The 55549-nt window shown below is 71.7% G+C and carries 56 protein-coding genes, 1 pseudogene and 1 riboswitch (2 of these 58 running past the window's edge); of the genes and pseudogenes, 31 read left to right on the top strand and 26 right to left on the bottom strand.

Annotated features, from left to right (window positions below):
- Positions 1 to 1344 carry the 5' portion of an Rv2231c family pyridoxal phosphate-dependent protein CobC gene (gene cobC / locus OG524_RS08345; protein ID WP_405391584.1) on the bottom strand. It extends 195 nt beyond the left edge of the window, so 1344 of the gene's 1539 nt are visible here — the first part of the coding sequence; it begins with the start codon at positions 1342 to 1344; its stop codon lies off the left edge, out of view.
- Positions 1345 to 1422: 78 nt separating this feature from the next.
- Here cobC and OG524_RS08340 point away from each other — a divergent pair, with 78 nt between their 5' ends.
- Positions 1423 to 2145, top strand: a complete 723-nt coding sequence (locus OG524_RS08340) for a ZIP family metal transporter (protein ID WP_405391585.1) — start codon at positions 1423 to 1425, stop codon at positions 2143 to 2145.
- A 14-nt stretch (positions 2146 to 2159) separates the two neighbouring features.
- On the opposite strand, the gene OG524_RS08335 is transcribed toward OG524_RS08340, so the two are convergent.
- The 7 genes from OG524_RS08335 to OG524_RS08305 form a co-directional block, all read right to left on the bottom strand.
- Positions 2160 to 3506, bottom strand: a complete 1347-nt coding sequence (locus OG524_RS08335; protein ID WP_405391586.1) for a cobyrinate a,c-diamide synthase — start codon at positions 3504 to 3506, stop codon at positions 2160 to 2162.
- Positions 3500 to 4108: a cob(I)yrinic acid a,c-diamide adenosyltransferase gene (cobO, locus tag OG524_RS08330; RefSeq protein WP_405391587.1), complete on the bottom strand. Its 609-nt coding sequence runs from the start codon at positions 4106 to 4108 to the stop codon at positions 3500 to 3502. Before cobO ends, OG524_RS08335 begins: the two co-directional genes overlap by 7 nt.
- On the bottom strand, positions 4108 to 6129 hold the full coding sequence (locus OG524_RS08325) for a putative cobaltochelatase (RefSeq protein WP_405809652.1): 2022 nt from the start codon (positions 6127 to 6129) through the stop codon (positions 4108 to 4110). The genes cobO and OG524_RS08325 overlap by 1 nt, the downstream gene beginning before the upstream one ends.
- Complete coding sequence (locus OG524_RS08320; RefSeq protein WP_405391589.1) at positions 6126 to 7796, bottom strand: cobyric acid synthase; 1671 nt, start codon at positions 7794 to 7796, stop codon at positions 6126 to 6128. Before OG524_RS08320 ends, OG524_RS08325 begins: the two co-directional genes overlap by 4 nt.
- On the bottom strand, positions 7793 to 8740 hold the full coding sequence (locus tag OG524_RS08315; protein ID WP_405391590.1) for a cobalamin biosynthesis protein: 948 nt from the start codon (positions 8738 to 8740) through the stop codon (positions 7793 to 7795). The genes OG524_RS08320 and OG524_RS08315 overlap by 4 nt, the downstream gene beginning before the upstream one ends.
- A 128-nt stretch (positions 8741 to 8868) precedes the next feature.
- Positions 8869 to 8998, bottom strand: a riboswitch (cobalamin riboswitch).
- Positions 8999 to 9146: 148 nt separating this feature from the next.
- Complete coding sequence (locus OG524_RS08310; RefSeq protein WP_405391591.1) at positions 9147 to 9362, bottom strand: hypothetical protein; 216 nt, start codon at positions 9360 to 9362, stop codon at positions 9147 to 9149.
- Positions 9363 to 9374: 12 nt separating this feature from the next.
- Entirely contained in the window at positions 9375 to 10637 is a 1263-nt protein-coding gene (locus OG524_RS08305) for an anion permease (protein ID WP_405391592.1), read from the bottom strand.
- 279 nt (positions 10638 to 10916) lie between these two features.
- Here OG524_RS08305 and OG524_RS08300 point away from each other — a divergent pair, with 279 nt between their 5' ends.
- The 3 genes from OG524_RS08300 (at position 10917) to OG524_RS08290 (ending at position 14271) form a co-directional block, all read left to right on the top strand.
- Positions 10917 to 11576, top strand: a complete 660-nt coding sequence (locus OG524_RS08300) for a class II aldolase/adducin family protein (protein WP_405391593.1) — start codon at positions 10917 to 10919, stop codon at positions 11574 to 11576.
- Between the two features lie 68 nt (positions 11577 to 11644).
- Positions 11645 to 12775 carry an alpha/beta hydrolase gene (locus OG524_RS08295; RefSeq protein WP_405391594.1) on the top strand — a complete coding sequence of 377 codons (1131 nt, stop codon included), beginning with the start codon at positions 11645 to 11647 and terminating at the stop codon, positions 12773 to 12775.
- 185 nt (positions 12776 to 12960) lie between these two features.
- Positions 12961 to 14271 (top strand): hypothetical protein, encoded by a 1311-nt coding sequence (locus OG524_RS08290; RefSeq protein ID WP_405393269.1) that lies wholly within the window; start codon positions 12961 to 12963, stop codon positions 14269 to 14271.
- A gap of 30 nt (positions 14272 to 14301) precedes the next feature.
- On the opposite strand, the gene OG524_RS08285 is transcribed toward OG524_RS08290, so the two are convergent.
- Together OG524_RS08285 and OG524_RS08280 are read right to left on the bottom strand one after the other, a co-directional pair.
- Positions 14302 to 14712, bottom strand: a complete 411-nt coding sequence (locus OG524_RS08285) for a VOC family protein (RefSeq protein ID WP_405391595.1) — start codon at positions 14710 to 14712, stop codon at positions 14302 to 14304.
- Positions 14713 to 14810: 98 nt separating this feature from the next.
- A pseudogene (locus tag OG524_RS08280) lies at positions 14811 to 15599 on the bottom strand (neutral zinc metallopeptidase).
- Positions 15600 to 15846: 247 nt separating this feature from the next.
- On the opposite strand from OG524_RS08280, the gene OG524_RS08275 reads away from it, so the two are divergent.
- From OG524_RS08275 to OG524_RS08265, 3 genes are all read left to right on the top strand, one after another.
- The gene (locus tag OG524_RS08275; RefSeq protein ID WP_405809649.1) at positions 15847 to 17445 is read left to right on the top strand and encodes an ABC-F family ATP-binding cassette domain-containing protein; all 1599 of its coding nucleotides are present in this window, start codon (positions 15847 to 15849) and stop codon (positions 17443 to 17445) included.
- Positions 17446 to 17803: 358 nt separating this feature from the next.
- On the top strand, positions 17804 to 18025 hold the full coding sequence (locus tag OG524_RS08270; RefSeq protein WP_007263382.1) for a helix-turn-helix domain-containing protein: 222 nt from the start codon (positions 17804 to 17806) through the stop codon (positions 18023 to 18025).
- A gap of 156 nt (positions 18026 to 18181) precedes the next feature.
- On the top strand, positions 18182 to 18973 hold the full coding sequence (locus OG524_RS08265; protein WP_405391598.1) for an enoyl-CoA hydratase/isomerase family protein: 792 nt from the start codon (positions 18182 to 18184) through the stop codon (positions 18971 to 18973).
- Positions 18974 to 19009: 36 nt separating this feature from the next.
- On the opposite strand, the gene OG524_RS08260 is transcribed toward OG524_RS08265, so the two are convergent.
- On the bottom strand, positions 19010 to 19705 hold the full coding sequence (locus OG524_RS08260) for a hypothetical protein (RefSeq protein WP_405391599.1): 696 nt from the start codon (positions 19703 to 19705) through the stop codon (positions 19010 to 19012).
- Between the two features lie 115 nt (positions 19706 to 19820).
- Here OG524_RS08260 and OG524_RS08255 point away from each other — a divergent pair, with 115 nt between their 5' ends.
- The 5 genes from OG524_RS08255 to amaP are packed head-to-tail and all read left to right on the top strand — an operon-like array spanning position 19821 to position 22156.
- Positions 19821 to 20315, top strand: a complete 495-nt coding sequence (locus tag OG524_RS08255; RefSeq protein ID WP_405391600.1) for an Asp23/Gls24 family envelope stress response protein — start codon at positions 19821 to 19823, stop codon at positions 20313 to 20315.
- Positions 20316 to 20347: 32 nt separating this feature from the next.
- Positions 20348 to 20539 (top strand): hypothetical protein, encoded by a 192-nt coding sequence (locus tag OG524_RS08250; RefSeq protein WP_351278943.1) that lies wholly within the window; start codon positions 20348 to 20350, stop codon positions 20537 to 20539.
- Positions 20536 to 20889, top strand: a complete 354-nt coding sequence (locus OG524_RS08245; protein WP_405391601.1) for a hypothetical protein — start codon at positions 20536 to 20538, stop codon at positions 20887 to 20889. The genes OG524_RS08250 and OG524_RS08245 overlap by 4 nt, the downstream gene beginning before the upstream one ends.
- Positions 20886 to 21572 (top strand): DUF6286 domain-containing protein, encoded by a 687-nt coding sequence (locus tag OG524_RS08240; protein ID WP_405809646.1) that lies wholly within the window; start codon positions 20886 to 20888, stop codon positions 21570 to 21572. Before OG524_RS08245 ends, OG524_RS08240 begins: the two co-directional genes overlap by 4 nt.
- A gap of 5 nt (positions 21573 to 21577) precedes the next feature.
- Positions 21578 to 22156 (top strand): alkaline shock response membrane anchor protein AmaP, encoded by a 579-nt coding sequence (amaP, locus tag OG524_RS08235; protein WP_405391603.1) that lies wholly within the window; start codon positions 21578 to 21580, stop codon positions 22154 to 22156.
- Positions 22157 to 22180: 24 nt separating this feature from the next.
- On the opposite strand, the gene OG524_RS08230 is transcribed toward amaP, so the two are convergent.
- The 5 genes from OG524_RS08230 to OG524_RS08210 all read right to left on the bottom strand — a co-directional run bounded on the left by OG524_RS08230 (position 22181) and on the right by OG524_RS08210 (position 26973).
- The gene (locus OG524_RS08230; RefSeq protein ID WP_405391604.1) at positions 22181 to 22936 is read right to left on the bottom strand and encodes an SDR family oxidoreductase; all 756 of its coding nucleotides are present in this window, start codon (positions 22934 to 22936) and stop codon (positions 22181 to 22183) included.
- 4 nt (positions 22937 to 22940) lie between these two features.
- Complete coding sequence (locus OG524_RS08225) at positions 22941 to 24734, bottom strand: glycoside hydrolase family 15 protein (RefSeq protein WP_405809644.1); 1794 nt, start codon at positions 24732 to 24734, stop codon at positions 22941 to 22943.
- Positions 24735 to 24804: 70 nt separating this feature from the next.
- A complete protein-coding gene (locus tag OG524_RS08220; protein WP_405391606.1) occupies positions 24805 to 25599 on the bottom strand; it encodes an SURF1 family protein in 795 nt (264 codons plus the stop codon).
- 69 nt (positions 25600 to 25668) lie between these two features.
- The gene (locus tag OG524_RS08215; RefSeq protein ID WP_073747930.1) at positions 25669 to 25902 is read right to left on the bottom strand and encodes a hypothetical protein; all 234 of its coding nucleotides are present in this window, start codon (positions 25900 to 25902) and stop codon (positions 25669 to 25671) included.
- Between the two features lie 63 nt (positions 25903 to 25965).
- Positions 25966 to 26973 (bottom strand): DEDDh family exonuclease, encoded by a 1008-nt coding sequence (locus OG524_RS08210; RefSeq protein WP_405391607.1) that lies wholly within the window; start codon positions 26971 to 26973, stop codon positions 25966 to 25968.
- A 143-nt stretch (positions 26974 to 27116) separates the two neighbouring features.
- Between OG524_RS08210 and OG524_RS08205 the strand changes: the two genes are divergently transcribed.
- From OG524_RS08205 to OG524_RS08190, 4 genes are all read left to right on the top strand, one after another.
- Positions 27117 to 27836: a VIT family protein gene (locus OG524_RS08205; RefSeq protein WP_405391608.1), complete on the top strand. Its 720-nt coding sequence runs from the start codon at positions 27117 to 27119 to the stop codon at positions 27834 to 27836.
- Between the two features lie 270 nt (positions 27837 to 28106).
- On the top strand, positions 28107 to 28997 hold the full coding sequence (locus OG524_RS08200) for a sterol desaturase family protein (RefSeq protein ID WP_405809641.1): 891 nt from the start codon (positions 28107 to 28109) through the stop codon (positions 28995 to 28997).
- Positions 28994 to 29665: a lysoplasmalogenase gene (locus tag OG524_RS08195; protein WP_405809640.1), complete on the top strand. Its 672-nt coding sequence runs from the start codon at positions 28994 to 28996 to the stop codon at positions 29663 to 29665. The genes OG524_RS08200 and OG524_RS08195 overlap by 4 nt, the downstream gene beginning before the upstream one ends.
- A gap of 21 nt (positions 29666 to 29686) precedes the next feature.
- On the top strand, positions 29687 to 30730 hold the full coding sequence (locus tag OG524_RS08190) for a zinc-dependent alcohol dehydrogenase family protein (protein WP_405391611.1): 1044 nt from the start codon (positions 29687 to 29689) through the stop codon (positions 30728 to 30730).
- A gap of 83 nt (positions 30731 to 30813) precedes the next feature.
- Here OG524_RS08190 and OG524_RS08185 read toward each other — a convergent pair whose 3' ends face one another.
- Positions 30814 to 32343: a S8 family peptidase gene (locus OG524_RS08185; RefSeq protein WP_405391612.1), complete on the bottom strand. Its 1530-nt coding sequence runs from the start codon at positions 32341 to 32343 to the stop codon at positions 30814 to 30816.
- 301 nt (positions 32344 to 32644) lie between these two features.
- Between OG524_RS08185 and OG524_RS08180 the strand changes: the two genes are divergently transcribed.
- From OG524_RS08180 to moaA, 3 genes are all read left to right on the top strand, one after another.
- Entirely contained in the window at positions 32645 to 33010 is a 366-nt protein-coding gene (locus OG524_RS08180; protein WP_405391613.1) for a DUF485 domain-containing protein, read from the top strand.
- On the top strand, positions 33007 to 34644 hold the full coding sequence (locus tag OG524_RS08175; RefSeq protein WP_405391614.1) for a cation acetate symporter: 1638 nt from the start codon (positions 33007 to 33009) through the stop codon (positions 34642 to 34644). The genes OG524_RS08180 and OG524_RS08175 overlap by 4 nt, the downstream gene beginning before the upstream one ends.
- A gap of 174 nt (positions 34645 to 34818) precedes the next feature.
- Positions 34819 to 35808, top strand: coding sequence for a GTP 3',8-cyclase MoaA (moaA, locus tag OG524_RS08170; RefSeq protein WP_405809637.1), 990 nt, complete (start codon positions 34819 to 34821; stop codon positions 35806 to 35808).
- On the opposite strand, the gene OG524_RS08165 is transcribed toward moaA, so the two are convergent.
- Both OG524_RS08165 and OG524_RS08160 read right to left on the bottom strand, forming a co-directional pair.
- Positions 35791 to 36039, bottom strand: a complete 249-nt coding sequence (locus OG524_RS08165) for a hypothetical protein (protein WP_405391616.1) — start codon at positions 36037 to 36039, stop codon at positions 35791 to 35793. The two genes, moaA and OG524_RS08165, sit on opposite strands and share 18 nt — an antisense overlap.
- A 220-nt stretch (positions 36040 to 36259) precedes the next feature.
- Positions 36260 to 36664, bottom strand: coding sequence for a DUF3099 domain-containing protein (locus OG524_RS08160; RefSeq protein WP_405391617.1), 405 nt, complete (start codon positions 36662 to 36664; stop codon positions 36260 to 36262).
- Positions 36665 to 36873: 209 nt separating this feature from the next.
- On the opposite strand from OG524_RS08160, the gene OG524_RS08155 reads away from it, so the two are divergent.
- Entirely contained in the window at positions 36874 to 37158 is a 285-nt protein-coding gene (locus tag OG524_RS08155; protein WP_405391618.1) for a GlsB/YeaQ/YmgE family stress response membrane protein, read from the top strand.
- A gap of 80 nt (positions 37159 to 37238) precedes the next feature.
- Here the strand turns inward: OG524_RS08155 and tyrS are convergent, their stop codons facing one another.
- From tyrS to OG524_RS08140, 3 genes are all read right to left on the bottom strand, one after another.
- The gene (gene tyrS / locus OG524_RS08150) at positions 37239 to 38507 is read right to left on the bottom strand and encodes a tyrosine--tRNA ligase (RefSeq protein ID WP_405391619.1); all 1269 of its coding nucleotides are present in this window, start codon (positions 38505 to 38507) and stop codon (positions 37239 to 37241) included.
- A 54-nt stretch (positions 38508 to 38561) separates the two neighbouring features.
- Positions 38562 to 39956: a metallopeptidase TldD-related protein gene (locus OG524_RS08145; RefSeq protein ID WP_405391621.1), complete on the bottom strand. Its 1395-nt coding sequence runs from the start codon at positions 39954 to 39956 to the stop codon at positions 38562 to 38564.
- Positions 39957 to 40038: 82 nt separating this feature from the next.
- Complete coding sequence (locus tag OG524_RS08140; protein WP_405809634.1) at positions 40039 to 41562, bottom strand: TldD/PmbA family protein; 1524 nt, start codon at positions 41560 to 41562, stop codon at positions 40039 to 40041.
- 222 nt (positions 41563 to 41784) lie between these two features.
- Here OG524_RS08140 and fabG point away from each other — a divergent pair, with 222 nt between their 5' ends.
- The 3 genes from fabG to OG524_RS08125 all read left to right on the top strand — a co-directional run bounded on the left by fabG (position 41785) and on the right by OG524_RS08125 (position 43797).
- Positions 41785 to 42504 carry a 3-oxoacyl-[acyl-carrier-protein] reductase gene (fabG, locus tag OG524_RS08135; protein WP_405391624.1) on the top strand — a complete coding sequence of 240 codons (720 nt, stop codon included), beginning with the start codon at positions 41785 to 41787 and terminating at the stop codon, positions 42502 to 42504.
- Positions 42505 to 42509: 5 nt separating this feature from the next.
- A complete protein-coding gene (fabI, locus tag OG524_RS08130; RefSeq protein WP_384501306.1) occupies positions 42510 to 43277 on the top strand; it encodes an enoyl-ACP reductase FabI in 768 nt (255 codons plus the stop codon).
- 151 nt (positions 43278 to 43428) lie between these two features.
- Complete coding sequence (locus tag OG524_RS08125) at positions 43429 to 43797, top strand: hypothetical protein (RefSeq protein ID WP_405393270.1); 369 nt, start codon at positions 43429 to 43431, stop codon at positions 43795 to 43797.
- Between the two features lie 57 nt (positions 43798 to 43854).
- On the opposite strand, the gene OG524_RS08120 is transcribed toward OG524_RS08125, so the two are convergent.
- Positions 43855 to 44529 carry a FadR/GntR family transcriptional regulator gene (locus tag OG524_RS08120; protein WP_405391625.1) on the bottom strand — a complete coding sequence of 225 codons (675 nt, stop codon included), beginning with the start codon at positions 44527 to 44529 and terminating at the stop codon, positions 43855 to 43857.
- 127 nt (positions 44530 to 44656) lie between these two features.
- On the opposite strand from OG524_RS08120, the gene OG524_RS08115 reads away from it, so the two are divergent.
- The 4 genes from OG524_RS08115 (at position 44657) to OG524_RS08100 (ending at position 47077) form a co-directional block, all read left to right on the top strand.
- The gene (locus OG524_RS08115; RefSeq protein ID WP_405809632.1) at positions 44657 to 45940 is read left to right on the top strand and encodes a CynX/NimT family MFS transporter; all 1284 of its coding nucleotides are present in this window, start codon (positions 44657 to 44659) and stop codon (positions 45938 to 45940) included.
- A 17-nt stretch (positions 45941 to 45957) separates the two neighbouring features.
- Entirely contained in the window at positions 45958 to 46074 is a 117-nt protein-coding gene (locus OG524_RS08110) for an SGM_5486 family transporter-associated protein (protein ID WP_384501309.1), read from the top strand.
- Between the two features lie 168 nt (positions 46075 to 46242).
- On the top strand, positions 46243 to 46449 hold the full coding sequence (locus OG524_RS08105; RefSeq protein ID WP_405809630.1) for a hypothetical protein: 207 nt from the start codon (positions 46243 to 46245) through the stop codon (positions 46447 to 46449).
- Positions 46450 to 46558: 109 nt separating this feature from the next.
- A complete protein-coding gene (locus OG524_RS08100; RefSeq protein WP_405391628.1) occupies positions 46559 to 47077 on the top strand; it encodes a SixA phosphatase family protein in 519 nt (172 codons plus the stop codon).
- A 74-nt stretch (positions 47078 to 47151) separates the two neighbouring features.
- Here OG524_RS08100 and serB read toward each other — a convergent pair whose 3' ends face one another.
- Complete coding sequence (serB, locus tag OG524_RS08095; RefSeq protein ID WP_405391629.1) at positions 47152 to 48399, bottom strand: phosphoserine phosphatase SerB; 1248 nt, start codon at positions 48397 to 48399, stop codon at positions 47152 to 47154.
- Positions 48400 to 48668: 269 nt separating this feature from the next.
- Here serB and OG524_RS08090 point away from each other — a divergent pair, with 269 nt between their 5' ends.
- Complete coding sequence (locus tag OG524_RS08090; RefSeq protein WP_405809628.1) at positions 48669 to 51188, top strand: FHA domain-containing protein; 2520 nt, start codon at positions 48669 to 48671, stop codon at positions 51186 to 51188.
- A 138-nt stretch (positions 51189 to 51326) separates the two neighbouring features.
- Here the strand turns inward: OG524_RS08090 and OG524_RS08085 are convergent, their stop codons facing one another.
- The gene (locus OG524_RS08085; RefSeq protein WP_405391631.1) at positions 51327 to 52079 is read right to left on the bottom strand and encodes a transglycosylase SLT domain-containing protein; all 753 of its coding nucleotides are present in this window, start codon (positions 52077 to 52079) and stop codon (positions 51327 to 51329) included.
- Positions 52080 to 52583: 504 nt separating this feature from the next.
- Between OG524_RS08085 and OG524_RS08080 the strand changes: the two genes are divergently transcribed.
- The 3 genes from OG524_RS08080 (at position 52584) to OG524_RS08070 (ending at position 54775) form a co-directional block, all read left to right on the top strand.
- Positions 52584 to 53729, top strand: coding sequence for a GAF domain-containing sensor histidine kinase (locus OG524_RS08080; protein WP_405809625.1), 1146 nt, complete (start codon positions 52584 to 52586; stop codon positions 53727 to 53729).
- Entirely contained in the window at positions 53722 to 54366 is a 645-nt protein-coding gene (locus OG524_RS08075; protein ID WP_405391633.1) for a response regulator, read from the top strand. The genes OG524_RS08080 and OG524_RS08075 overlap by 8 nt, the downstream gene beginning before the upstream one ends.
- A gap of 157 nt (positions 54367 to 54523) precedes the next feature.
- Positions 54524 to 54775 carry a chaplin family protein gene (locus OG524_RS08070; RefSeq protein WP_405391634.1) on the top strand — a complete coding sequence of 84 codons (252 nt, stop codon included), beginning with the start codon at positions 54524 to 54526 and terminating at the stop codon, positions 54773 to 54775.
- A 251-nt stretch (positions 54776 to 55026) separates the two neighbouring features.
- Here the strand turns inward: OG524_RS08070 and OG524_RS08065 are convergent, their stop codons facing one another.
- A protein-coding gene (locus OG524_RS08065) for a hypothetical protein (RefSeq protein WP_405391635.1) crosses the window boundary here: on the bottom strand, positions 55027 to 55549 show its 3' portion. 260 nt of this gene lie beyond the right edge of the window; 523 of the gene's 783 nt are visible here — the last part of the coding sequence; its start codon lies off the right edge, out of view; its stop codon occupies positions 55027 to 55029.

The raw sequence follows: 55549 nt of genomic DNA, 5'->3' as shown, positions 1-55549 counted from the left end.
CAGGACGAACGGCCCCGCGGCCGGCTCCACCACCCGCACCTCACCGAACTCCGCGAGCCCGGCCAGCAGATGCGCCCGGTCCACCGTGACCCGGTCCGCCGCGTCGGCGGCCTCGACCAGCGCCCGCGGCTCCATGCACGCCTCGGCCGCCGCCAGCGCGGGCGAGGACACCGGCCACAGCGGCTGCGCCTCCTGGAGCAGGGTGACCGTCGCCGGATCCGCGAGGACGTAGCCGATCCGCAGCCCCGCCAGACCCCAGGTCTTGGTCAGGCTCCGCAGTACGACGAGCCCCGGGACGTCCTCACGCCCGCACAGCGCCTCCCGTTCGCCCGGAACGGCGTCCATGAACGCCTCGTCGACCACCAGCGTCCGCCCGGGCCGCGCCAGTTGCTCCAGCACGGCGGCGGGATGCAGCACCGACGTCGGATTGGTCGGATTGCCGATCACCACCAGATCCGCGTCCTCGGGCACCGCCGCCGGATCCAGCCGGAAGCCGTCCTCCGGCCGCAGCACCACGCGTTTGACCTCGTGCCCGGCAGCGCGCAGCGCCGCCTCCGGTTCGGTGAACTGCGGATGCACCACGACCGGACGTCTGGCCGGCAACGCGCGCGCGATCAGCACGAACGCCTCCGCCGCGCCCGCCGTGAGCAGGACCCGTTCCTCCGGAAGCCCGTGCCGTCCGGCGACCGCCGCCCGTGCCGTACTTCCGTCCGGATAGGCGGCCAGCGAGCCCAGCGACGCGGCTATCCGTTCCCGCAGCCACTCGGGGGGCGTACCGGTCCGCACGTTCACGGCGAGATCGGTCAGGTCCAGGCCGCGTACTTCCGCGTCACCGTGGTGTCGCAGATCGGGCCCGGCGCTGTCGGGATGCTTCGTGTCCTTGGTGTGCTTCGTGTGCTTCGTGGGGGGGAGCATGGCAGCCATGGTGAACGGCCGGGCGCGATTCGTCGACGCCGGGGTGCCGATCCGTGCGGACCGGCGGGCCACCGCGCAGGTCGCCGACGCCGACTTCCGCTTCGCGACCAGGAGTTCGTCCGCACCGGCCAGTGCGGCGGCCTCGGCGACGGACGGCGTCCCCGTGGCGGCCAGCGGCGCCCCCGACGGGTTCGGTACGCGAACGGCCGCCAGTGCCGCGGCCGTCCAGGACCGCACCGGAACCCCCAGCTCCGCCGCCGCACCAGCGATGCCCGGCTCGTCCGCCCTGGTGTCGAGCGTGGCCAGCTCCACCACGTCGGCGACGGACAGCCCGGCCGTACCCAGTGACTCCCGGACGAGCGCGAGCACCTCCCCGGCCGGAACACCACGGCGGGCACCGACGCCGACGACCAGCGCGGCACGGGTCATGAACGGATCCTTCCGGGGGAACACAGGTAAGGGCGGCCTCAGGTGCGGGACCGGGGGGCAATCGGCTAGCAAGGCCCCATGGCGGTATTCGTCGCGCTCGGCGCGTTCCTGATGACCCTGGCGGGTGGCTGGGTCGCTCAGCGCGTCACCGACCGCCGGCACCTGGTGCTCGGCCTCGCCGGAGGGCTGATGCTCGGCGTCGTCGGCCTCGACCTGCTGCCCGAGGCGGTGGAGGCGGCAGGCCAGGAGGTCTTCGGCGTCCCCGCCGCACTGCTGCTGTTCGTCGGCGGCTTCCTCGTGGCCCATCTCGTCGAGCGTTCGCTGGCCGTACGCCAGGCGGCACACGGGGCGAGCGAGGAACGGGTGCCGCAGGTCGGGATGACGGCGGCGGCCGCGATGGTCGGCCACAGCCTGATGGACGGCGTCGCGCTCGGCGCCGCCTTCCAGGTCGGCGGCGGCATGGGCGCGGCCGTCGCACTGGCCGTCATCACCCATGACTTCGCCGACGGTTTCAACACGTACACGATCACCAGCCTCTACGGGAACGCCCGCCGCAAGGCCCTCCTGATGCTGTACGCGGACGCACTGGCCCCGATCGTGGGCGCGGCGACGACCTTGCTGTTCACCCTTCCGGAGGAACTGCTCGGCTGCTATCTCGGATTCTTCGGCGGGGCGCTCCTCTACCTCGCCGCCGCCGAGATCCTGCCCGAGGCGCACCACGAGCACCCGGCCCGCTCCACGCTGCTGTGCACCGTCGCAGGAGTGGGCTTCATCTGGCTGGTGGTCGGCGTCGCGGAGTGAACCCGCGACGCCGTTCACGCGCGGCACCGTTCCACGAACCGCCGGGCCACAGCGGGCTCGGCCGCCCAGTGGGTGTGCAGATAGCTCGCGTGCACCCCCTGCTGCACGAAGCCCTCCACCCGGCGTTCCGGCTGGTGCAGGCCCCAGGCGGGCGTCGCACCCGCACCCGGCTCCAGCACCGTCCGGTGGAACTCGTGCCCGCGCAGCCGCGTCCCGGCCACCGCCAGCACGCTGTCGGACACCGCCACCGCCTGCCGGTAGCCGAGCGTCAGCCGCTCGGACATCCGGGCCGACGCGTCCAGCACCCCGCACATCGGACGCCCGTCCAGCTCACGCGCCAGATACAGGAGCCCCGCGCACTCCGCCGCCACCGGGGCGCCGGACCTCGCCAGTTCGGTGACCGCCCTGCGCAGCGGCTCGTTCGCCGACAGCTCCGGCGCGTACACCTCCGGGAAGCCGCCGCCGATGACCAGCCCCGCCGTGCCCGCGGGCAGCTTCTCGTCGCGCAGCGGGTCGAAGACCACCACCTCCGCGCCGGCCGCCGTCAGCAGCTCGGAGTGCTCCGCGTACGCGAACGTGAACGCGGCGCCGCCCGCCACCGCGACCACCGGCCGCGCCCCCTCCACGGCCTGCGGCTCCGGCTCCCACGCCGCGTCGGGCAGCGCGGGCGCCGTACGGGCCAGCGCCAGCAGCGCGTCCAGATCACAGCCGGCCGCCACCCGCTCGCCCATCGCCCGTACGGCGTCGACGGCATCGGCCTGCCGCTCCGCCACCGGCACCAGACCCAGGTGACGCGAGGGCGTCACCACCTGCGGAGCCCGCCGCAGCGCCCCCAGCACCGGCAGGCCCGTCTCGTCGAGGGCCTCCCGCAGCAGCGCCTCGTGCCGGTCGGACGCCACCTTGTTGAGGATCACCCCGCCGATCCGCACCTCCGGATCCCAGGAGGCGAAACCGTGCACGAGCGCCGCGACCGAACGGGACTGCGACGACGCGTCGACGACCAGCACGACAGGGGCCCGGAGCAGCTTCGACACCTGAGCGGTCGAGGCCAGTTCACCCTGTCCCGAGGCGCCGTCGTACAGTCCCATCACGCCCTCGACGACCGCCAGACCGGCACCGGCCGCCCCGTGCGCGAACAGCGGGGCGATCAGCTCCGGACCGCACATGTACGCGTCCAGATTGCGCCCCGGGCGGCCGGTGGCCAGCGCGTGGTAGCCGGGATCGATGTAGTCGGGTCCCACCTTGTGCGGGGACACGGCGAGACCCCGCCCGGCGAAGGCGGCCATCAGACCCGTGGCGACCGTGGTCTTGCCGGTGTTGGAGGCCGGTGCGGCGATGACCAGACGGGGAACGCTCACCACTCGATGCCTCTCTGGCCCTTCTGGCCCGCGTCCATCGGGTGCTTGACCTTCGACATGTCCGTCACCAGGTCGGCGGCCTCGATCAGCTTCGCGGGAGCGTTCCGCCCGGTGATCACCACGTGCTGCGTGCCCGGACGGCCGCGCATCACCTCGACGACCTCGTCGGTGTCGATCCAGCCCCAGTGCATGGGGTAGGCGAACTCGTCGAGCACGTACAGCTTGTAGGTCTCCGCCGCCAGGTCGCGCTTGACCTGCTCCCAGCCCTCCCGGGCCTTCTCCTCGTTGTCGGAGTTGTCGCCGTGGATGCCCCGCTGGACCCAGGACCAGCCCTCGCCCATCTTGTGCCAGTCGACGGTGCCGCCCTCGCCGCTCGCCCCGAGCACCTTCAGCGCGTTCTCCTCGCCGACCTTCCACTTCGCCGACTTCACGAACTGGAACACCCCGATCGGCCAGCCCTGGTTCCAGGCCCGCAGTGCGAGCCCGAAGGCGGCCGTCGACTTGCCCTTGCCGATGCCCGTGTGGACGAACAGAAGCGGACGATTGCGCCGCTGACGTGTCGTCAGCCCGTCGTCCGGTACCGATACAGGCTGTCCCTGTGGCATTACGCGGCCCTCCCGGCTGCTTGAACATCCTTGACCAGCCCGGCGATCGAATCGGCGCGCAGCTCGTCGAGCGTGACCGCGGTGCCCCCCAGATCCCGGGCAAGCTGTGCGGCGAGCCCGAGGCGCACGATCCCCGACTCGCAGTCCACGACGACGGACGCCGTGCCCTCGGCGGCGTGCAGCCGCCCCGCCCGCGCGGCGAGCGCCACCGGTTCGGGGCCACCCGTCGCCCGGCCGTCCGTCACCACGACGAGCAGCGGACGCCGCGACGGATCACGCAGCCGCTCCACGCGCAGCACGTCGTGCGCCCTCAACAGCCCTGCGGCCAGCGGTGTACGCCCGCCCGTCGGCAACGACTCCAGCCGGGCCGCCGCCGCGTCCACCGACGACGTCGGTGGCAGCACGACCTCCGCGTCCTTGCCGCGGAACGTCACCAGACCGACCTTGTCCCGCCGCTGGTAGGCATCCAGCAGCAGCGACATCACCGCGCCCTTCACCGCGCTCATCCGCTGCCGGGCCGCCATCGACCCCGAGGCGTCCACCACGAACAGCACGAGGTTCCCCTCGCGCCCCTCCCGCGTCGCCTGCCGCAGATCGTCACGCCGTACGACGAGCCCCCGCCCGGACCGCCCGCGTGCCCGCTGGTGCGGCGCCGCGGCCTGCACGGTCGCCGCCAGGTGCAGCTTCGTCAGGGCGCCCTCCGGCCGCCGGGCCCCGGTGGTCCGCCCGTGCTCCGTACGGGCCCGGGACCGCCGCCCGGCCGCACCCTCGCCGAGACCGGGCACGCTGAGCATCTTCGTACGGAACGGCTCCGAGGCGCGTACGGGCTGCTGCTCCCCGCCGTGCGACGGCGAGGGCGAGGGCCGCCCCTGCTCCGGGGCCTCGCCGCCCTGCTCGGGACCGGAGTCACCGCTCCGGTCCGGGGCGTCGGGACCGGAGTCCTGCGGAGGCACCCCGCCACCGCCGCCGGGCCCGTCGGGATCGGGCTCGCCGTCGCCCTCACCCTCGTCGCCCGCCGCGTCCTTGAGCGTGTCGTCCAGCTTGTCCTCGTCGAGCCCCGGCGCGTCGAACGGATTGCGGCGACGCCGGTGGGGGAGCGCGAGCAGGGCGGCCTGCCGCACGTCCTCGGCGGTGACCTCGTCACGCCCCGCCCACGCGGCCAGCGCGGTCGCGGTCCGGGCCATGACGATGTCGGCACGCATCCCGTCGACCTCGAACGCCGCGCACGTAGCCGCGATCTGCCGCAACACGCCGTCCCCGAGCACCACCCGGGGCAGCAGGACACGCGCGGCGGCGATCCGGTCCCGCAACGCGGCCTCCTCCGCCGCCCACCGGCCGGCGAACCCGGCGGGATCGTCGTCGTACGCGAGCCGCCGCCGCACGACCTCGACCCGCTGATCGGTGTCGCGGGAAGCCGCCACCTCGACGGTCAGCCCGAAGCGGTCCAGCAACTGCGGGCGCAGCTCACCCTCTTCGGGGTTCATCGTCCCGACCAGCAGGAACCGCGCCGCATGCCGTACGGAGACGCCCTCGCGCTCGACGTACGAGGCACCCATGGCCGCCGCGTCCAGCAGCAGGTCCACCAGGTGGTCATGGAGCAGGTTGACCTCGTCCACGTACAGGATCCCGCGGTGCGCGTCGGCCAGGAGCCCCGGCTCGAACGCCTTCACGCCCTCCGAGAGGGCCCGCTCGATGTCGAGCGCGCCCACCAGCCGGTCCTCCGACGCGCCGACGGGCAGCTCCACGGTCCGCGCCGCCCGTGACACGCCGGTCCCGGCCTCGTGCGGACCGTCGGGACACGCCGGATCGGGCACGACCGGGTCACACGAGAACCGGCACCCGGAAACCACGGACACCTCAGGCATCAGCGCGGCGAGGGCCCGCACGGCGGTGGACTTGGCGGTGCCCTTCTCACCCCGCACGAGCACCCCGCCGACGGCCGGACTGACGGCGTTGAGCAACAGCCCCAGCCGTAGATCGTCCTGTCCGACGATGGCGGTGAAGGGATACGGGGTACTCACAGTGCCTCCTCTGTCACGTGCACAACATCTCCAGCCACACCAGGCGTCCGCCCCGCGTTCCGGGGCACCATTTCAAGCCTGTCCGGCGATTGAGTACCGGGGTCCGGGGCGGAGCCCCGGTCAGGCGCAGCCCCCAGCACCGGTCCTGCCGCAGGCGCACCCGGCGGCACGAACGGCAACCCCCGCGGCGCCCCCTTCGAGATCAACCGCCACAACGCATCCGTGTCCGCGTGCTCCTCGATCAGATCCCCCAGCCGGTCCAGCTGCTCCTCCCGCAACGCCGCGAAACTTGTGTCCGGGGCAGCCACGAACCGCCGCCCCGCCGCCCGCGCCACCTCCTCCAGGAACCGCCGCCGGAACCCGTCGCTCTCCAGCGACCCGTGCCAGTGCGTCCCCCACACCGAGCCCACCCGGCACCCGTCCAGGAACGGCTCACCGCCGCGCACCTCAGCGACCCCGTGATGGATCTCGTACCCCTCCACGGGCTCCCCGAGCGCCGAGCCGACAGGCCGGCCCAGCACCTTCTCCCGGCCGAAGCGGACCCGCACCGGCAGCAGCCCGAGCCCGTCGACGAGCCCCGCCCGCGACTCAACCTCGTCCTCGATCGACTCACCCAGCACCTGGAACCCGCCGCAGATGCCCAGCACCGGACGCCCCTCGGCGGCCCGCCGCGCCAGCGCGCCGGCCAGCCCCCGCTCACGCAGCCACGCGAGCGCCTTCACCGTGCCGCGGGTACCGGGCACGATCACCAGATCCGCGTCCGCCAGCTCCTCGGCCCGGTCCACGAACCGCACCACCACACCCGGCTCGGCCGCCAGCGCGTCCACATCGGTGAAGTTCGACATCAGCGGCACGGCACACACCGCGACCCGCAGGACGTCCTCCCCGTGCGGCGGGGCGACGACCGACTCCCGGACGGCGCCGCGCATCGACACCCGCAGCCCGTCCTCCTCGTCGATGCCCAGACCGTGGGCGAACGGCAGCACCCCGTACGTCCGCCGCCCCGTGAGCTCGTACAGCATGTCCAGACCGGGCTCCAGCAGCGAGACGTCACCCCGGAACTTGTTCACGAGGTACCCCGCGACCAGCTCCTGGTCCTCGGCGGCCAGCAGCGCCGTCGTACCGAAGAACGAGGCGAACACCCCGCCCCGGTCGATGTCCCCGACGACCAGCACCGGAAAGCGCGCGGCCCGCGCGACGCCCATGTTCACGATGTCCGTACGCCGCAGATTGATCTCGGCCGGACTGCCCGCCCCCTCGCAGATCACGGCGTCATACGTGCCCCGGAGCTGCTCCAGACAGTCCACGACCGTCCCGAACAGCGCCTCCTGCCGCCCCCCGTGATAGCCGCGCGCACTCATCTCGCCGACCGGCTTCCCCATCAGGACCACCTGACTGGAACGGTCGCCGCCGGGCTTGAGCAGCACCGGATTCATCAGCGCGGTCGGCTCCACCCGGGCGGCCTGCGCCTGCATCGCCTGGGCGCGGCCGATCTCGGCGCCCTCACGGGTGACGAAGGAGTTCAGTGACATGTTCTGTGCCTTGAACGGCGCGACCTTCACCCCCCGGCGCACCAGCCACCGGCAGATCCCCGCCGTGACGACGCTCTTGCCCGCGTCCGAGGTGGTCCCCGCGACCAGCAGCCCGCCGCCCGGTCCTGCGCTCATGCCCGACCCCTCCGTCCCACGGCCAGCCGACCGGCCACACACACGCCGAGGGCCAGCACACTCACGCGGCGCGACAGCCGCACCGCGCGTTCGATGTCCGCGACCCGCACGACCCGGCCCGCCTCCCCGTTGAGCACGGGCCGGTGCTCGACCCGTCCGCCGTACGCGAGGGTGCCGCCGAGCCGTACGCCGAGCGCACCGGCGAACGAGGCCTCGACCGGGCCCGCGTTGGGGCTCGGATGCTTCCCGGCGTCGGCCCGCCAGGCCCGTACGGCCGCGCGCGGGTTCCCCCCGGCGGCCACCGCGAGCACGGCCGTGAGGCGCGCGCCGGGCCAGCCGGCGAGGTCGTCGAGCCGGGCCGAGGCCCAGCCGTAGCGCAGGTGGCGGGGCGACCTGTGACCGACCATGGCGTCCAGGGTGTTGACGGCCCGGAACCCGACCAGGCCGGGCACCCCGCCCAGCGCACCCCACACCAGGGCCCCCACGACGGCGTCGGAGGTGTTCTCGGCGACGGACTCCACCACCGCGCGGGCGATCTGCTGCTTGTCGAGGGAGTACGGGTCACGGCCGCACAGATGCGGCAGGCGCTCCCGGGCCACCTCGATGTCACCGGCGGCGAGAGCGCCGCCGATGGTGCGGGCCTCGCGGCCCAGCGACGTCCCGCCGACGACGGACCAGGTGGCGGCGGCGGTCAGGGCCACGGCCGCGGCGGGACGGTTCCGTACGGCGCGGGCGGCCAGGGCGGCGGCGCCCGCAGCGCCTCCGGCGCAGACCAGCGCGTGCAGGGCGCCCCGGCCACGGTCGTCGCGCCACAGCCGGTTCTCGACGCCTGCCGCGGCCCGCCCGAAGGCGGCGACGGGATGACCCCGCCGCGGATCACCGAGGAGCAGGTCGCCGAGCAGACCGGCGGCGGCGCCGTACGCGAAGATGCGGTCGGCTCGCACGGTTCAGCCGGCCGTCGCGCCTCGGAGGGCCTTCGTCACGGGTGGCACAGGGACCGACGCACGGCAGCCAGGCATGGCAGATGTCCTCACTCAGGGTCCGCGCCCTGGTTCGACGTGACCGGCGACGAGAGTCTCCTGGCTTCCGGATCCGCAGCTTCCCCGGCCTTCCGGTCCGCGGTGGCGGACCGTGACCTCCATGAGAGGGCTGCTCCCCGGTGACAGTGGCGGGACCGCGCCGGATTCGCACCGGCTTCCTCTCCTGTCGCCGTAAATGGCTCCGGCAGTCCACCACGCTCCGCGAACGCCCGTCAACCTGCCGTTGACCTGCGAGGCTTCAGTGTGCGCAGACGCACACCGGGCCGGACACACAGGTGTGTGTCCGGCCCGGTGCGACCACGTGCGGTGGTCAGGCGACGATCAGATGGATCCCGTACGCCACGGCCGCCACGCACAGTGCGAAGCAGGCGTACGCGCCGGAGCGCGTCATCACGGAGGAGCCGCCCTGCGCCGTCGGCGCCTTGGCGAGACCGATGATGCCGAGGGTGAAGAGGCCGACCAGTGCGACGGTGACCACGAGGCTGACGCCGAAGACGGAAGCGAGAGCTGCCCAGTCGATGTTCATTCGGATCTGTCCTTACACCGTGGCCGGTCGGGCCGGGTCGGCCGGGGTTCCGGCCGTCGGGGCCGGGGCCGGGATGGTGGTCTTGAGGTCCGGGACGCCGGAGCCGACGGGCGGCGGGCTGACGGCCGCGATGGCGGTGGTGACGACACCCGCGGGCTCGGCGTCGGTCGCGTTGACGTTGGTGTGGTCGACCGGCTTGCGGCGCGACAGCATCCAGATGGCTCCGGAGCCCGCCACGAGGAGCACGGCGACCACGCCGACGCCCCAGGGGCCCTGCTTGGTGAGGAACTCCGCGCCCGCGCCGACCAGACCGGCGGCCGGCAGGGTCAGGCCCCAGGCGACGAACATCCGGGTGGCGGTGGACCAGCGGACCACGCCGCCCTTGCGTCCGAGGCCCGCGCCCATCACGGCGCCGGAGCAGGACTGGGTGGTGGAGAGCGAGAAGCCGAGGTGCGAGGAGGCCAGGATGACCGTGGCCGCACTGGTCTGGGCGGCGAAGCCCTGCGGCGGCCTGAGGTCGGTGAGACCGCTGCCCATGGTGCGGATGATGCGCCAGCCGCCGAGGTAGGTGCCCATCGCGATGGCGATACCGGCGGAGGCGATGACCCAGACCGGCGGGTTGGAGCCGGGGGCCAGGACGCCGCCGGTGACCAGGGCCAGGGTGATGATGCCCATCGTCTTCTGCGCGTCGTTGGTGCCGTGGGCGAGGGAGACGAGACCGGCCGAGGCGATCTGGCCGGCCCGGTAGCCCTTGGCGGTCGACTTCAGCTGGGCCTCGTCGGTGATCTTCCGGTTGAGGCGGTACGTCAGTTTCGTGGCCAGCAGCGCGGCCAGACCGGCGACGAGAGGGGCTGCGACGGCGGGCAGCAGGACCTTGGTGACGACGGTGCCGCCGTTGATCGAGGACCAGCCGGCCGACATCACCGCGGCGCCGATGAGGCCGCCGAAGAGTGCGTGGGACGAGCTGGAGGGCAGGCCCACCAGCCAGGTCAGCAGATTCCACAGGATGGCGCCGACGAGCGCCGCGAATATGACCTCGGTTCTGAGGCCGTTCTCATTGATGATCCCGCCGGAGATCGTCTTGGCGACCTCCACCGACAGGAACGCGCCGACGAGGTTGAGAACGGCGGACATGGCCACCGCTGTCTTGGGCTTGAGAGCGCCGGTCGAGATGGTGGTCGCCATCGCGTTGGCGGTGTCGTGGAAACCGTTCGTGAAATCGAACACGAGAGCTGTCACGACCACAATCGCAAGCAGCAGCGTGATGTGTTCCATTTACCCAGGCAATCGTTCGACGTCAGTGGCTGTAGGAACGTAAGCAACCTGAGTGAACGGAAGATGAACTAGGCAGGGCGTTGTGGTGACCCCAAGCGCGTGTGGGCATTCCGCTTGTGTGCGCGAGGAGTTGCCCGGACCCGTTGCGGCACTGCGGGTGCCGGCCTCCCGGCCGGCCCGGCGTGCCTGCCGGCTGCCGGATTTGCCCCATTGGGGAGACTTCGGTCACGTTGCCGGGACAGCCCAGGCGGAACGACCCGGCCGGCCTAGGATCTCCGCATGAGCGACCAGGATCGGGACGTGATCGCACAGGCATGGGCAGGCGTCGTCGCGACGGCCCGCAGGACGGCCGCGGAGGGGCTGGTCGTCGGCACCTCGGGCAACGTGTCGGCACGGGTCGGCGGGACCGTCCTGGTCACCCCCACCGGGGTGCCCTACGACCGGCTGGGACCCGACGACGCCGTCGGCGTCGACCTCGAAGGGCGCCAGGTGCTCGGCGAGCTGACCCCGACCAGCGAACTCCCCCTCCACCTGGCCGTCTACGGCAGCACCCGCGCCGCGGCCGTTGTCCACACCCACGCCGTGCACGCCACCGCCGTCTCCACACTCGTCACCGAGGTGCCGCTGGTGCACTACGCCGCCGCGATGCTCGGAGGACCGGTCCGCACCGCCCCCTACGCCCGCTACGGGACGCCCGAACTCGCGAGCCACATGCTCGCCGCCCTGCGCGACCGCACCGGCTGCCTCCTGCGGAACCACGGGACCGTCACCTACGGGGACACCCTCGAAGAGGCCTACGACCGCACCGCCCAGCTCGAATGGATGTGCAGGCTCTGGCTCACCGCGAGCTCCGTGCCGGACCACAGTCCGGCACTGCTCACCCGGGCCCAGCTGCGCGACGTCCAGGACGCCCTGGAGGACTACGGCCAGCCCGGCTGACGGCGGGCCCGGCACCGGACGGCCCCGCCCCGCTGGCCGTCCGGACCGCGGGCCGGGACACTGAAGCCGTGCGCCCGGCAACAGCGACGGCAGCAGCCGTCACCACGATCCTCGGCGTCGGAGCGGCAGCGGTCGCGGCCGGCCGGTACGCCAGCGACGCCGCCCTCGGCGCCCCGTCGCCCCGCCCCTTCCCCGGAGACCGCAGACTCACCGTGCACGCGACGGCGGCCGGGCAGATCACCCTGACCCGTTCCTTCGCCGCCCTGCGCCCCGGCACGTACGGACTGACCGGCCGCGGCGTCCACGCCGTCGTCGGCCCGCTGACCGTACAGACGCCGGACGGCTCCGCCGACACCGTCGTACGGAGACTGGAACGCGTCAACCGCGGCAGCCTCGTACAGGGCGCCAGGGTCCGCATGACTCCGGAGATCCACACCGGCGACCCGCTCGGCGCCCTCGGCCTGGCCTACAAGGAGGTCGAGATCCCCGGCGAGCTGGGCTTCCTGCCCGCCTGGTTCGTGCCAGGTGCCCGCGACACCTGGGTGATCACCGTGCACGGCCTGGGCACCAGCAGGGAACACCCGCTGAACGTCATGGGCTTCCTGCACGAGCAGCAGCTCCCCGTGCTCGACCTCGCCTACCGCGGGGACGCCGGCGCCCCTCGCCCCCCGGACGGCCTCGGCCACCTCGGCGAGTCCGAATGGCGCGACCTCGACGCGGCCATCCGTTACGCCGTGCGCTACGGAGCCGAGAACGTCATCGTCCACGGCTGGTCCTCCGGCGCCTCGATGGCCCTGCACGCCGCCGTCAACTCCGCCCTCCGGGACCGCATCAGGGGCCTCGTCCTCGACTCCCCGGTCCTGGACTGGGAAGCCACACTCCGTGCCCTGGCCTCCGCACACGGCGTCCCCTCCGCGCTGCTGCCCCTCGCCGTCCGGGCCGCCCAGGGCCGGACGGGGCTGCACGGCGCGCCGCTCCTGGACACCTCGCTGCCGACGGCCCTGCACACCCCGACCCTGATCCTCCACGGCCCCGACGACACCCTGGCCCCCTGGCAGCCGTCCCGGGAACTCGCCGAGCTCCGCCCCGACCTGGTCACACTGCACTCCGTACCGCAGGCTCCGCATGCGGCGATGTGGAATGCCGATCCGGCCGGCTACGAAGAGGCCCTCAGACGCTTCCTCACGCCCCTGATGTGAGGTGATGGGATGGATCGGCCCGGTTGGTGACCGGGCCGGGAACCCTCACGGGCCCCCTCGATCCGGCTTCCGTTTGGGCTTTCGGGCCGTCAGAGGCAAGACTGCTCCTCGTGACGTCCCGTACCCCGCGCGACTCCAGGCTGCGACTTGTCCGCCCGCGACCCCTTGCCACCGCCCGCAAGGCCGTGACCACCCGGCGCACCAGGCCGGCCCCCCGCCCACCCGAGGGCACACCGCCCCCGGCGGAACTGGCCCGCCAGGCCAGGGTCGTGCTGGCCGACGCCGTACGGATCGCCCACTGGGCCGCCGACGGCGCGAGCCCGGGTGCCGCCCCGCTCGCCACCCAGGCCCTCGAACGGGCCGCGGCGGCGCTGGAGGCGTCCCCGGCCCAGGTGCAGGCCGGCTGGGACCGCGCCAGGCTCGCCGGACTCATCGAACTCCACGGCGACACCGCGCGCCCCGGCTGGCGGCTGCGCGCCTGGGACCGCGACGACTCCGCCGTGCTCCGTGGCTGGGTGGCGCTCTTCGACGCCTGGTCGCTCGTCCACGCGGCGCCCGAGGGCATCGAGGCCGCAGCGGTCGCCGAAGCCGTCGAGGCCGTACCCCAGGTGCTGTCCCTCCTGCAGCTCTCGGCGGGACCCGTCACCGTGCCCGCCCTCCTCGACCTCCTCGGCCAGCGCGTCGCGGAACTCCACGAGGAGCGCTGCGAGGTGCCGTACGGGCCGGAGCAGCGGACCGAGCCCGGCTCCGGGCCGGTCGCCGGGCAGCCCGCGGACCTGAACGCGCTGCTGCTCGACTGGGCCCTGGAAGGCCTCGCGGCCGTCGGTGCCCTCACCCTCGGTGCCGGACAGGCCACCCTCACTCCTCTCGGCAACTGGGCGGTCTGGGTCAAGCTGGAGCAGATCTGCGTCGCCGCCCAGAGCCCGGCCGGCAACATCGAACAGGCCGCGGCCGACATGCTGCTCGGCTGCGCACGGCTCACCCCGGGCCCCGCCCGTGCCGAATACCGCGCATGGCTCGCCGCCAGGACCGTCGGCAGCGCCGTGGCCGAACTGCTCGCCGTCGCCCGCGGCGAGGACGCCCTCCTGCGCGGCCTCGCCTTCGAGGCGCTACGCGTCGTCGGCGCCCCCGCCGAACCCGTGGTGCGCTCCGTCGCCACCGAGCCGCAGCTGCGCCCGTACGCCCTGCTCTGGCTCGCCGAGTACGAGGGTGCCGACCCGGACGACGCCCAGGACGTCCTCAGCCGTGAGGAAGCCACCTGGCTCTGGGTCGACACCGCGGCGGCCGTGGCCGATCACGGTGAGACGGGGCTGCTGGTCCGCCACCTCGACTCCGCCGTCCAGGGCACCGTCCCCGCGCTGCTCGACGAGGTCAGGGCCATCGGCCACCCGCGCACCGTGCAGGTGCTGGTCGCTCTCGCCGCCGCCCACCCGGACCCGGCCCTCGCCAAGGCCGTGCGCCGCGCGGCCTTCCAGGTGCACACCGGCGGCGTGTAGCCGCCGGACGCGGCACTCCGGGGGACGCGGTCAGCCCGCGTCCCCCGGGGAGTACGCCCCGAAGCTCCAGACGTTGCCCTCCGCGTCACGGGCCATGTAGTCGCGCGAGCCGTAGTCCTGGTCGGTGGGCGGCATCAGGATCTCCACCCCGTGCTCGACCGCCCGCGCGTGGTGGGCGTCCACGTCGTCCACGACCACGTAGACCCCCGAGGGCCCCGCGCCCGCCATCGCCTTGGCGAACACGCCCTCGCCCCCCTTGGAACCCAGCATCACCCTGCCGCTGCCGCAGGACAGCTCGGCATGGAGCACGCTGCCGTCGTCGCCCTCGTACACCGCCTCCTCGGTGAACCCCAGAGCCCGGGTCAGCACCCCGATCGCGGCCTTGGCGTCGTCGTACAGGAGCGTCGGAAAGACCGTCGGTGCACCACCTGCGCCGGCCATCGCGCACACCCTCTTCCTGTGTCGTCCGTGGATTCGTGGTGATCTGCGTCTCAGTGTTCCACCGGGCACCGGCAACGCGCGCCCGTACGGGCCCCGGATCAGCGGAACGTGTCGCATCGGCCCGGGCAGCCCGCCCGCACTGCACGGACGAGCCGTGCGTCCGGGACTCCGGATTCACGCTCCCCGGAACTTCTCCCGGACCCGGCCGTCGCCGACCGCCGCGGCGGCTTCCAGGCCGTCCCGGATGTCCGCCTCCGTGAGCTCGGTGACCAGTGGCAGGCCCGACTCGGCCGGAGTGGCCGTCGCGTGGCCGGCCCGGACCCCGGCGTAGCAGTCCGCCTGCAACTCCACCTTCACGGAACCGCTGTCGGCACCCTGCCGCCCGTCCTGCGCCCTGCCCAGGGTGCCCAGCTGGTTCTTGTACGTGGTGGCCGTACTCGCGCGCCACCACGTACGCCTCGGCGAACGGGCCGCCTCCGGCCCCGGCCCGGCCGCCGAGGTGGCCGAGCCGCACGCGGTGCCGACCCGGTCGCCGAACAGCACCGTCCGGGCTCCCGCGTACGTCTCGCCGCTCCGCTCGGACTCCTGGCGCCAGTAGTCCTGCACGCCGTTGACCACCGCCACGGTCCGGCAGTCGTCCTCGGTGTTCGCGTCCTCGCCCGCCAGACAGCTCTGCTGGACCTGCGCGGCCGACGACGAGGTCGGCGTGGCCCCCGGATCGCCCCGGAGAGCCCCGGCCGCTCCGGGCCCACACCGAGGAACAGCCCCAGGACCAGTGCGACGATTCCGGCGCCCATGGTCGCCCTGCCGCCGGGGATACGGCTGCCGCGCACGTCCGGGACCCCGGACGTGTCCAGGCAGGCGTCGTCGAACCGTCTGGGGCGCACCACCCACTGCTCCGGCCGTGGCACGGCAACCTCCGCCGCAACTCCTGCGCCGAATATCGATCAGTTCGATGCGGTATGCCTTTCATGTGACATGCCGCGGTGGCGCGGTCACGGACCGGAGCACGCGGAAAAGCAGGTGGACACCGCCAGTAGAATGAGCCCCATGGCAATTCTCCTTGTGCATTAGACGGCGTCGAGTCGTGACCCGTAAGTCCCTCCGCCGTCCATACCGCCCTGGAGTTTTTCCGTGATCACCGCTTCCGGCATCGAGCTGCGCGCCGGCGCCCGCATCCTCATCGAGTCCGCCTCCTTCCGTATCGCCAAGGGCGACCGCATCGGTCTCGTCGGCCGCAACGGCGCCGGCAAGACCACCCTCACCAAGTGCCTCGCGGGTGAGGGGACCCCGGCCGGAGGCACCATCACCCGCAGCGGCGAGGTCGGCTACCTCCCGCAGGACCCGCGCACCGGTGACCTCGACGTCCTGGCCCGTGACCGCATCCTCTCCGCCCGCGGCCTCGACGAGATCCTGCGCAAGATGCGGGAGAACGAGGAGCGGATGGCGAACGGCAAGGGAGCCACCCGCGAGAAGGCCATGAAGCGCTACGAGCGCCTGGAGACGGAGTTCCTCACCAAGGGCGGATACGCCGCCGAGGCCGAGGCCGCCACCATCGCCGCCGCGCTGAGCCTGCCCGACCGGGTGCTCGGCCAGCCGCTGCACACGCTCTCCGGTGGTCAGCGCCGTCGTGTCGAGCTCGCGCGCATCCTGTTCTCGGACGCCGACACCCTGCTCCTCGACGAGCCCACCAACCACCTGGACGCCGACTCCATCGTCTGGCTGCGCGACTACCTCAAGAGCTACCGCGGGGGCTTCGTCGTGATCTCCCACGACGTCGAGCTCGTCGAGACCGTGGTCAACAAGGTGTTCTACCTCGACGCCAACCGGGCCCAGATCGACATCTACAACATGGGCTGGAAGCTCTACCAGCAGCAGCGCGAGGCCGACGAGAAGCGCCGCAAGCGCGAGCGCCAGAACGCGGAGAAGAAGGCCGCGACCCTCAACGCCCAGGCCGACAAGATGCGCGCCAAGGCGACCAAGACCGTCGCCGCCCAGAACATGGCCAAGCGCGCGGACCGGCTGCTCTCGGGCCTGGAGGCCGTCCGGGTCTCGGACAAGGTCGCCAAGCTGCGCTTCCCGGACCCCTCCCCGTGCGGCAAGACCCCGCTCATGGCGGAGGGCCTGTCCAAGTCCTACGGTTCGCTCGAAATCTTCACCGACGTGGACCTGGCCATCGACAAGGGCTCCCGGGTCGTCATCCTCGGCCTCAACGGCGCGGGCAAGACGACCCTGCTGCGTCTCCTCGGCGGTGCCGAGAAGGCCGACACCGGCGAGATCATCCAGGGCCACGGCCTCAAGCTCGGCTACTACGCGCAGGAGCACGAGACGCTCGACCCGGAGCGCACGGTCCTGGAGAACATGCGCTCCGCGGCGCCCGACCTCGACCTCGTCGCGGTCCGCAAGACGCTCGGTTCGTTCCTGTTCTCCGGTGACGACGTCGACAAGCCGGCCGGAGTGCTCTCCGGCGGTGAGAAGACCAGGCTCGCCCTGGCGACCCTGGTCGTGTCGTCCGCCAACGTGCTCCTGCTGGACGAGCCGACGAACAACCTGGACCCGGCCAGCCGCGAGGAGATCCTCGGGGCCCTGCGCACGTACAAGGGTGCAGTCGTCCTCGTCACCCACGACGAGGGTGCGGTCGAGGCGCTCCAGCCGGAGCGGATCATCCTGCTGCCCGACGGGGTCGAGGACCTCTGGGGTGCCGACTACCGGGACCTGGTCTCCCTCGCCTGATCCCCGCCGGGGGCCTCCCGCGCCTCCCGGCGCCCGGTGATCCACCGCGTATGGATCATTCGGCCCATCCGTGATCCATCATCTGGGTGAGCGGGTCTCGTACCCCGGCGCGGCGCCCGGCAGCTAGCTGCCGGGCGCACGCGTCCGGGGCCCTCATCCCCGTACGGCCCTGACCTGGCGGTTTTTCCGAGAGGCCGTCCCGGATGCCCCCGAGAGCCCACGGAATTTCATATTCCGGTTGCGTCGGGCCGCTCCGGGGCGCCGAAACCGGTCGTACGGACCTTGCCGAATGGGTGGCCAGGAAGCCGGGTAGGGGTGATCATGAGAGTCCAGAGCGCACTTCCTTGAGGAGGCACGGGTGGCCGAGACTCTGAAGAAGGGCAGCCGGGTAACCGGCGCCGCGCGCGACAAGCTCGCGGCAGACCTGAAGAAGAAGTACGACTCCGGTGCGAGCATCCGGGCGCTGGCCGAGGAAACCGGCCGCTCCTACGGGTTCGTCCACCGGATGCTCAGCGAGTCCGGAGTCACGCTGCGGGGACGCGGCGGAGCGACTCGAGGCAAGAAGGCCGCTGCGGCCTGACGGCGGGCAGCGGTCCGGGACGGGTGTACGTCCGCCCCCGGGGCTCACCGGAACACCGGGTGGCCACCCGGCCGACCACGAGGTCGTCCGGGTGGTTACTGTTCAGTTCAGCTACTTGCCAGTAAGTGCTGGCTGCACCCGATCCGGAGGCGTCCCATGACCTCGCTCGACTCTGTGCTCGACAAGGACGGCGTACGGCTCACCGTCGAAGACGCGGTTGCCACGGTGACACTCACCAACCCGGCCAAGCGCAACGCTCAGTCTCCCGCTCTGTGGCGGGCGTTGGCGGAGGCCGGACGGGCACTGCCCGGCAACGTGCGGGTCGTCGTGCTGCGCGGCGAGGGCAAGTCCTTCTCCGCGGGCCTCGACCGGCAGGCGTTCACCCCCGAGGGGTTCGACGGTGAGCCGTCCTTCCTCGACATGGCGCGCGGCCCCGAGCCGGAGCTCGACGCGACCATCGCCGAGTACCAGGAGGCGTTCACCTGGTGGCGCCGCAACGACATCGTGTCGATCGCAGCCGTCCAGGGGCACGCGATCGGGGCCGGCTTCCAGCTCGCCCTCGCCTGCGATCTGCGGATCGCCGCCGAGGACGTGCAGTTCGCCATGCGTGAGACCAGCCTCGGGCTCGTCCCCGACCTCACGGGCACCCACCCCCTGGTGAGCCTCGTCGGCTACGCCCGTGCGCTGGAGATCTGCGCCACCGGCCGCTTCGTGCACGCCGAGGAGGCCGAGCGCACCGGCCTCGCCAACCTCGTCGTCCCCGCCGACCAGCTCGACGGGGCGGCCCGCGACCTGGCCGCGGCCCTGCTCGCCGCCCCGCGCGACGCGGTCGTCGAGACCAAGGCGCTGCTCAGCGGCGCCGCCTCCCGTACGTACGAGGAGCAGCGCACCGCCGAACGCGCGGCGCAGGGCCGCAGGCTGCGCGACCTCGCCGGCGTCACGGACTGACCGGCGGGACACCCTGCCCCTCACGCGGGGGCAGGGTCAGCCCCGGTCCACGACGGCCGTGACCAGGACGGCCACCGTCGGGCCGCCGTCCACCGCCCCGGTCACCGCCTCGCGCACGGCCTGCGCCACATCGAGTGCCCGGTGGTCCCCGGCCGTGGCCAGCTCCACCCGGACGTGCCCGGCGCCGGACTGCACCGAGTTGCCCAGGACCCGCGTCAGTGAGACGACCCCGGGCACCCCGGCGGCCGTCGTCCCGGCGACGCCGTCCGGCCGGGCCTCACGCACCTCGGCCGGGGACCGTCCGACACGCCCGGGCTCCTCGTCGAGCAGTGCAGTCACCCGGAGATCGACCTCGTCGACCACCAGTCCGAGGCGCTCGGCCGCCGCCGTCAGCAGCGCGGACCGCAGCGCGTCCGCGATGGCGGGCAGGGGCCGCCGGGCCGTCGCGGAGAACCCCGCCTCGATCCGCAGCGGACCCGGCGGCAGAGCGCTGGGCGGGCCGGGCACCACCGGTTCCGGGGCGCCGTCCGCGTCGGCCGGGGCGATCCTGAGCGTCCCCAGCACCGCGCCCGAGCCCACCGCGGCGTTCCGCAGCACCTCTGCCGCCGCCCGTTCAGCGATCCAGGAGCCGTCCGCGGCCCCACCCAAAGGGAGCAATCGGCCGAGGCCGAGCCGCTCGCGTACCGCGGCGGTCCATCCGTCGGCCCGGTCCGGGCTGTCAGCCGTTGTCATCACCCCAGCCTGCCGCATCCACGGCGCGGGACGGGGCAAGCGCACCTACTGTGGGCACCGGAAGTCCAGCAGTCCGTCCAGCAGTCCAACCCTGCCCACGAAGGGAAGAGCGGCGATGAGCGAGACCCCGGAGCGGAATCGGCCCGACAATGCGAGCAGTGCGTCAGGCGCAGAGGAGGGCAGGAAGAGCCCGCTCACCAAGCGTGGCGGGGGAGCCCCCGCCACCCGCGGCCGCACCACCATCGCCGACGGCGTGGTCGAGAAGATCGCCGGAATGGCGGCGCGCGACGTCGTCGGCGTCCACGCGATGGGCAGTGGCTTCGCCCGCACCTTCGGCGCGGTACGCGATCGTGTCCCCGGCGGCGGCAAGTCCGTGACCCGCGGTGTCAAGGCGGAGGTCGGTGAATCGCAGACCGCCCTCGACCTGGAGATCGTCGTCGACTACGGCGTGTCGATCAGCGACGTGGCCCGCGACGTGCGCGAGAACGTTGTCGCGGCGGTCGAGCGGATGACCGGCCTCGAAGTCGTCGAGGTCAACATCGCGGTCAGCGACGTCAAGCTGCCCGACGAGGACGACGACGAGTCGGAGCCCGAGCCGCGTCTCCAGTAGACCTCCCACCCGAGGCAGTTGAGGAGCACACGATGAGCATGGCTGTGGTCGGCCTGATGGCCGGCATGGCGCTCGGTTTCGCCGGATACTTCGGCGGCTTCGGGGCCTTTCTGCTGGTGGCCGCGCTGGGCGCGGTCGGCTTCGTGGCCGGCCGCTTCCTGGACGGGGACCTGGAACCCGGCGACTTCTTCCGGAGTCGCGAGCGCGGCGACCGGCGCAGGTGACGGCGGTGACGGGGCGGGTCGCCGCCGCGGAGCGTGGGGAGACCCGGATCGCCGACCGGGTCGTCGCGAAGATCGCCGCGCAGGCGGCGAAGGAGGCGGTCGCCGAGCCGCCCGAGGCGGGTGCCGCACCGCGCGCCACGGTCACCGTGCACCGGGACACCGCCCGGGTCAGGGTCAGCGTGGAGCTCGGCTACCCCTGCGACATCGGCCGTCAGTGCCGGGCGGTGCGTCGGCGTGTCGCCGAACGGGTAGAAGCACTGGCGGGGATGGAGGTGCCCGAAGTGGCGGTTCAGGTCGAGCGGTTGCACCCCACAGGAGCCGGCACCGCACCGGAGGGGAGCATCCGATGAGCGAGCCCCACGACCAGCCGGACAGCACGCGGCGCCTGCCCACGGTCGAGTCCGTGCCGGCCGGCGGCGTACGCACGATGGACCAGTCCGCGTCGGGCTCGTCCTACGAACCCGTTCCCGTGCCCGACCGCCCCGGCGGCCGGGCGGGCCGCTTCTGGTCCCAGCGCCGGATCCCCGCCGCCCTGGTGGCCCTGGTGGTCCTCGGCGGCGCCGGACTCCTCCTCTACGACGTCGCGGCCGTCCGGGCCGACCACCCGGCCATGCGGTGGCGGCGCTCACTGGCCGACGACCTGGCGAGCCGTCACCTCGACGACGTCTGGGTGCTCGCGGGCTCCGCCGCGGCGGCGGCCCTCGGCCTCTGGCTCCTCTTCCTTTCCCTCACCCCCGGACTGCGGGCGCTGCTGCCGATGCGCCGCGACCACGCCGGTGTCCGGGCCGGACTCGACCGGAACGCCGCCGCCCTGGTCCTGCGCGACCGGGCCGTGGAGGTGTCCGGCGTGCAGTCCGTACGGGTGAGGATGGGCCGCCGCAAGGCGACCGTGCGGGCCGTCTCGCACTTCCGTGAACTCGACGACGTCCGGGCGGACCTGGACACCGTGCTGGGCACCGGTCTCGAAGAGCTGGGACTGGCGAAGCCGCCCGGCCTGTCCGTGCACGTCCGCCGTCCGGCGAAGAAGGGGTGAGCCGCGTGATGGGAACCGTCAACCGGGTACTGCTCGGTCTGGCAGGGCTGATCCTCCTCGTCGTCGGCGGTGCCGTCCTCGCGACCGGGCTCGGCCTCTCCGTACCCTCCTGGTGGCCGTTCGACGGCAAGGACGACGTGCTGCTCAGCCGGTCCGACCGGTACCGGTGGCGGGACGAGGGCTGGTGGTGGCCCACCGTCATCGCGGTCCTGGCCGTCCTGGTCGTCCTCGCCCTGTGGTGGCTCCTCGCCCAGCTGCGCCGCGCGCGCCTCGCCGAGGTGCTGATCGACAGTGGTGACGGCGAAGGCGCGCTGCTGCGGGGCAGGGCCCTGGAGAGCGTGCTCGGGAGCGAGGCCGCGAACCTGGACGGGGTGTCCGGGGCCAAGGTCAGACTGACCGGCCGGCGTACCGCTCCGCAGGCCCGGATCCGGCTGCTGATCGAGCCGCACGCCGCCCCGGAACAGGCACTGCGGGGTCTCACCGACGAGGCGCTGGCCCATGCGCGGACCTCGGCGGGCCTGGACGAACTGCCCGCCGAGGTCAGGCTCAGGGCGGTCAAGCACCGTGCGGAGCGGGTGAGCTGACGACCCGCCCGCGCGGGAGCCGGCTCAGAAGCCGTGCCGGGCGCCGCCGTCGACCGGCACCATGATGCCCGTCAGATAGGAGGCGGCGGGGGAGAGCAGGAAGGCCGAGGTCTTCCCGAACTCCTCCGGCGTGCCGTAGCGGCGCAGCGGGATGCGGGCCTCGCTGGCCGTACGGAACGCCTCCGCGTCCCCGGAGAGCGCGTCGAGCTCGCGCACCCGGTCCGTGTCGATGCGGGACGGCAGGACGCCGACCACCCGGATACCGCGCGGTCCCAGCTCGTCGGCGAGGGACTTGGCGAAGCCGGCGAGGCCGGGGCGCAGTCCGTTGGAGACGGTGAGTCCGGCGATCGGCTCATACACCGAACCGGACAGCACGAAGCCGATGACACCGCCGTCGCCCAGGGCGGCGGCCGCCGTACGGGCCAGACGCACGGCGCCGAGGAAGACCGACTCGAAGGCGGACCGCCACTGCTCGTCCGTGTTGTCGGCCACGAAACCGGGGGCGGGGCCACCCACGCTGATGAGGATGCCGTCCAGCCTGCCGAAGCGTTCCTTCGCGGTGTCCACCAGACGCTGTGCGGCCGCCGGGTCCGCGTTGTCGGCGACGAGACCGACCGCGTCCGGGCCCAGTTCGGCGGCCGCGGCCGTGACTCCCTTCTCGTCCCGGCCGGAAATGATCACCTTTGCGCCGTCCGCTGCCAGTGCGCGCGCGGTGGCGTTGCCCAGGCCACGGCTCGCTCCGGTGACGACGTACACGCGGTCCTTCAGTCCAAGATCCATGGCCCTATCCTGCCGCGTCCTCCCCTGCGAGGTCGACCGCGCTGTTCACCAGCCCGATGTGGCTGAACGCCTGCGGATAGTTGCCGAGCTGGCGCCGGGTCACCGTGTCGTACTCCTCGGCCAGCAGCCCCACGTCGTTGCGCAGCTCCAGCAGCCGCTCGAAGAGCTCCTCGGCCTCCTCCTCACGGCCCGTCCGACGCAGTGCGTCGACCAGCCAGAACGAGCAGGCGATGAACGCCCCCTCGTCGCCGGGCAGACCGTCCACGGACGCGCCCTCGGTGCTGTAGCGGCGGATCAGCCCGTCGCGGGCGAGCCCGCTGCGTACCGCGTCGACGGTGCCGACGACCCTCGGGTCGTCCGGGGGCAGGAAGCCGGTCCGCACGATGAGCAGCGTCGAGGCGTCCAGTTCCTGGGACCCGTAGTACTGGGTGAAGGTGTTGCGCACGGGGTCGTAGCCCTTCTCGCAGACCTCCGCGTGCACGGCGTCGCGCATCGCCCGCCAGCGGTCTGCGTCGCCGGGCAGCTCAGGGTCCTCCTCCAGGCTGCGCACCGCACGGTCGGCCGCGACCCAGGCCATGATCTTGGAGTGGACGAAGTGGCGGCGCTGCCCGCGGATCTCCCACAGGCCCTCGTCCGGCTCGCGCCAGGTGGACTCCAGGAAGCCGAGCAGGCTGAGCTGCAGATTCCAGGCGTGCGGCTTGTTGCCGAGACCCGCCTCGCGGGCCACCCTGAGCGAGTCCATGACCTCGCCGTACACGTCGAGCTGCCGCTGGCGCACCGCCGCGTTGCCCGTGCGGACCGGCCGGGACTGCTCGTAGCCGCTCAGCCACGGCAGCTCCGTCTCGGGGAGTCTGCGCTCGCCCGCGAGTCCGTACATGATCTGCAGGTCCGCCGGGTCGCCCGCGACGGCCCGCAGCAGCCAGTCCCGCCAGGCCGCCGCCTCCTCCAGGTAGCCGGCCGAGATCATGGCGCCGAGCGTGAGGGTGGAGTCCCGCAGCCAGCAGTAGCGGTAGTCCCAGTTCCGTACGCCCCCGATCTCCTCCGGCAGCGACGTCGTCAGGGCCGCGACGATGCCGCCGGTGGGCGCGTACGTGAGCGCCTTCAGGGTGATCAGGGAACGGAGCACCGCTTCCCGGTGCCTGCCCGTGTACGTGCACTTCGCCGACCACTGGGCCCAGTCGTCCAGCGTGTGTCCGAGCGCCTTGTACGGGTCGATCAGCTTCGGGCGCGGGGAGTGCGAGGGATGCCAGGTCAGGACGAACGCGACCTTCTCGCCCTCGGCGACCGTGAAGGAGGAGCAGGTGCTGAACTGCTGGCCCCACGTCTTGACCGGCGGTTCGCTGCGCAGCCAGACCGAGTCGGGGCCCGCGACGGCCACCCGGTGGCCGTGGGAGCGGCGCATCCACGGCACCACGGAGCCGAAGTCGAAGCGCAGCCGCAGGACGGAGCTCATGTCGACGCTGCCGCTGACGCCCTCGATGATCCGCATGATGTCGGGCGCCTTGTCGCGCTGCGGCATGAAGTCGATGACCTTGACCGTCCCGGTCCGGGTCTCCCAGAAGGTCTCCAGGACCAGGGAGCCGTCCACATAGGCGCGCCGGGTGCAGGTGTCCGTGCTGTTCGTACCCCGGGGGGCGATACGCCAGTGGCCGTTGTTCTCGTCGCCGAGCAGCGCGGCGAAGCAGGCGCCCGAGTCGAAGCGGGGCAGGCACAGCCAGTCGACAGAACCGTTCCTGCCGACCAGTGCGGCGGTCTGCAGGTCACCGATGAGGGCGTAGTCCTCGATGCGTGGGGTCACGCTCTGGCGTCTTCCCGAACCGGGGCCCCGCTAAGCAGCGATAACCGGTACAACACGCCGGTGTGACGCGTCAGGCGGCCGCGTGCTCCGGCTGTCCGGCCTTCTCGGTGTCCTTCGCGGCCTGTTCGAGGTCCCGCTTGTCGCGGCGGGCGAGGATGACCCAGCCGACCGGGACCGCTGCGGCGAACAGCCACCACTGCACGGCGTACGCCATGTGGGAGCCGATGGAGCTGTCGTCGGGAGCCGCGATCGTCTCGGGGCTGCCGTCGGCCGGCTCGGGGCCGGTCAGTTCGAGATAGCCGCCCAGCACCGGCCGGCCGAGCAGCTGCGACTGCTGGGAGCTGTTGATGAGCATGACCTGGCGGTCCGGCAGACCTTCCAGGTCCTTGATGCCGCTGGCGCCCGTCGTCTCGTCGGCCTTGAGCCGGCCGGTGACGGTGGTCTCGCCCTTCGGCGGGGCCGGGACCTCCGGGTAGGCCATCTGGTCGGCGGCGGCCGGGATCCAGCCGCGGTTGACCAGGACCGTGCCGCCGCCCTTGAGGTTCAGCGGGGTCAGGACCAGCACGCCGATGCTCTCGTCCCGCGAGGTACGGCGCCGTACGACCACCTCGTGCTCGGTGTCGAACGTGCCGGTGGCCGTCACCGCCCGCCAGTAGTCGGAGCGGGGAACCGTGTGGCCCGGCGAGGTGAGACGGGTCACCGGGACCGGATCGGCGTCCAGGTTCTTCGTGATCAGCGCGTTCTGCTCGACCCGGTGTTCATGCCGGTGCAGTTGCCAGAAGCCGAGCTCGACCATCGTGGGAATCAGGGCGAGGACGAGGAGGGTGAGGATCACCCACTGCCGGGTCAACAGGAAGCGGTACACCCCATGACCGTACAACCGGGGTCATGGGGTGCGGCACGGAGGGGTCCCCGTGCGGTCGGGCTCGGCCCGTCACACTTTGTCCACGATGCCCGCCCTTCCCTCGGCGCGGGCGCAGTGGCCGCCGCAGTACCAGTGGCCGTCGACCTCGACTCCCTGGCCGATGACCTGGACCCGGCAGTGCTCACAGATGGGCGCCATGCGGTGGATGGCGCAGGAGAAGCAGTCGAAGACGTGCACCGCGCCCTGCGCGTGCACCTCGAAGGACATCCCGTAGTCGTTTCCGCAAACCTCACAACGTGCCATGCGCCACAGGGTGGGACGCGAGGAGGCGGCGGGCGAGCGGATGCCGGGCGAGTCGCGTCCGGTTCACTCCGATGACCGTGAGGGCTTCGGCACGGAGACCGTCCGGGCCGGAGCCACATCCCTCAGCAGGTGGGTGAAGGCGCTCTCCTCCAGGATCGGCGTGCCGAACGACTTCGCCTTCACCGTCTTCGAGGTGTCCGCGTCCGGGTCGTTGGTGACGAGCAGGCTCGTCAGCCGGGAGACGCCGGTCGCCACGTGCAGGCCCGCCTCCACCGCGCGGTCCTCAAGCAGCTCGCGGTCGATCGAGGTGTCTCCGGAGAACGCCACCCGCATGCCCTGCATGAGGGGTTTGTCCGACTCGTACCGTCCCGGGTTCGGGTACGGGCAGGCGGGGCGCTTGCGCGAGGGACGCCAGCTGTTCTGGTTGTGCGAGGGCTGATGGCCGGTGCGCGGGGTGACCGGCGAGTCGTACCACTCGGTCAGCGGACGGCACTCCAGCAGCGGCAGCCGCAGCTCGTCCCGGGCCGCCGCGTGCAGACTCGGCCGGAACGCCTCGGCCAGCACCCGGGCGTCGTCCAGCGCGTGGTGCGCGTGCTGCTGCACCACGCCGAAGTGCGCGGCCAGCGACGCCAGCTTGTGGTTGGGCAGCGGGAGCCGGAGCTCCTTGGAGAGCGCGATGGTGCACAGCCGCTGCTCGACGGGGGCGGTGACCGCCGCCCGCGCGTACTCCCGGGCGAGCATCGACCAGTCGAACGCGGCGTTGTGCGCGACGAGCACCCGCCCCGCCAGCCGCTCGGACAGCTGCGCGGCGACCTCCGGGAAGAGCGGCGCACCCTCCAGGACATCGCTGGTCAGCCCATGGATCCAGACGGGTCCGGGATCCCGCTCGGGATTGACCAGCGTGTACCAGTGGTCCTCGACGTCACCCCGCGCGTCCAGGCGGTAGACGGCAGCGGACACTATCCGGTCGTCGCGGGCGAGTCCGGTGGTCTCCACGTCGACGACCGCGTACCCCTTGGGGTAGGCGGCCGGCCACGGCGTTGCGGTCTGACGGTCGTCGAGCATGGTCACAGAGAATACGGGCCGCGACTGACAGCTCCCTATTCGGGCGGTTCGCAACGGCGAACCGGCGGAGGTCCCCGAGCAGTTGGCCGAAGGGATCGGGAGGGCGGGTCGGGGTGCGCCGGAGGCGGTCACGGTGAGACGCTCGCGGGGTGACGGAGACACAGGCACAGACCCACGACGAACCCCACGAGGGCGGTCTCGGCACCCGGCTCAACTGGCTGCGGGCCGCGGTCCTCGGTGCCAACGACGGCGTCGTCTCCACCGCGGGCCTCGTCGTCGGCGTCGCCGGGGCCACCGGTGACCGCGGCACCCTGCTCACGGCGGGCCTGGCCGGGCTGCTCGCGGGGTCCATGTCGATGGCGGCCGGTGAGTACGTCTCGGTGTCCACCCAGCGCGATTCGGAGAAGGCCGCGCTGGCGACGGAGAAGCGCGAGCTGGAGGAGACCCCGGAGGCCGAACTCGCCGAACTCACGTGGCTGCTGGAGGCGAAGGGGCTCAGCGGCGAGGTCGCCCGCGAGGCCGCGGTCCAGCTCACCGAGCGCGACGCGCTGCGCGCCCACGCCGAGGTCGAGCTGGGTATCGACCCCGACGAGCTGACGAACCCGTGGCACGCGGCGGGGGCGAGCTCTCTGGCGTTCACGGTGGGCGCGCTGCTGCCGCTGTTGGCCATCGTGCTGCCGCCGGTGTCGCTGCGGCTGCCCGTCACGGTGGTGGCGGTGCTCGCGGCCCTCGCGGTCACCGGCTGGTGGAGCGCGGGGCTGGGCGAGGCCGCGGTGGGGCGTGCGGTGCTGCGGAACATGGGCGGGGGAGCGTTGGCCATGGCGGTGACGTACGGGGCGGGAGCACTGCTGGGGGCGGCGGGGGTGTGACGGCGGCCGCCGGGGAGGCCGTGCCGGCTCGGGTACGCGGCATCCTGGGGCCGGCAGTGCCTCCGCCGCCGCGCCGACGACCCTGGTGACGGTCGGCGGAGGCCAACTTCCGTACCGGGTAAGGGCGTTCCTCTCCACGCGGACAGGGGTGCCGGAATCCCGCGACGGCCACCGTTGGTGGAAGGTGCCAAAGACTACTGACAACACGTCTCGCATACTTGTCGGTAACAACGTCTAGCCCCGGCCCGCCCGCGGCCCTACGGTGCTCGCATGGAGCCGAACCTGCCCGATGTCGTGCTGTGGTCGATCCCGGCCTTCGTCCTGCTCACCGTCCTCGAAGTGGTGGTCCACCGGCTTCACCCGGACGACGACGCCGCCGGGTACGACGCCAGGGACGCGGCCACCAGCGTCACCATGGGCCTCGGCAGCCTGGCCTTCGACCTGCTGTGGAAGATACCCGTCGTCGCGATCTACGTGGCCGTCCACGAGCTGACCCCGCTGCGCGTCCCCGTCCTGTGGTGGACGGTCCTCCTGATGCTGCTCGCCCAGGACTTCTTCTACTACTGGTCCCACCGCGGCCACCACGTCATCCGGGTCCTCTGGGCCTGCCACGTGGTCCACCACTCCAGCCGGAAGTTCAACCTCACCACCGCGCTGCGCCAGCCCTGGACCTCGCTGACCGTCTGGCCGTTCTACGTCCCGCTCATCGCCTGCGGCGTCCACCCGGCCGCGCTCGCCTTCTGCTCCTCGGTGAACCTCGTCTACCAGTTCTGGGTGCACACCGAGCGGATCGACAAGCTGCCCAAACGCTTCGAGTACGTGCTCAACACCCCCTCGCACCACCGGGTGCACCACGCCTCCCAGGGCGGCTACCTCGACCGGAACTTCGGCGGCATCCTGATCGTCTGGGACCGGCTCTTCGGTTCCTTCACCGCGGAGACCGAGCGGCCCGTCTTCGGCCTCACCAAGAACATCGCCACCCACAACCCGCTCCGCGTCGCGACCCACGAGTACGCCGCCATCGCCCGTGACGTGCGGGCGGCGACCACCTGGAGCGAGCGGGCGGGCCGGATCTTCCGCGGGCCGGGCTGGCAGCCCGCCGGCCGGGCCGGCGAAGCCGCGGCCGTACCGCCGCGCGCGAGCGCCGAGTGTGCCGGATGAGCCCCCGCGCCGGACTCGTCCGTCCGCTCCTCGTCGCCTTCCTCACCGTCTCCGCCGTCCACCTGGCCGGGCTCCTGGCCGCCGCCACCGCCGCCCACCTGGTCACCAAGCCGCTGCTGATGCCGCTGCTCGCCGCCTACGCCGCAGCCCGGGGCGGCCCCCGGCTGCTCATCGCCGCGCTGCTGTTCGGCTGGGGCGGGGACGTGCTGCTGATGCCCGGCGCGGACGCGGCCTTCCTCGCCGGGATGGGCTCCTTCGCCGTCGGCCACGTCTGCTACCTGCGGCTCTTCGGCCGTACCCGCGCCTCGCTGCCGGCCGGACTCGCGTACGCCGCCCTCCTGGTGGCCTTCGTCGCGCTCCTGTGGCCCGGCCTGCCGGGCGAACTGCGCATCCCGCTGACCGGCTACAGCCTGCTCCTTACCACGATGGCCTGGCGGGCCGGCGTCCTCGGCCGGTACGCGGCACTCGGCGGCGCGCTCTTCCTGCTCTCCGACGCGCTCATCGCGACCGGGATCGCCGACTGGCCCCAGCTGCCCGTGCACGACTTCTGGATCATGCTGACCTACCTGGGCGCGCAGTACCTGATCACCCTGGGGGCGCTCGGGCGTCACGGGAATTCCACCGGCGCCGCCCCTGGGGCGTACCGTGCGACGGGTATCAGCATCTGAGACGAGCGAGGACCCCCACGCATGCGCGCCACCGTGATCCGGGCCCCCCACGACATACGTGTGGAAGAGGTGCCCGACCCGGCGATCCAGCAGCCCACCGACGTGGTGCTGAGGGTCCTGCGGGCCTGCATCTGCGGCAGCGACCTGTGGGCCTACCGCGGCGAATCGGCCCGGAAGCCCGGCCAGCGCATCGGCCACGAGTTCCTCGGCGTCGTCGAGGAGGCGGGCCCCGGGGTCAACGGCTTCGCCGTCGGCGACCTCGTCGTCGCCCCGTTCGTCTGGTCCGACGGCACCTGCACGTACTGCGCCGAGGGCCTCACCACCTCCTGCCCGCAGGGCGGCTTCTGGGGCTCGGTCGGATCCGACGGCGGCCAGGGCGAAGCCGTCCGGGTCCCGTTCGCCGACGGAACCCTCGTCAAGCTCCCGCCGGCCGCCGCGTCCGACGATCGGCTGCTCACCGCGCTCCTGGCACTCTCCGACGTCCTGGGCACCGGTCACCACGCCGCGGTCGGCGCGGGTGTGAGGCGCGGCAGTACCGTCGCGGTCGTCGGTGACGGCGCGGTCGGCCTGTGCGGTGTCATGGCTGCCAAGCGGCTCGGCGCGGAGCGGATCATCGCACTGGGCCGCCACCAGGTCCGTACCGACATCGCCCTCGCGTTCGGCGCCACCGACGTCGTCGCCGAACGCGGTGAGGCCGCCCTCGCCGCCGTACGGGAACTGACCCGGGGCGAAGGCGCCCACGGGGTGATCGAGGCCGTCGGCACCGAGCAGTCCATGCGCACGGCCATCGACATCGTCCGTGACGGCGGCTCCATCGGATATGTCGGCGTCCCGCACGGCAGCGGCACCGGGCTCGACCTCGACGTCATGTTCGACCGGAACATCACCCTGCGCGGCGGCGTCGCCCCCGTGCGCACGTACATCCCGGAGCTGCTCCCCGGCGTGCTGGACGGCACCCTCGACCCGTCGCCCGTCTTCGACCTCACGGTCGGCCTGGACGAGGTGCCCGGCGGCTACAAGGCGATGGACGAGCGCACGGCGCTGAAGGTCCTCATCAAGCCGTAGGGCCGGGAAGCCACAGGAGCAGGACCGCGAAAGGGGCCGGGGAGACAGTGTCCCCGGCCCCTGCTCACAGGGTGGTGCGGGTGTTACCTGCGAACCGCGTCCAGCGCGTCCACGACACCGGCTCCGTAGAAGCCGTTGTACTGCGTGCCGCCTTCGCATACCGCGTCGACGGTGCCGTCACCGTTGATGTCGTACGGCGCCCCGCACGCGGTGGCGTCCGCCTGGTGCGTCAGCAGGGCCTTCACCGTGCGCGCCGAGGCGTGCGGGTGGGTCGACTTGATCAGGGCCGCGACACCCGCGACGTGCGGGGAAGCCATCGACGTACCGGCCATGTAGCCGAATCCGCCGCCCGGCAGCGTGGACAGGATCAGTCCGCTGGTGGCCGGGGCGTCGGGCGTCTGGTAGACCGTCGAGTCGCCGCCCGGGGCCGCCACGTCGATGACACCGAGACCGTAGTTGGAGTACGAGGACTTGAGGCCCTTCGCACCGGTCGCGGAGACCGTCACGACGCCCGGGAGCTGCGTCGGGATGTCGGGGCAGAGGCTCGGGTCGACGGTCCGGGTGACCGGGTCCGTGTCGTTCGGGCTGCTCGCGTCCTCGATCGCGTCGGACGCCAGGTCGAACCGGGAGTTACCGGAGGCCGCCACGTTGACGGTGCCCTTGCTCTCCGCGTAACGGGTCGCGCGGGTGATCGCGTCGACCAGGGCACCCTGGTCGGGATCGTTCTTGCAGTTGAACATCCACGGGTCGGTGTAATAGCTGTTGTTCGTCACGTCGACACCGTGGTCGGCGGCCCACATGAAGCCGCAGACGACGGCCTCCGTGTAGAACCAGCCGCCCGGCGTGGACACCTTGATGCCGGAGACCTTCACGCCCGGCGCGACACCGGTGACTCCCCCGCCGTTCTTCGCCGCGGCTATGGTGCCCGCGACGTGCGTGCCGTGGGGGCTCTCACCGGCGGCCGGCCGCCAGGCGCCGTCCGTCGTGTCCGGCGCGCCGGACACACAGTTCACCGACGCCGCACGATCGAAGTTCGGCGCCAGGTCCGGGTGCGTGTCGTCGACACCGGTGTCGATGACGGCGACGGTGACCTCGCTGCTGCCCAGCGACTTCTGGTGGGCCTTGTCCGCCTTGATGGCCGGCAGGTCCCACTGCAGGGGCTCAAGCGGGTCCTGGTCCGCCACCACGTCCGCCGCGGCGGACCGCGCCTGCTCGGCGGTGAGGGGCTGCTCGACCCCGATGTCCTTCGTGGCCTGCGGGAGGATCGGGCTGGTTCGTGTGGACCCCGCCGACTGGACGCCCTTGGCCTTGCGGATCGCCGGGCCGAAGTCCGGGTTCTGCGAGTGGACGACGATGACGCCGATCTTGTCGTACGACGTCACGACGGTGCCGCCGGCCTTGGCTATCGCCTTCTTCACCTGCTTGACGGTTCCGTGACCGGCCCGCGTGTTCACGACGTACGACAGCTTCGGGCCGTCGGTCGACACCGCAGCGGTCGGCTCGTCCGCCGGAGCGGCCGTCGCGGTCCCCGGAAGGAAACCGAGCGACGCCGTGAGCGCCAGTCCGACGGGCAGCGTGAGTGCGCGTGTCCGTCTGGATGCCAGATGAGCCATGGGTTCTCCACATCATCCGTGCCTGTCGACCGGACACACGGCGTGTCCGGTCGGGTACATGACGAGTGAAGCTATCGCTGATCATCCCGGTGCATCAACAAATACGGGCAAGTGAGTTCGAGGTGTGACCTCCAGGAGGCGCATCCGTGGGCGTCCTTCCGAGAACGGCGAATCTGCGGTGAACCGCTTCGCCGTGCCCTCCGTGCCGTTGTCAGGGAGTCGCACGCCGGCCACCACGAGCAGAGGACTCCCCGTGAAGACCACCGTCCCGACCACCGCACCCGCGTCGCGAGGAGAATCCGTGGCTACCGATGCACCGCCGCCCCCGGGCCCTGAGGACGACAGTCCCGTCCAGCCCACGACCGAGGCATTCCTCGAGACGCAGAACAGTGCGGAATTCGCCGAACTGCGCCGCTCCCACCGCTCCTTCGCCTTCCCTCTGACCGTCGGCTTCATCGCCTGGTACCTGCTGTACGTGCTGCTGTCGAGCTACGCCGGCGACTTCATGGGCACCGTCGTGGTCGCCAACTTCAACGTGGCGTTCGTGTTCGGCCTCGCCCAGTTCGCCACCACGTTCCTGATCGCCTGGCTCTACTCACGCCACGCCTCGACGAAGCTCGACCCCAAGGCGGAGGCCATCAAGTCCCGTATGGAGGCCGACGCATGAGCGCCGTGTACCACTCGCACTCCGCGATCCAGCTCGCCGCCTCGTCCACCTCGGAGCACCGGCCGCTGATCATCAGCCTCTTCGCGGTCTTCGTCGCCGCGACCCTCGCCATCACCGTCTGGGCGGGCCGGCAGACCAAGAGTGCCTCCGACTTCTACGCGGGCGGGCGCCAGTTCACCGCCTTCCAGAACGGCCTCGCCGTCTCCGGCGACTACATGTCCGCCGCGTCCTTCCTCGGCATCGCCGGCGCCATCGCGCTCTTCGGCTACGACGGCTTCCTCTACTCCATCGGCTTCCTCGTCGCCTGGCTCGTTGCCCTGCTGCTCGTCGCGGAACCGCTCCGCAACTCCGGCCGCTACACCATGGGCGACGTCCTCGCGTACCGGATGCGGCAGCGCCCCGTCCGTACCGCCGCGGGTGTCTCCACCATCGTCGTGTCGATCTTCTACCTGCTGGCCCAGATGGCGGGCGCGGGCGTCCTCGTCTCGCTGCTCCTCGGCATCACCAGCGACGCGGGCAAGATCCTCATCGTGGCGCTGGTCGGCGTCCTGATGATCGTCTACGTCACCATCGGCGGGATGAAGGGCACCACCTGGGTGCAGATGGTCAAGGCCGTGCTGCTCATCGCGGGCGCACTGCTGATGACGTTCATGGTCCTGTGGAAGTTCAACTTCAACGTCTCCGACCTGCTGGGCACCGCCGCCGAGAAGAGCGGCCACGGCGCCGCGTTCCTGGAGCCGGGCCTCAAGTACGGCGCCACCGACATCTCGAAGCTGGACTTCATCTCCCTCGGCATCGCGCTCGTCCTCGGCACCGCCGGCCTGCCGCACATCCTGATCCGCTTCTACACCGTGCCGACCGCCAAGGCCGCCCGTAAGTCCGTCAACTGGGCCATCGGCATCATCGGCGCCTTCTACCTGATGACGATCGCCCTCGGCTTCGGCGCCGCGGCCCTGATCGGACCCGAGGAGATCAAGGCGAAGAACCCGGCGGGCAACGCGGCGGCACCGCAGCTCGCCGAATACCTCGGCGGCTTGGGAACCACGGGCGGCGCCGTCATGCTCGCCGTCATCTCGGCCGTCGCCTTCGCCACCATCCTCGCCGTCGTCGCGGGCCTCACCCTCGCCTCCTCGTCCTCCTTCGCCCACGACATCTACGCCAACGTCATCCGCAAGGGGAAGGCCACCGAGAGGGAGGAGATGCGGGCCGCGAAGTGGGCCACCGTCGCCATCGGTGTCGTCTCCATCGCGCTCGGCGCGATGGCCCGCGACCTCAACGTGGCGGGACTCGTCGCCCTGGCCTTCGCCGTCGCCGCGTCGGCCAACCTGCCGACCATCCTCTACAGCCTCTTCTGGAAGAAGTTCACCACCCAGGGCGCCCTGTGGTCGATCTACGGCGGACTCTTCTCGTCCGTCTTCCTGGTGCTGTTCTCCCCGGTCGTCTCCGGTAAGGCAAGCTCGATGTTCCCGGACGTCGACTTCGCCTGGTTCCCGCTGGAGAACCCGGGCCTCATCTCCATCCCGCTGGGCTTCCTGCTCGGCTGGATCGGCTCGGCCATCTCCAAGGAGGAGCCCGACGCCGCGAAGTACGCCGAGCTCGAGGTCAAGTCCCTCACCGGCACCGGAGCCCACTGACACCGGAGCCACCGTCACACCCGCGGTACCGCTCACGGGGCCCCGTCGTAGAGATCTACGACGGGGCCCCGTCGCACCTCGTGCCAAACGGGCATCCCTCGATGTCACCGGTCTCGCGTAGTCTCGTACACGTCAGACCGCAACCGTGTACATCACCGGGGGAGGGGGCTCACAGTGCTCATCGACACCTACGGCCGGGTCGCCACCGACCTGCGTGTTTCACTGACCGACAAGTGCAATCTGCGCTGCACCTACTGCATGCCCGAAGAGGGCCTGCAGTGGCTCTCCAAGCCCGACCTGCTCACCGACGACGAGATCGTCAGGCTCGTCCGCATCGCCGTCACCGATCTCGGCGTCACCGAAGTCCGCTTCACCGGCGGCGAGCCGCTCCTGCGTCCCGGCCTGGTCTCCATCGTCGAGCGGTGCGCCGCTCTGGAGCCCCGCCCCAGGACGTCCCTCACCACCAACGGCATCGGACTCGAGCGCACCGCCGCGGCCCTGCAGTCGGCGGGACTGGACCGGGTCAACGTCTCCCTGGACACCCTGCGGCCCGACGTCTTCAAGACGCTCACCCGCCGCGACCGCCACCAGGACGTGCTCGACGGACTCCGGGCCGCCCGCGACGCCGGGCTCACCCCGGTCAAGGTCAACTCCGTCCTCATGCCCGGACTCAACGACGACGAGGCCCCCGAGCTGCTCGCCTGGGCCGTGGACAACGCCTACGAGCTGCGCTTCATCGAGCAGATGCCGCTCGACGCCCAGCACGGCTGGAAGCGCGACGGGATGATCACAGCAGGTGACATCCTCGCCTCGCTGCGCACCCGCTTCACTCTCACCGCGGAGGACGAGGAAACCCGCGGGTCTGCCCCCGCCGAGCGGTGGACCGTGGACGGCGGGCCGCACCGCGTCGGCGTCATCGCCTCTGTGACCAGGCCCTTCTGCCAGGCCTGCGACCGCACCCGGCTGACCGCCGACGGCCAGGTCCGCACCTGCCTCTTCGCCCGCGAGGAGACCGACCTGCGCGCAGCCCTGCGCTCGGAGGCTCCGGACGAGGAGATCGCCAGGATCTGGCGGCTCGCGATGTGGGGCAAGAAGGCCGGCTCCGGACTCGACGACCCGTCCTTCCTGCAGCCGGACCGCCCCATGTCAGCGATCGGCGGCTGAGGACTCCCACTCCGCGAGCGGCACGACATCCTTCAGGAACCCGCGCACCCCGAGGAAAGAGGAGAGGTGCTCCCGGTGCTCGTCACAGGCCAGCCAGGTCTTGCGGCGCTCCGGGGTGTGCAGCTTCGGGTTGTTCCAGGCGAGCACCCATACGGCATCGGCGCGGCAGCCCTTGGCGGAACAGGCCGGTGCACCGGCGGCGCTCTCGGCGGAAGTCTCGGGGAAGTTCACGACCTCAACCCTAGGGCCTCTCGATCGGCGAAAGACCCTGGATCAGTCCCGGAGCCGGCCTTCCGACGCATCCCCGCCGGAGAAAGGGCGACGCCGAGCAGCCACGGGGGGAGCTGCCCGGCGTCGGTCCGTCGCTCCGACGGGGGATGCGGAGCGCGTACGAAGTATGGCACGGGGACCGGGGTGCGGCGCACAGGAACTTCATGATTGACCCCAGCTTCTATCGGGCTTCGCGGCCCGTCCCGGCGGCGTCGTTCCCCCGTGGATCCGCGCTTCCGGCCGGCTCTCCGGCCTCCTCGGCCGGCTCCGCCGGGCCGGTCGCGGAAGCCGTGCCGAGAGCGGGCCGCATCGGCGCGGTCACAAAGGTCGAAGGGAGCGAAGGGACGTTCTCCCGGCCCGCGTTGGCGATGACCACCGCGACATAAGGGAGCAGGACGCCCAGCGCGAGCGCCACCACGGCCACATGCCGCTCCACGTTCCACAAGGTCGCGGCCAGCACCACGGAGACGGTCCGCACGGACATCGAGATGATGTAGCGCCGCTGCCTGCCGCGCACGTCGTCGGCAAGTCCCTGCCGGGCGCCCGTGATCCGGAAGACCTCCGCGCCGTTCTGCTTCCGCACCATGTTCCACCACCGGATCGCTGTGCCGGACCGCCGCGGACCGGGCCGCTCCTACGGTACGCCCGGCATGCGCCGGGTTCGAGACCGGGGCGCGTCCGGCCCGGCCGGGCCGGTACCGCCGTGGCACGTACGGCCCTGTCCGGCATGCGCCGTATGCCGGGCGGGCCAAGACTGGGCGAACGTGCGCATACCGCGCCGCGCGAGGAGGCGACATGAGCTGGTTGTGGGCAATCATCGTGGGGCTGGTCCTGGGCCTGATCGCCCGGGCCATCCTGCCGGGCAAGCAGAACATCCCCCTCTGGCTGACGACCGTGTTCGGCATCCTCGGCAGCGTCCTGGGAAACGCCGTCGCGTCCTGGATCGGCGTCGAGGAAACCAAGGGCATCGACTGGATCCGCCACCTCCTGCAGCTGATCGGTGCCGTGGCCGTCGTCGGCGTCGGCGACATGGTCTGGCAGTCGATCAGGGGCAACCGGGGCAGCGGCCAGAAAACCTGACCCGTACCGCACGGCACCGCGGCCGGTCACGCGCATGGCGCGTGACCGGCCGCGGTGCCGTGCGGTGGGCGTACCGGGAGTCAGCCGGCCGTGACCTCGACGGCGGCGAGGTTCTTCTTGCCCCGGCGCAGCACCAGCCAGCGCCCGTGCAGCAGCTCCTCGCGGGCCGGGGCGGCCTCGCCGTCCACGACCTTCGTGTTGTTCACGTACGCCCCGCCCTCCTTGACCGTGCGGCGGGCGGCCGACTTGCTGGCGGCCAGGCCGACCTCGACCAGGAGGTCCACCAGCGGGCCCAGCTCGGTGACCCGGGCGTGCGGCACCTCGGACAGGGCGGCGCCGAGCGTGGCCCCGTCCAGCTCGCCGAGATCGCCCTGGCCGAACAGCGCCTTCGACGCCGCGATGACCGCCGCGCACTGTGCGCCACCGTGTACCAGCGTCGTCAGCTCCTCGGCCAGCGCGCGCTGCGCCGAACGGGCCTGCGGGCGTTCCTCGGTGAGCCGCTCCAGCTCCTCGAGCTCCTCGCGGCTCCTGAAGCTGAGGATGCGCATGTACGTCGAGATGTCCCGGTCGTCCACGTTCAGCCAGAACTGGTAGAACGCGTACGGCGTCGTCATCTCCGGGTCGAGCCAGACGGCGCCGCTCTCGGACTTGCCGAACTTGGTGCCGTCCGCCTTCACCATCAACGGTGTCGCCAGGGCGTGCACCGCCGCATCCGGCTCCACACGGTGGATCAGGTCGATCCCCGCCGTGAGGTTGCCCCACTGGTCGCTGCCGCCCTGCTGGAGGGTGCAGCCGTGGCGCCGGTACAGCTCCAGGAAGTCCATGCCCTGCAGCAGCTGGTAGCTGAACTCCGTGTAGCTGATGCCCTCCTGGGACTCCAGCCGGCGGGCGACCGAGTCCTTGGTGAGCATCTTGTTGACCCGGAAGTGCTTGCCGATGTCCCGGAGGAACTCGATCGCGGACAGGCCCGCGGTCCAGTCCAGGTTGTTCACCATCGTCGCGGCGTTCGGGCCCTCGAAGGTGAGGAAGGGCTCGATCTGACCGCGCAGCCGTCCCACCCACGCGGCGATGGTCTCCGGGTCGTTCAGTGTGCGCTCCGCGGTCGGCCGCGGGTCACCGATCTGACCGGTGGCCCCGCCGACCAGAGCGAGCGGACGCAGTCCGGCGAGCTGGAGACGGCGCATGGTGAGCACCTGCACCAGGTGGCCGACGTGCAGACTCGCCGCGGTCGGGTCGAACCCGCAATAGAACGTGACCGGGCCGTCCGCGAGAGCCTTGCGCAGTGCGTCCTCGTCAGTGGACTGGGCGAACAGCCCGCGCCACTTCAGCTCGTCGACGATGTCCGTCACGGTCTTTTCTCTCCTTGGAAGGGTTCGATCGGTTGTCCGGTCAGTCTATGGCGGTCATACACCCCGGCTGACCGAGCTCATATGGAAGTCGGGGATCCGCAGAGCGGGCATCGCGGCACGGGTGAAGTAGTCGCCCCACTCACGCGGCAGCGTCTTCTCCGTGCGGCCCGCCTCCGAGGCCCGGGACAGGAGCCCCACCGGCGACTCGTTGAACCGGAAGTTGTTCACCTCGCCGAGGACCTCGCCGTCCTCCACCAGATAGACGCCGTCCCGGGTCAGCCCGGTCAGCAGGAGCGTCGCGGGATCGACCTCCCTGATGTACCAGAGGCAGGTCAGCAGTAGGGCCCGGCCGGTCGTCGCCGCCACCATCTCCTCCAGCGACCGCTCACCGCCGCCGTCCAGCACGAGGTTGTCCATGGACGGGGCGACCGGCAGACCCGTCAGCCCGGCGGAGTGCCGTGTCGTGGTCAGCCGCTCCAGCTTGCCGTTCCCGATCCAGGTCGTCGGCGCGAGCGGCAGCCCGTTGTCGAAGACGGAGCCGCCGTCGCCGGACGCGTGGGCGATCACGAACGGTGCGGACTCCAGCCCCGGCGCGTACGGGTCGCTGCGCAGGGTCAGCGGCAGAGCGGAGAGCGACTCGCCGAGCCGCGTACCGCCGCCCGGCCGGGAGAAGACCGTCCGGCCCTCCGCGGCGTCCCGGGCGCCGGCCGACCAGTACTGGTAGATCAGCAGGTCCGCCACGGCGGTCGGCGGGAGCAGCGTCTCGTACCGCCCGGCCGGCAGCTCGATCCGGCGCTCCGCCCAGCCGAGCCGCTGCGCCAGCTCCGCGTCCATGGCCCCCGGGTCGACGTCCCTGAAGTCGCGGGTGGACCGGCCGGCCCAGGCGGACCGGGTCCGGTCGGGGGACTTGGCGTTCAGCTCCAGCGTCCCGTTCGGCTGGTCGTGGCGCAGCCGCAGTCCCGTCGACGTACCCAGGTAGGTCGAGGTCATCTCGTGGTGGGCGAAGCCGTACAGCTCACGGCCGCCGGAACGGGCGCGGGCGAAGGCGTCGCCGAGCGCCGGGGCGAAGTCGGCGAAGACGTCGGAGCCCGTCTCGGCCGGTGCCTCCGTGAAAGCGGCGGAGACCGGCACCCCGGACACCAGCGGCTGCGCGTCCTCGGCGGGACCGGCGCCGCGCGCGGCGGCCTCGGCGGCCCGCACGAGCGGTTCCAGGTCGTCGGTGGTGACGGCCGAACGCGAGACCACACCGGACGCCGTCCCCTGCGCGCCGTCCACGGTCGCGATCACGGTCAGGGTGCGGCCCCGTGTGACCCCGTTCGTGGTGAGCGCGTTACCGGCCCAGCGCAGGTTCGCGGAGGAGTCCTCGTCCGCGATGACGACACAGCCGTCCGTGGTGGACAGCTCCAGCGCCCGCTCGACGATCTCGTACGGCTTGCTGACGCGGCTCATCGTCCGGCCTCCTGCGTCGTGTTGAGACTGTGCCGGCCCGGGGGACGACCCCCGGACTCCCGGCCGGTTCCGTGGTGAGCGCTCATCGTCCGGCCTCCTGCGTCGTGTTGAGGATGTTCACGCCTCGGAAGAGGGCGGAGGGGCAGCCGTGCGAGACGGCGGCGACCTGGCTCGGCTGGGCCTTGCCGCAGTTGAACGCGCCGCCCAGGACGTAGGTCTGCGGGCCGCCGACCTTCTCCATCGAGCCCCAGAAGTCCGTGGTCGTCGCCTGGTACGCCACGTCCCGCAGCTGGCCCGCGAGCCTGCCGTTCTCGATCCGGAAGAACCGCTGGCCGGTGAACTGGAAGTTGTAGCGCTGCATGTCGATCGACCAGGACCGGTCGCCGACCACGTAGATCCCGCGCTCCACCCCGCCGATCAGGTCCTCCGTGGACAGCCCGCCCGGATCCGGTTGCAGCGACACGTTCGCCATGCGCTGTACGGGGACATGGCCCGGCGAGTCCGCGTACGCGCACCCGTTGGAGCGGCCCAGGCCCGTCAGCTTCGCGATCCGCCGGTCCGTCTGGTAGCCCACCAGCGTCCCGTCCTTGACCAGGTCCCAGGACTGCGCCTCGACGCCCTCGTCGTCGTACCCGATCGTCGCGAGCCCGTGCTCGGCGGTGCGGTCGCCCGTCACGTGCATCGAGGGGGAGCCGTACGCGAGCCTGCCCAGCTGGTCGAACGTGGCGAACGAGGTCCCGGCGTACGCCGCCTCGTAACCCAGCGCCCGGTCCAGCTCGGTCGCGTGGCCGATCGACTCGTGGATGGTCAGCCACAGGTTGGACGGGTCGACGACCAGGTCGTACGTTCCCGCCGCGACGCTCGGGGCCCGCATCTTCTCGGCGAGCAGACCGGGGATCCGCTCCAGCTCCGCGCCCCAGTCCCAGCCGGTCCCGGTCAGGTACTCCCAGCCCCGGCCCACCGGCGGCGCGATGGTCCGCATCGAGTCGAACTCACCGGTGGTGCCGTCCACGGCCACCGCGGTGAACTGCGGATGCACCCGCACCCGCTGCTGCGTGGTGACGGTACCGGCCGTGTCCGCGTAGAACTTGTTCTCGTGGACGGTCATCAGGGAGGCGTCCACGTGCGCGACCCCGTCGGCCGCCAGCAGCCGCGCACTCCACTCGGCGAGCAGCCCGGCCTTCTCCTCGTCCGGTACGGAGAACGGGTCGGTCTCGTACGAGGACACCCAGGTCCGCTCGCCGTGCACCGGCTCGTCCGCCAGCTCGACCCTCTCGTCGGACCCGGCCGCGGCGATCACCTTCGCGGACAGCTTGGCCATGGCGACGGCCTGCGAGGCCACCTTCGCCGCCGCGTCCATCGTCAGGTCCACCCCGGAGGCGAACCCCCAGGCCCCGCCGTGCACCACCCGGACCGCGTACCCGAGGTCGGTGGTGTCCGACCCGCCGGAGGGCCGCGCGTCCCTCAGCCGCCAGGAGGCGCCGCGCACCCGCTCGAGCCGGAAGTCCGCGTGCACCGCGCCGAGCGCACGCGCGCGTGCGAGCGCCGCGTCGGCGAGGGCACGCAGCGGCAGGGCCAGGAACGACTCATCTACCTCGTGGGCCACGAGGGCCTCCCCTTCTCCACCTCTGGAACTGTCTCCGCAGTGAATCATGAGGGGTCGGGGCGCTCCGGTGTGCTCGATTTACGTGGTACGGGCCCGGACCGGCCCGTTCTGTAGGGATCCGACAGTCGTGGCCCGGTGGCGCTGTCAAAGGACGATTCTCCGTAGGCGGTGCGGTACCGATAGGTTTTCGATGTACCAGACCGCCAAGGAAAGGGTGATCCGTTGAGCCGCTCGGTTCTCGTCACCGGAGGAAACCGGGGCATCGGCCTCGCCATCGCCCGCGCCTTCGCCGACAACGGCGACAAGGTCGCGATCACATACCGCTCCGGCGAGCCGCCCCAGGCCCTCGTCGACGCGGGCTGCCTGGCGGTCCGATGCGACATCACCGACACCGAGCAGGTGGAGCAGGCCTACAAGGAGATCGAGGAGAAGCACGGTCCCGTCGAGGTGCTGGTCGCCAACGCCGGTATCACCAAGGACCAGTTGCTGATGCGGATGTCGGAGGACGACTTCACGTCCGTGCTCGACACCAACCTCACCGGCACCTTCCGCGTCGTCAAGCGCGCCAACCGTGCGATGCTGCGCGCCAAGAAGGGCCGCGTCGTCCTGATCTCCTCGGTCGTCGGCCTCCTCGGCTCGGCCGGACAGGCCAACTACGCGGCGTCCAAGGCGGGCCTCGTCGGCTTCGCCCGGTCGCTGGCCCGTGAGCTCGGCTCGCGGAACATCACGTTCAACGTCGTCGCACCCGGGTTTGTCGACACCGACATGACCCAGGCACTCACCGACGAGCAGCGCAAGGGCATCGTGGCCCAGGTGCCGCTCGGCCGCTACGCGGAGCCCGCTGAGATCGCCGCCGCGGTGCGCTTCCTCGCGTCCGACGACGCGTCGTACATCACTGGAGCCGTCATCCCCGTTGACGGCGGATTGGGCATGGGTCACTGATCACCATGAGCGGAATTCTCGACGGCAAGCGCATCCTCGTCACAGGTGTGCTGATGGAGTCGTCCATCGCGTTCCACACCGCGAAGGTGGCCCAGGAGCAGGGCGCCGAGGTCATCCTGACGGCCTTTCCCCGGCCGACCCTGACCGAGCGCATCGCCAGGAAGCTGCCGAAGCCGGCCAAGGTCATCGAGCTCGACGTGACCAACGTCGAGCACCTCGACCGGCTCGCGGGCCTGGTCAAGGACGAGCTCGGCTCGCTGGACGGCGTCGTGCACTCGATCGGTTTCGCCCCGCAGGACGCGCTCGGCGGCAACTTCCTGAACACGCCGTTCGAATCGGTCGCCACGGCCATGCACGTCTCGGCCTTCTCGCTGAAGTCGCTCGCCATGGCCTGCAAGCCGCTGATGAACGACGGCGGCTCGATCGTCGGCCTCACCTTCGACGCGCAGTTCGCCTGGCCCCAGTACGACTGGATGGGCCCGGCCAAGGCGGCGCTGGAGGCCACCTCCCGCTACCTCGCCCGTGACCTGGGCAAGGACAGCATCCGCTGCAACCTGATCTCGGCAGGACCGCTCGCGTCCATGGCCGCCAAGTCCATCCCGGGCTTCACCGAGCTCGCGGACGTCTGGAACCACCGCTCCCCGCTGGAGTGGAACATGGGCGACCCCGAGCCGGCCGGCCGCGGTGTCGTCGCGCTGCTCTCGGACTTCTTCCCGAAGACCACGGGCGAGATCATCCACGTCGACGGTGGCGTGCACATGATGGGCGCCTGAGCCCCGGAGATCCTCCACGGCCGCGTACCGCTTCCCCTGCGAGGGAGGCGGTACGCGGCCGTCGTGCGTCTCGAGTCGAAAAGATGGTCGATCCACCGCAGAATGTGGAGGAAGCGGACTTTGGTCAGGCTGTGGGGAGGAGATCGCCGTGCTGCGCTCCACACGTCGCCGAACCTGGGCCTTCATGGCCGCAGCGGCGGTCGTCGCCGGTCTCCTCGCCCCGGTCGCCGTGAACGCGGCGAACCGGGCGGGGAACGGGGCGGCCGTACCCCTCGCACCGGTCCCGCAGCCCTCGGGCGCCGAGTGCCGGACCTCGGTCGAGGGCTCCCGGGTCGTCGCCTACTGCCACAACCCGCACTCCACCACCGATCTCGTCCGGCTCCACACCGAGTGCAGCCGCTGGTGGGACGTCGACGCGGACGGCGAGGCGGTCGCGGTACAGCCGGGCCGGACCGTACGGCTCGAGGACCGGTGCTGGAAAGAGGTCGGCTCGGCCTGGGTCAGCCACCACTCCGTCTAGAGTCCTTCCCGCCGGGATCCGCCGGGATCCGCCGGGATCCGCCGGGATCCGCCGGGGTCAGGCCCGCTCCCGCAGGCAGTTCAGGGCGTGGCTAGCGGCCTCCGCCGCAGCGGTCTCGGCGTCGCCCGCCCGGATCGCCTCGACCAGTCGCGCGTGGTCCATGTGCTCCTCGGGGCGCAGCTCGGATCCCACGTCGTCGCGCAGGTAGTCCCGCAGCAGATCATTCAGGTCGGCGTACAGCTCGGTGAGCACGTCGTTGTGCGAGGCGGCGACCACCGCGAGGTGCAGCGTCGCGTCGGCCGCGACGAACGCCTCCGCGTTCCCCGCGGCCCAGGTCTCCTCGCGCCGCGCCATCAGCGTGTCCAGCTGCCGCAGGTCCCGGTCGGTGCGGCGGAGGGCGGCGAGCCTGGCCGCCGAGGACTCCAGCGTGGAACGCAGCTCCGCGACGTGCCGGGGGTCGGCGTCGGCGAAACGGCGCTGCATCACGCCGGCCAGCTCGCTCGTGGCGACGACATACGTACCGGAGCCCTGCCGGATGTCCAGCAGCCCGTTGTGCGCGAGCGCGCGCACGGCCTCGCGCACGGTGTTGCGGGCGACGCCCAGCTGCTCGACCAGCTCGGGTTCGGTGGGAATCCGCGCACCCACGGGCCACTCGCCCGAAGTGATCTGGTTCCTCAGCTGGGCAATCACCTGGTCGGCGAGAGCCGAACGCCGCGGAGACGTCAGCGCCATGGTGCTCCTTGCTCGTGGTCCGGGAGGGCGGTCGGAGAAGCGGGTGTGTGCGGGTGCTCCGGATTCTCTCAGGGGTGGGAGGCCAGGAGTGGACAACCAATCATCCCATGATTCTATGATGGGCCTCATGCCCGATGACGAGACCCGGACCCTGAGCCCCGCCGCCCCCCTGCACGCCTCCCCGGGCGCCACCTTGGTTCCCCGGACGGCACCCGCCCCCGGCCCCGCACCCTGGCTGCTGCGCCTGGTCACCATCGGTCTCGTCCTCGCCGCGCTCAACCTGCGGCCCGCCATCACGAGCCTCGGCCCCCTCCTCGAAGAGGTGCGGGACGGGCTGCACATGAGCGGCAGCGTCGCGGGCGTCCTCACCTCCGTACCCCCGCTGTGCTTCGCCCTCTTCGGGTTCATGGCGCCGCGGCTGGCCCGCCGCTTCGGGCCGGGCGCCGTCGTCTGCGCGGGCATGGCCGCCATCACGGCCGGGCTGCTGATCCGCCCCTTCGCGGGCAGCACCGCCGGCTTCGTCGCCGCCAGCGCCCTCGCCCTGATGGGCATCGCCGTCAGCAACGTCCTGATGCCCGTCATCGTGAAGCGCTGGTTCCCGGACCGGGTCGGCAGCGTGACCGGCCTCTACTCGATGGCCCTCGCCATGGGCACCGCCCTCGCGGCGGCCGTCACCGTGCCCATGACCGACCTCCTGGGCGGCAGTTGGCAGACCGGGCTCGCCGTCTGGGCCGCGCTCGCCGCCGTCGCGATCGTGCCGTGGGTCCCGCTCGTACGGGACCGCGGCGGCGCCCAGGGACAGGGTGCGGGCCGTCGGCAGCAGGCCCCCGCCCTCCGGATCACCCGCAGCCGGACGTCCTGGGCGCTCGCCTGCTTCTTCGGCCTCCAGGCCACGGCCGCGTACATCACCATGGGCTGGATGCCGCAGATCTTCCGCGACGCGGGGATCTCCGCGGGCACCGCCGGCGTGCTGCTCGCCGTGACCATGGCCATGGGGGTGCCCCTCGCCTTCGTCATCCCCCGCGCCGCCGCCCGGCTGCGGAACCAGGGACCGATCGTCCTGGTCCTCGGCGGCTGCGGCCTCCTCGGCTACGCGGGCCTCTACCTCGCCCCCGCGGGCGGCGCCTGGCTCTGGGCCCTGCTGCTGGGCATCGCCAACTGTGCCTTCCCGCTCGCCCTCACCATGATCGGCATGCGGTCCCGCAGCGGCGCCGGAGTCGTCAGGCTCTCCGCCTTCGCGCAGTCCACCGGCTACCTGCTCTCGATCCCCGGCCCGCTGCTCGTCGGCGTGCTCTACCAGCACAGCGGCGGCTGGGGCCTGCCGCTCGCCCTCATGGCGGGCCTGATGGTGCCGCAGATGATCGCGGGCGTACTCGCCGGACGGGACCGGACGATCGAGGACGAATGCTGAGATGCGAGACTGGGCCCATGCCCGTACTCGATCCGAATCCTCCGAACGGCCAGAAGAAGCTCCTCCTCGTCTTCGGGGCGATGCTGCTCATCGGCGCCGTCATCAGTGTCATCGCCACGATCGCCTCTCCCTGACAGAGGCGCCTCTCCGTGACCGCCTTCCCGCGCGGGGACGGTAGGGCCAGCCCCACCATCCCCTAGGGGGTCAGGTTCAGGGTCGAGTGGGTGGGTCACCGGATGGGACCGCCGCCCGCCGGCCCGTAGGTTCTGGATTATCAGAGCCGAGGACCCACGGAGGCGGACATGTCGGCCCGTACACACACCCGGACCCACCGCCCTGCCCCGGAGGCCGTCGAGGTCCGGCTGCCCTGGTGGGCGGTGGCACTGCCCGCCCTCGCCTTCGCCGCGCTCCTCCTGCTGATCGCGGGACCCGGCCAGGCACAGGCCGCGACCGGCGACCCGGCACTCGGCCGACTGCTCGGGCAGATCCTGGAGCTGCTCACCCCCTGACATGCCCCGGACAGGGTGCGCGCGAGCCGCCGGGCACCCGTTCACCCTCAGCGGGGGAGCACGTCAACACCCTGAGCCCGGAGGCGCAATTCGTGCGAAGCTGAGGTGTATGAGCGCCGATACACCTCGCAGGATCGTCCTTCTCAGGCACGCAAAGGCGGAATGGTCGCAGCAGTCCGACCATGAGCGGCCCCTCGCCGAACGGGGCAGGAAAGACGCCCCCGTCGCCGGCCGCAGGCTCGCCGATTCCGGTACCGAATTCGATCTGGCTCTGTGCTCGACCGCCACCAGGACCCGCGAGACCTGGAAGCTCGCGGTCCACGAATTCCCCCAGCGCCCCAAGACCGTCTACGAGGAGCGGCTGTACGAGGCCTCCCTCGGCGAACTGATCGCGCTGTTCAACGAGACCCCCGACGACGTACGCAATCTGCTGGTCATCGGCCACAACCCGGTCATGCACGGCGCCGCCGACGCGCTTTCCGGTCAGGCCGAGGGGGAGGCGCTCGCCCGGATGACCAGGGACGGCTTCCCGACCGCCGCCTATGCCGTCGTCGAGTTCTCCGGCTCCTGGAAGGGCCTGGAGCACGGGTCGGGCAAGCTCGTCGAGTACTGGACGCCCAACGACTGAGCGGGACGAACGAAGGGCCCCGGCGCAGCAGATGCGCCGGGGCCCTTCGTGCGTACGTCCGCCGTCCGGAGCGGTCAGTCGACGAGGCCGTCGGCGGCCTCGACCTCCTCGCGCGTGATCCCGAGCAGATACAGCACGGTGTCCAGGAACGGGACGTTCACCGCCGTGTGAGCGGCCTCGCGGACCACGGGCTTGGCATTGAAGGCGACGCCCAGACCGGCCGTGTTCAGCATGTCCAGATCGTTCGCGCCGTCCCCGATGGCCACCGTCTGCGCCAGCGGGACCCCCGCCTGCGCGGCGAAGCTGCGCAGCAGCCGGGCCTTGCCCGCCCGGTCCACGATGTCACCCACGACCCGGCCGGTGAGTTTGCCGTCGACGACCTCCAGCGTGTTGGCGGAGGCGAAGTCGAGCCCGAGACGCTCCTTGAGGTCGTCCGTGACCTGGGTGAAGCCGCCCGAGACCACGCCCACCTGGTAGCCGAGCCGCTTCAGCGTGCGGATCAGCGTGCGGGCACCGGGGGTCAGCCTGACCTCGGCCCGCACCTTCTCCACGACCGACACGTCGAGTCCCGCCAGCAGCGCCACCCGGGCGTGCAGCGACTGCTCGAAGTCGAGCTCGCCGCGCATCGCCTGCTCGGTCACCTCGGCGACCTTGTCCTCACAGCCGGCGTGCGCGGCGAAGAGCTCGATGACCTCGTCCTGGATGAGCGTGGAGTCCACGTCCATCACCACGAGCCGCTGCGCCCGCCGGCTCAGACCGGCCGAGACGACGGCGATGTCGACACCGATCCCGGCGGCCTCCGTCGCCAGCGCGGTCCGCAGCTCCTCGGTCCCGGTACCGGACACCGCGAACTCGACCGCGGTGACGGGGTACTTCGCCAGCCGGAAGATCCGGTCGATGTTGCCGCCGGTGGAGGTGATCCTGGCCGCTATGGCCGCCGTGGACTCCGCGGTCAGCGGGTGCCCCAGCACGGTCACATGGGAACGGCCGTCGCCGCGGGGCCGGTTGTCACCCGTGCCGGAGATGATCTCGGCCTGCAGCTTCAGCGACTCCGCCCAGCTGTGCACGGTGGCCCGGAGGTCGCCCTCGGTCGTACCGTCCGATGCCGGGGAGGTCACCAGTGCGCAGAGGACTATGCGGCCGCGGGTCACGACCTGCTCGATGTCCACGACCTCGACGGAGTAGGCGGCCAGGGTGTCGAAGAGGCCGGCGGTGATACCAGGACGGTCCTTCCCGAAGATCTTGACGAGAAGGGTGGGTGCGTCCGCGGCCTGAGAGGGCTCAGGGAGCTCAGGGGACCGGGGGGGCTGAGGTGCGCTCATGGTGCTCCCACCGTATAGGTCCCGCGCGCGGCCCCCCAGCCCGTCCCGAGTAGCGGACAGCCCGTGGCCCGGGCGGCGCGCCCCCGGGCGGCCGTCCCGGATGCTGCGGTCCGGACCGATTCCTCCCCGGCGCCGCGGGAGGACCGTGCAGGCCTCCCCAGCGTCTTCACGCGCCCGGCTTTCCGTTACGGGACTGCTCCTGGAATAGTTCCCCACGATGTTCAGCATCCCTAGACTCCCTGCAACGGGGGTAACTCGGGGGACAACTAGTGGGGCGCGGAGTGCCGGAACTCGTACTGGAATTGAATGGAAGGACCTGGACGCTCGATCCGTCCAGGTCGTACACCCTCGGACGTGATCCGCAGGGTGACCTGATGATCGACGACGCCAGGGTGTCGTGGCGGCATGCCACGATCAGCTGGAACGGCCGCAGTTGGTTCATCGAGGACCACGGCAGCACCAACGGAACCTATGCGCAGGGCCGGCGGATCCAGCAGATGGAGATCGGTCCCGGTGCGGCCCTGAATCTGGGCAACGCCACCGACGGACCGAGGCTGAGTCTCACCGCCGCCGCCGGCGCGGTCGTGCCCGGCGGGCAGGCGGTTGCGGCGCAGCAGCAGGCGCCCGTACAGCCGCAGCAGCCCGCACCGGGTGCCGCCGGCTGGCCCGCCCCGGCGCAGCAGCAGGCCTGGCAGCAGCAGGCCCCGGTCCCGCACCAGCAGGGCCCGGGCCGGGTGCCGGGAGCGGGCGGTGCCGCGGGGGCGCCGCCGGTCTACGGGGACCGGAGTCCGACCACCTTCCACCAGCTGGACCTCGGCCGGGTCATGCGTATCGGCCGTGCGCTGGAGAACGAGCTGGTCGTCTCCGACCTGCAGGTCTCCCGGCTGCACGCCGAATTCCGGGCGACGCCGGACGGCCGCTTCGAGATCCGCGACCTCGGATCCCACAACGGCACGTACGTCAACGGCCAGCCGCTCAACAAGTCCGGCTCCGCGCTCATCGGCCCGAACGACATCGTCGGTGTCGGTCACTCGACCTTCCGGCTGGTCGGGGACCGGCTCGAGGAGTTCGTCGACACCGGTGAGGTCTCCTTCTCCGCCCGCCACCTCACGGTGACGGTCGACGGGGGCAAGGACATCCTCAAGGACGTCTCGTTCGGCGTCCCGGAGAAGTCCCTGATCGCCGTCATCGGCCCGTCGGGCTCCGGCAAGTCCACCCTGCTCAAGGCGCTCACCGGCTACCGGCCCGCCAACCAGGGTGACGTCCTCTACGACAACCGGAACCTGTACAAGCAGTTCGCCGAGCTCCGGCAGCGCATCGGCCTGGTCCCGCAGGACGACATCCTGCACAAGGAACTCACGGTCACCAGGGCCCTGCGGTACGCGGCCAAGCTCCGCTTCCCCGCGGACACCACCGAGGCCGAGCGCACCGCCCGGATCCACGAGGTCCTCGCCGAGCTGAAGCTCGACATCCACAAGGACAAGAGGATCACCTCGCTCTCCGGCGGCCAGCGCAAGCGCGTGTCGGTGGCCCTGGAGCTGCTGACCAAGCCTTCGCTGATCTTCCTGGACGAGCCGACCTCCGGCCTCGACCCGGGCATGGACCGCGATGTCATGCAGTTGCTGCGCGGCCTCGCCGACGACGGCCGTACGGTCCTCGTGGTCACGCACTCCGTGGCCGAGCTGGCCATCTGCGACAAGCTCCTGGTGATGGCGCCCGGCGGGTCCGTCGCCTACTTCGGTCCGCCCGAGGAGGCGCTGAACTTCTTCGGCTACAGCAGCTGGGCCGACGTCTTCTCCGCGTTCGAGAACTACCGCGACTACGACTGGGCGGGCCGCTGGCGCGGCTCGCAGCACTACCAGATGTACGCGGCGGACATCGACGCCGTCGCCGCGCAGCCCGTACACATGCCCCCGCCGCAGCAGATCCGCCCTCCGAAGCCGTCGGGCTGGACGGCTCAGCTGTGGACGCTGATGCGCCGCTACATCTCGGTGATCGCGTCCGACAAGGGCTTCCTGCTCCTGATGGTGCTGCTGCCGGCCGTACTCGGCGTGGTGAGCGTGGTCATCCCCGCCGAGTTCGGCCTGGCGGAGCCCGATCCGCCCTCCCGGTTCAACGGCAAGGCCGGAACGATCATGCTGATCCTGGCGGTCGGCATGTGTTTCGCCGCCGCCGCCAACTCCGTACGAGAACTGATCAAGGAACGGGTGATCTACGAGCGGGAACGGGCCACCGGCCTCTCCCGGTCCGCCTACCTGCTGTCCAAGGTGATCGTCCTCGGCGTGATCACCGCCTTCCAGGGCGTGATCATCTGCGGGATCGGCTTCTCCACCCGTCAGCTCCCGGAGGAGGGCCTGCTCATGCCCCCCGCCGTCGAGATCTGCCTGTCGATCATCGTGCTCGGGTTCGTCTCGATGATGTTCGGCCTGATGATCTCCGCGCTGGTGAAGACCGCCGAGAAGACCATGCCGCTGCTCGTCATGTTCGCCATCGTCCAGGTCGTCTTCACCGGTGTGCTCTTCCAGGTCTACGGATCGCCGGGCCTGGAGCAGTTCGCCTGGCTGATGCCGTCGCGCTGGGCGGTCGCCGCCGCCGGTACGACGCTCGACCTCGCCCACCTCATGCCGCCGTGGGACCCCGAGAAGCCGACCGACCTGGACCCGCTCTGGGAGCACTCGGCCGGACAGTGGGGCATCAACATCACGGTGATGCTCGTGATGAGCGCCGTCCTCTTCGTCGCGGTCTCGCGGATGCTGCGCCGCCATGAGCCCGAGGTGATGCGCAAGTAACGCGCCCCGGGCCGTACCGGACCCGGAAACGCCCGAGGGCGGCACCCCGTGGGGTGCCGCCCTTCGGCATGTGCCGGCCGGTCACGCGACGTTGCGGACCGGCAGGTCGGCTATGCCAGGCCTTGCTCGGTGCGTGGCTCAGTACGCGCTGTCGACGTTGTCGATCGAGCCGTACTTGTCCGCGGCGTAGTTGGCCGCGGCGGTGATGTTGGCGACCGGGTCGTACTGGTCGTGCTTGGTGCCCTTGACGTGGTAGAAGTCGAAGGTCGGCTTGATGACCTGCAGCAGGCCCTTCGACGGGACACCGTTGATCGCGTTGATGTCCCAGTTGTTGATCGCGCGCGGGTTGCCGCTGGACTCACGGATGATGTTGCGGTGCAGCCCCTCGTACGTGCCGGGGATGTTCTTCTTGTCCATGATCGAGAGAGCCTCGCGGATCCAGCCGTCCAGGTTGTTGGCGTAGACCGGCTTGCGGTCGGCCGCACGGCTCGCCTTCTTGGCGGAACGCTTCTTCGCGTCGGCCTTCGCCTTGGCGGCGGCCTTCTTCTTGGCCGCGGCTTCCTTCTTGGCCTCGGCGACGGCCTTGGCCTTCGCCTCGCTCTTGGCGGCGGCCTTCTTCTCGGCGGCCTTGGCGGAGTCGGCGGCCTTCACCAGCTGTGCGGCGGTGGAGTGCTGCTCGATGACACTGGACTGGACGGACTTCGTCTGCGACGTACCGGCGAAGGCCACCGGCGCACCGGAGACGGCCTGCAGCTCGGTCGAGGCCGAGGCGTTGTCCGGGACGAGCGAGAACGCGAGTGCGGCTGCGGCCAGGGTGGAGACACCGGCGACGGAGAGCTTCTGCGCCTTGTTCAGGCGACGGCTACGGCTGGAGATGCGGGACACGGACATGCAGTCGTACCTCTTCGAATAGCAGGAGTCCTCACAGAGGACGCGGACGGGACGCAGTTCGCATCTCCGTCGGGAACAGGTGCAATTCTTAGCGCCAGCAAAATGCGCTGGCAAAGGTGTGACGTACGAAGCCGGGTAGTGGATCAGGGAGGCGTTCGTACCCCCTTGTCCGGTTTGCGGATTGGAGTCTTGCCCGTTTTACACCAACTATCCGACTTCGTAAGTGACGTGGGTCCTATGCCTGGGCTCACATGGGGCACCCTCGGAACTCACGAATAGTTGCTCCTGTAATGCGGAGCGTTAGGTTCCTTCGGAGAGGGGCGGAACGCCGCCGCTACGGAGGGGCCGTCCCTGCGCAGGGGGCGCCGGGCCCGTTACGTCCCCGGCCGCGCCCCGGGCGTCGGCCGTACCCGGCCTGGGCCCACCGGCCTGGGCCTCCGGGTCCGTCCGGCAGCCGTCCACAGCCCGATACGGCCCCCGTGCCCCCGCCGGTACGGTGAGGTCATGAGCCATCGCCCACCGTCGGGCCTCGCCTCGGTCAGTGCCGCGCTGCTCGCCATGAGCCGGCACCTCGACGTGCGGGACGTCCTCAAGACGATCGTCGCCTCCGCACGCGAACTGCTGGACGCCGAATACGCGGCCCTGGGCGTCCCCGACGACCACGGCGGCTTCGCCCAGTTCGTCGTAGACGGGATCAGCGACGAGCAGTGGAAGGCCATCGGCCCGCTGCCCCGGCAGCACGGCATCCTCGCCGCGATGCTCCACGAGGCGAAGCCCGAGCGGCTCGCCGACGTCCGCCAGGACCCCCGCTTCGAGGGCTGGCCCGACGCCCACCCCGACATGTCCGACTTCCTCGGTCTGCCCATCCAGGACGGCGACGAGATCATCGGCGCGCTCTTCCTCGCCAACAAGCGGTGCCCCAAGCCCGAGGGCGGCTGCGGCTTCACGGAGGAGGACGAGGAGCTCCTGGGCATGCTCGCCCAGCACGCCGCGATCGCCCTCACCAATGCCCGGCTGTACGAACGCAGCCGCGAGCTCACGATCGCCGAGGAGCGCTCCCGGCTCGCCCACGAGCTGCACGACGCGGTCAGCCAGAAGCTCTTCTCGCTCCGGCTGACCGCGCAGGCCGCCGCCGCCCTCGTCGACTGCGACCCGGCCCGCGCCAAGGGCGAGCTCCAGCAGGTCGCCGACCTGGCCGCGGAGGCCGTGGACGAGCTGCGCGCCGCCGTCGTCGAGCTGCGCCCCGCGGCACTGGACGAGGACGGCCTGGTCGCCACGCTCCGTACCCAGATCCAGGTCCTGGACCGGGCACACAGCGCCCGCGTCACCTTCGAGAGCGCCGGAGTGCGCGCCCTGCCCTCCGCCCAGGAGGAGGCGCTGCTCAGGGTGGCGCAGGAAGCCCTGCACAACGCCCTGCGCCACTCGGGCGCCGGGCGGGTCACCGTCACCCTCGGCCGGAACACCTCCGCCGCGGTGCTCCGGATCACCGACGACGGCCGCGGCTTTGACCCCCACGCGGTCCGGCACGCCGGCCGCCATCTGGGCCTCGTCTCGATGCGCCACCGGGCCGGCAGCGTCGGAGGCAGGCTCACCGTTGCATCGGAGCCCGGCAAGGGCACCACGATCCAGATGGAGGTCCCCTGTGGCTGACAAGATCATCAGGGTGCTGCTGGTCGACGACCACCAGGTGGTCCGGCGCGGACTGCGTACGTTCCTGGAGGTCCAGGACGACATAGAGGTCGTCGGGGAGGCCTCCGACGGGGCCGAGGGCGTCGCCAGGACGGAGGAGCTCAGGCCCGACGTCGTCCTGATGGACATCAAGATGCCGGGTACGGACGGGATCGAGGCCCTGCGCAGGCTCAGGGAGCTGGAGAACCCGGCGAAGGTGCTGATCGTGACCAGCTTCACCGAGCAGCGCACGGTCGTGCCCGCCCTCCGCGCGGGAGCGTCCGGCTACGTGTACAAGGACGTCGACCCGGACGCGCTGGCCGGGGCGATCCGCTCGGTCCACGCGGGCCACGTCCTGCTCCAGCCGGAGGTCGCCGGCGCCCTGCTCGCCCAGGAGGACACCGGCAGCGGCACGGGCCGGGGGAGCACCCTGACCGAACGGGAACGGGAGGTGCTCGGACTGATCGCCGACGGCCGCTCCAACCGGGAGATCGCCCGTGCCCTGGTCCTCTCGGAGAAGACGGTCAAGACACACGTGTCGAACATTCTGATGAAGCTCGACCTGTCGGACCGCACCCAGGCAGCGCTCTGGGCGGTCAGGAACGGGGCGGCGGGCTGAGAGGACCGCGTCCCCGCCAGGACGCAGAGGGTTTCCCCCCCCCGGAATTCATACTGTCGGGTGGATGTCACCCGGACGGCGCATCCTGTGCGGCGCCACGGCGTTCTCCAGGGCACGCTGCGGCGATCGGCCGCGGCGACGCGAGGAGGATCCTGAAGTGAAGAACCTGAAGAAGGCCGCCGCCGTCACCCTGATCGCCGGTGGAATCATCGCCGCCGGTGCCGGAGCCGCCTCCGCCACGGGCCACGGCGGCGCCGGTGCCCACGGCACGGCCGTGGGCTCCCCGGGTGTCGCCTCGGGCAACCTCGTCCAGGTCCCGGTGGACGTCCCGGTGAACGTGGTCGGCAACACCGTCAACGTGGTGGGCCTGCTCAACCCCGCCTTCGGCAACTTCGGCCTGAACGGCTGACCTGGCCCCGCACCGCCGGACGGGCACCCGGCCCGTCCGGCGGTCGATGCCGCCGACCCCGTAGGCACGCGGGTCAGGCCGGGTACGCACCGGGATCGCCCCCGGAGGGGCGCCCGTACACACCCGGGCCGGCCTGCCCGGCCGTGGTACGTACGTACCGGGTCGGCTCTCCGGGGGCCGGCCCGTACACACCCCGGTGCCGCCCCACACGCGCCCGGGTCAGCGTCGGTCCCGCCCCACACGCGCCCAGGTCAGCGCCGGTCCCGCTCCTCCACGTACGCGTTGTACGCGGCGACCTGTGCCCGCCGGGCCACCCGCTCCACCGGCCGCAGTGCCTCGCCCCGCGCCGCGATCTCCGATGCGCTCACTGCTCCGCCGTGCCCGTTCTCATGGGCCACCGAGATCAGCAGCCCCACCCGCTGGGCGAGCTCGAGCACCCGTACCGCTCTCGGCGGATACCCCGGGGCCAGCACTTCGCGCCCCCGCTCCGCCCGCGCCCGGTACGCGTCCACCGCCGCCTCTGCCACCGGACCGGAACCGGCGACGTCCAGCCGGGCCAGCACCGCCGTGGCATCCCGCAGCGCCTCCGCGAGCTCCCGCTCCGCCTCGCCCAGCGAGGGGACATCGGCCGGCGGCGCCTCCCGTACCGCCAGACAGCGCCACACCACCTCGGCGTGCACGTCCCCGGCGGGCCCCACCTCGCTCACCTCCGGCACCAGCCCGAAAGGCGCCCCGGACGTGACCACCGCCTCCTCCGCCTCCAGCGCCCGCGCA

It is taken from the genome of Streptomyces sp. NBC_01520, assembly GCF_045040375.1.
Classification (GTDB): domain Bacteria; phylum Actinomycetota; class Actinomycetes; order Streptomycetales; family Streptomycetaceae; genus Streptomyces.
The sequence above is the reverse complement of the archived record's forward strand: the minus strand, read 5'-3'. Positions and strand labels throughout refer to the sequence as shown.

What these genes read in the sequence shown, in the direction of transcription:
- OG524_RS08340 (WP_405391585.1), top strand. Translation starts at nt 1,423, where the DNA reads ATGGCGGTATTCGTCGCGCTCGGCGCGTTCCTGATGACCCTGGCGGGT.
- cobO (WP_405391587.1), bottom strand. Translation starts at nt 4,108, where the DNA reads ATGCCACAGGGACAGCCTGTATCGGTACCGGACGACGGGCTGACGACA.
- OG524_RS08320 (WP_405391589.1), bottom strand. Translation starts at nt 7,796, where the DNA reads ATGAGCGCAGGACCGGGCGGCGGGCTGCTGGTCGCGGGGACCACCTCG.
- OG524_RS08310 (WP_405391591.1), bottom strand. Translation starts at nt 9,362, where the DNA reads ATGAACATCGACTGGGCAGCTCTCGCTTCCGTCTTCGGCGTCAGCCTC.
- OG524_RS08305 (WP_405391592.1), bottom strand. Translation starts at nt 10,637, where the DNA reads ATGGAACACATCACGCTGCTGCTTGCGATTGTGGTCGTGACAGCTCTC.
- OG524_RS08300 (WP_405391593.1), top strand. Translation starts at nt 10,917, where the DNA reads ATGAGCGACCAGGATCGGGACGTGATCGCACAGGCATGGGCAGGCGTC.
- OG524_RS08285 (WP_405391595.1), bottom strand. Translation starts at nt 14,712, where the DNA reads ATGGCCGGCGCAGGTGGTGCACCGACGGTCTTTCCGACGCTCCTGTAC.
- OG524_RS08265 (WP_405391598.1), top strand. Translation starts at nt 18,182, where the DNA reads ATGACCTCGCTCGACTCTGTGCTCGACAAGGACGGCGTACGGCTCACC.
- OG524_RS08260 (WP_405391599.1), bottom strand. Translation starts at nt 19,705, where the DNA reads ATGACAACGGCTGACAGCCCGGACCGGGCCGACGGATGGACCGCCGCG.
- OG524_RS08255 (WP_405391600.1), top strand. Translation starts at nt 19,821, where the DNA reads ATGAGCGAGACCCCGGAGCGGAATCGGCCCGACAATGCGAGCAGTGCG.
- OG524_RS08250 (WP_351278943.1), top strand. Translation starts at nt 20,348, where the DNA reads ATGAGCATGGCTGTGGTCGGCCTGATGGCCGGCATGGCGCTCGGTTTC.
- OG524_RS08240 (WP_405809646.1), top strand. Translation starts at nt 20,886, where the DNA reads ATGAGCGAGCCCCACGACCAGCCGGACAGCACGCGGCGCCTGCCCACG.
- OG524_RS08230 (WP_405391604.1), bottom strand. Translation starts at nt 22,936, where the DNA reads ATGGATCTTGGACTGAAGGACCGCGTGTACGTCGTCACCGGAGCGAGC.
- OG524_RS08215 (WP_073747930.1), bottom strand. Translation starts at nt 25,902, where the DNA reads ATGGCACGTTGTGAGGTTTGCGGAAACGACTACGGGATGTCCTTCGAG.
- OG524_RS08200 (WP_405809641.1), top strand. Translation starts at nt 28,107, where the DNA reads ATGGAGCCGAACCTGCCCGATGTCGTGCTGTGGTCGATCCCGGCCTTC.
- OG524_RS08195 (WP_405809640.1), top strand. Translation starts at nt 28,994, where the DNA reads ATGAGCCCCCGCGCCGGACTCGTCCGTCCGCTCCTCGTCGCCTTCCTC.
- OG524_RS08190 (WP_405391611.1), top strand. Translation starts at nt 29,687, where the DNA reads ATGCGCGCCACCGTGATCCGGGCCCCCCACGACATACGTGTGGAAGAG.
- OG524_RS08185 (WP_405391612.1), bottom strand. Translation starts at nt 32,343, where the DNA reads ATGGCTCATCTGGCATCCAGACGGACACGCGCACTCACGCTGCCCGTC.
- OG524_RS08175 (WP_405391614.1), top strand. Translation starts at nt 33,007, where the DNA reads ATGAGCGCCGTGTACCACTCGCACTCCGCGATCCAGCTCGCCGCCTCG.
- OG524_RS08160 (WP_405391617.1), bottom strand. Translation starts at nt 36,664, where the DNA reads ATGGTGCGGAAGCAGAACGGCGCGGAGGTCTTCCGGATCACGGGCGCC.
- OG524_RS08155 (WP_405391618.1), top strand. Translation starts at nt 36,874, where the DNA reads ATGAGCTGGTTGTGGGCAATCATCGTGGGGCTGGTCCTGGGCCTGATC.
- OG524_RS08145 (WP_405391621.1), bottom strand. Translation starts at nt 39,956, where the DNA reads ATGAGCCGCGTCAGCAAGCCGTACGAGATCGTCGAGCGGGCGCTGGAG.
- fabI (WP_384501306.1), top strand. Translation starts at nt 42,510, where the DNA reads ATGAGCGGAATTCTCGACGGCAAGCGCATCCTCGTCACAGGTGTGCTG.
- OG524_RS08120 (WP_405391625.1), bottom strand. Translation starts at nt 44,529, where the DNA reads ATGGCGCTGACGTCTCCGCGGCGTTCGGCTCTCGCCGACCAGGTGATT.
- OG524_RS08115 (WP_405809632.1), top strand. Translation starts at nt 44,657, where the DNA reads ATGCCCGATGACGAGACCCGGACCCTGAGCCCCGCCGCCCCCCTGCAC.
- OG524_RS08110 (WP_384501309.1), top strand. Translation starts at nt 45,958, where the DNA reads ATGCCCGTACTCGATCCGAATCCTCCGAACGGCCAGAAGAAGCTCCTC.
- OG524_RS08105 (WP_405809630.1), top strand. Translation starts at nt 46,243, where the DNA reads ATGTCGGCCCGTACACACACCCGGACCCACCGCCCTGCCCCGGAGGCC.
- OG524_RS08100 (WP_405391628.1), top strand. Translation starts at nt 46,559, where the DNA reads ATGAGCGCCGATACACCTCGCAGGATCGTCCTTCTCAGGCACGCAAAG.
- serB (WP_405391629.1), bottom strand. Translation starts at nt 48,399, where the DNA reads ATGAGCGCACCTCAGCCCCCCCGGTCCCCTGAGCTCCCTGAGCCCTCT.
- OG524_RS08085 (WP_405391631.1), bottom strand. Translation starts at nt 52,079, where the DNA reads ATGTCCGTGTCCCGCATCTCCAGCCGTAGCCGTCGCCTGAACAAGGCG.
- OG524_RS08080 (WP_405809625.1), top strand. Translation starts at nt 52,584, where the DNA reads ATGAGCCATCGCCCACCGTCGGGCCTCGCCTCGGTCAGTGCCGCGCTG.